Raw genomic sequence first — 54,903 nt, 5'->3', positions numbered from 1 at the left:
GAACACGCCCAACACCGCATTCACGGGGCCGTTGACGCTCAGCAGGCCCATCCATGCGTAGGTGCGCAGCAGGAAGTTCATCCACATGGGCAGCATCACCAGCATCAGCATGATGTGCTGCTTGTTGACGCGCAGCCGGGAGAGGAAGTACCCCACCGGGAACGCGAGGACGAGGCAGACGACCGTGGCGATAAGGGCCAGCAGCAGGCTCCGGGCAAACACCGAACCATAGCCGCTGATGGCCACCAGATTATTCAGCGTAAAGCTGCCGCTGGCATCGGTCAAGGCGTAGTACACCACGATGAACAAGGGCACCACTGTGAACAGCACCATCCATACAAAGTACGGATAGGCCAGCTTCTTATCGTAAATCTTCATGCAGCCTCACCCCTCTGAACGCGCCATGATGTGGATCTCGTTGGGGCCGATGCGCATACCGATGGTCTCACCGGGCGTGCAGGCGCGGGTGGAGTGGATGAGCCACTCACGGCCCTCGCACTCGACGTGCATCTCGAAGTGGACGCCCTTGAAGATGACGTCATTGACGACGCCCACCAGCTGGCCCTCCACCGGGGAGACCACCTCGATGTCCTCGGGACGGACGACCACCTGCACGCTCTGCTCCCGGGAAAAGCCGCGGTCCACACAGGGGAAATCCACGCCCGAGAAGGAGACGAGGAAATCGCGGTGCATCACGCCGTCCACGATGTTGGAGTCGCCGATAAAGTCTGCCACGAAAGCGTTCTTCGGCTCATTGTAGATGTCCTCGGGGGTGCCGATCTGCTGCACCTTGCCGCCGTTCATGACGACGACGGTATCGGACATGGTCAGGGCCTCTTCCTGATCGTGGGTGACGTAGATGAAGGTGATGTTCATCTCGCGCTGCAGACGCTTCAGCTCCAGCTGCATCTCCTTGCGCAGCTTGAGGTCCAGTGCACCCAGAGGCTCGTCCAGAAGCAGGATCTCCGGCTCGTTGACCAGACTGCGTGCGATGGCCACGCGCTGCTGCTGGCCGCCGGACATCTGGCCGATGCTGCGGCGCTCGAAGCCTTTCAGGCCCACGACCTCCAGCATATCCCGCACCTTGCGGCGGATGGTCTCTTCGTCCATCTTCTTGAGGCGGAGGCCGAAGGCTACATTCTCGAAGACGTTCAGATGGGGGAACAGCGCGTACTTCTGAAACACGGTGTTCACCGGACGCTTGTAGGGCGGCACGCCCGTGATGTCCTCGCCCTTCAGAAGCACCTTGCCGGAGGTCGGCTCCAGAAAGCCTGCGATGAGGCGGAGGGTGGTGGTTTTGCCGCAGCCGGAGGGTCCCAGCAGCGTCACAAACTCTTTGTCATGGATGTCGAGGTTCAGCCCATCCAGAATGCGCTGACCATCAAAGTCCACTACGATGTCTCGCAGTGAAACGATCACCGAGTTGTTCATTTTTTCCTATATCCTCCTTGTAACTCAGATACGAAAAAAGAAGGGGTCTTTCGCCCCATCCCTCTTTCGCACTAGGGTGACTTTTCCCCGCACAACATCCATGACGACCGTAACATTGCGCAGTTATTCTGCCCTTTCTTGTCTATCTTAAACAATCTTTGTCAAAATGTCAATCGCTCTGCTGATGTTTGCCGAAACTTTGACCTGCATCCATCCATCTCTCGCTGCAACAAAAAAGCTCTCCCAAAAGGAGAGCCGGCGCGCGGGCGCCTGAGTGGGCAGGGATGCTGTCCGGGAAAAGCCTATTTTAACTGCTCTGCGGTCTGACAGAGTGCCGCCACGGTCTGGCCGTCCACGGTGTAGACCGAGTCGTCCCCCGACACCATCATGTAATAGCCGTCGGTGCCGATGGCGTAGGTCAGGACAGCCGTGCCGTCCGCTGTCGTCACCTCCGCCGTCACCAGCGGGTCATCGAAGCCGCAGGCGGAGGGGTCTGCGGCGGTGTCCTGCCCGGTGACATAGCTGGCCAGCGCGGCCAGCAGGGCATCCGTCTTGTCGGCATCCAGTGCAGCATCCGGCGCATCTGTAAGCCGCCAGACGGTCTGATAGGCTGTGCTGTCGGCCCCGGTGGGCTGAGAGACCGCCTGCAGACTGACCACCTCGCCGCTCTGGAGGGTATAGCGCAGGGCCTCGATGTCCGAGACGGTGATGCCCGCCGGGCTGAACTCCCCGAACAGCCCGGCTTTGGTCTGTTCCATGCAGCGGAACTTGGCCGCATCCACGGCGTAGACCGTGTCCTCCCCGTTCCGGCGGACGTAGACGTCGCCGGTGACAGGGTTCTCAGCCCCTACCGTGAGGGTGGTGCGCTCCCCCGCCGCCGTCACATTCACGACAAGCCGGGGCGCATCGAAGCCGTAGTCCTCACCGGGCTGTGCCTCGAGCTGGCGCTTTGCCCTCATGTCTGCCAGCGCGGTGCGGATGGTGTCGCAGGCAGAGTCGTCCAGATGGTAGTCCGGGTCTTCGGCCAGCGTCCACCCATCGCCGGGCAGAAGGGTCAGGGTTTCTCCTTCATACTGGACTGCCACCTGTTCCAGCGTGTCTCCGGTCACGTCCAGCAGGGGGATACTCCCGTCCTTAGCCTCACTGGCGGCCTGTTCGGCTTTCCGGTTCGCGTGGGTCAGCAGGGCCAGCGCCGCCCCGGCGGCGAGGACGAGCACCAGCAGGAACGCAAGGGTGCGCTGTTTTGCTTTCATCGCCCTGCCCCCTTATTTGCGGCGGCGCAGCAGTACGACCACTGCACCCACGGCCAGCACAGCCGCCGGAAGGATGAGGACGAACACCAGCCCCAGCGCGGCGGCGGTGTGGTTCGGGATGGTGATGGGCGCGGCCTCCAGCGCCTTGGACTCCACGAGGGTCGTCCCCTCCTGCCCGGCCAGAGCGGCCGCACAGCCCTGTAAGAAGGTCACGTTGCCGGGGACGGTCTGGTAGACGGCCTCGTTGTCCATATTGCCGCAGTTGACCCAGATGACCTCAGCGCCAGTGGCGTTGTTGGAGGCGTAAGCCGCCAGCGTGAAGGGACCGTCGGGGTCGCCCTCCTCCTGCCCGGCGGTGGTCATCTCGTAGCCTGCCGTCTTGCTGTAGGAGCTTTCCGAGCTGACCAGCAGAGGCTCGGAGGTGACGCCCTCCGTTTCGGTGAGGGTGATGCCCTGCGCCATCTGAAGCAGTACCCGGCGGCTGGTGTCGATGCCGTCCAGTATGCCGCTCCCGGTGTCTTCGGCGTAGTCGGGCAGCAGATAGTAGGGGTAGCCGCTCAGGGAGTGGCCGCTGTCCCCCTCCACCACAAGGCCCGGCGTCCGGCTCAGGCCGAACTCGGCCATCAGGGCGTCGAGGTTTGGGGTGGAGTAGTAGCTGTCGGTGGTGAGCATCAGGCGTCCGCCGTTTTTCAGATAGGCGCGGAGGGCCGACATCTCATCCACGAGACTGCCCGCCGCTGCAAAGTCCTGCTGCGGGGTGTTGACGATGAGCAGGTCGCAGTCGTCGGGGATGGCATCCGTCAGCAGGTCGAGGGGGCTGACCGCGAGGTTCTGGCCCTCCAAGGCGTCGATGAGGGTGTCCGTCAGGGCCTGCTCGCCGTGGTTGGTGGTGTAGTAGGTATGGAGCGTCTCGCCGCTGGTGACGCGGTAGATGGCAGCGGTGAGCTTGTTTTCGCCTCCGAAGGTCACGCTGTAGCTGCCGGTGGCGTAGTAGTCGGAGTAGTCGTAATCGTAGAGGTCCGATGCTTCCAGCACGACGCTCTTCTCCCCTGAGACGAGGATGAGGCTGCCGTTCTCCGCCGACTGAACGCCATACTGGGCTGCAAAGGTCGGGTAAACAGCAGGGTCTTTCCGCTCCCACCGGATGTGGCTGCTCTCGGAGGCGTAGCGATCCAGCAGCTTTGTGAGAATGGCGTCCTCGCTGCCCGTCTCGGCCAGATAATAGATGTTCACATCCTGCGTAAGGCCCCGGGCGATCTCCTTGGAGCTGTCGCTGAGGGAGTAAAGACCCGCCTCCGAAAGGTCGAACTCGGTGTACTTCGCCGGGACAGCCCGGACGATGAGGTTGAGCAGGACAGCCAGCAGGATGGCCAGCACGGTGAAAGAGGCGGCGTATATACCGCTTTTCAGGCGGAGGCGCTCCAGCGGGCCTGCGCTCTTTTTCTCGAATTTCTTCATGGTCAGTCCCCCTTTCAGTTCCAGCGGCGCTTCTCGATGCCCTGCGCCGTAAAGAAGAGGAAGAGCACCGCTGTCGTCAGATAATAGACCAGCGTGGGGATGGAGAAGCTGTTGTTGACGAACTCTTCAAAGGGCGCAAAGAGGCAGAGGGCGCTCAGCACGGCGCTGAAGGCCTCGGTGAGCCATGTGCTGCGCAGGAGGAACAGCGCGCTCAGACCGGCACAGAGGGCCGCGAACACAAAGCAGCCCAGCGTAAAGCTCCGGGTGCGCAGACCCAGTGCAAGGGATGCCCCCGCCGACAGGGCCGTAAAGACCACCAGTGCCACCGCGCTGCCCGCGTTGAACATACTGCGGAGGCTGGGCATCATATAGGCCAGCAGCAGGGCCGAAAAGCCCATGACCGCCGCGATGATCTGGTTCTCTGTGAGGCCGGAGCAGAACTCACAGACCGCGATGGCCGCACAGCCCAGCAGAAAATAGCACAGCAGCGCAGCAAAATTCGCACCGCAGGCCGAGGCCGTGCTGCCCAGCAGCCAGAGCACCACGATCATGACGCCGTCGGCCAGACAGGGCAGCGCGAATACGGTGCAGAGAGCCAGATACTTGCCCGCCACGATACCCCACACCGATACCGGGCTGGTGAGGAGCAGCTGGTCGGTGCGGGCGCGGCGCTCCTCGGCCAGCGAGCGCATGGCCAGCACCGGAAAATAGAGCAGAAGCATAAAAATGGTGCGGTAAAGCGTATAATAGCCGAAATCCGTCAGACCGTAGCCGAGGTTCAGCGCCAGAAAATAGATGCCGGAGGCCGCCAGCAGAAAGGCTGTGAGCACATAGCCCATCATGCCGTGGAAAAAGCTGTGCAGCTCCCGCTTGTAGATGGCAAACATCGTCAGTCCTCCTTTTTGTCCGAAGCCGCTTCCGGAGCCGTCAGCGCAAGGAAAAGCTCTTCCAGATCCCGCTGCTCTTCCGTAAGGTCCACCACAGCGGCCAGATGCCCCTGCGACAGGATGAGCGCCTTATCGCAGACGGCCTTTACTTCGCTGAGGATGTGGCTGGACAGGATGACCGTGTGGGTGCGGCCCAGCTCCCGGATGAGGCGGCGCAGCTCGATGACCTGCGCCGGGTCGAGGCCCACCGTCGGCTCGTCCAGAATGATGAGCTTCGGACTCCCCAGCAGCGCCTGTGCCACGCCTACCCGCTGGCGGTAGCCCTTCGACAGGCTGCGGATGAGTCGGGGCAGAACGTCTTCCAGCCCGGTGCGGCGGGCGGCAGACTGCACCTGTGCGGGGCGGTCTGCTTTCTTCACGCCCTTCAGCTCCGCGGCAAAGTCGAGATACTCGGCCACCGTCATCTCCGGGTAGAGGGGCGGCTGTTCCGGCAGGTAGCCCACGCAGGCTTTGGCGGCGTCGGCTTCCTCGGGCAGCGGGTGGCCCGCTACCGTCACCTGCCCCTCGGTGGCAGCGAGATACCCGGTGAGGATGTTCATGATGGTAGATTTGCCTGCGCCGTTCGGGCCAAGCAGGCCGTAGATGACGCCATCCTCCACCGTGAAGGATACATCGTCCACGGCGAGGCGGCTGCCGTAACGCTTCGTAAGGTGAGATACTTCTATCACAAAAAACGCTCCTTTTTTCAAGAAGTTATTGGGAATGTCTGCATCATTCTAGCCCGAAAATGTGTCAGAAATAAGATAAACCTGTGTGTGTTTCCAAATATTGCTTTTCTGGCGCTGTTTCGGCATTTTCTGCGCCCGGACGCAAAAAAGAGCGCCGCTCCCCGCAAGGGGAACGACGCTCTTGGATGACCAGTAATCGATGCAATTACTTACGGCCGAAGCGCTTGTTGAAGCGCTCAACACGTCCGCCGCTGTCAACCAGCTTCTGCTTACCAGTGTAGAAAGGATGGCACTTGGAGCAAACTTCGACGTGGATCTCGGGCTTGGTGGAACGAGTCTTGATGACGTTGCCGCAAGCGCAGGTGATGGTGCAGTCAACGTAGTTCGGATGGATACCCTGTTTCATTCTTTTCACCTCATTTCTGGTTCTGACTTATTGGGGCCATATTTAATGTATGTGCCCATCACAACCTTCAATATCGGCTACCCCCTCGAGCGGCCTTGGAAACGATTGCTTTAATATTATAGCACTCTCCGAAAAAAATGCAAGAGGTGATTTGAGATTTTCTTCCCTTTTTTCAGAAAAGTCCTTCTCTCCCCAGCTTTTTCGATAAGAAAACAGACCCGGCAGCATTTGCCGGGCCTGTCTCTGATTCCTCCAGCCTTGTCCGGGGTGGGCATCCCGGCTCCCGCAGGGCAAGCTGCCTTTCCGCTGAAAGCAGCCAACGAAGCCGGAAACCCGGACAAGGCTTATCTACATCGCATCCGAAAGACACGATGAAACAAATTTACTGGACAAAGTAAATGCCATCGGCACCCTCCACATCCGAGATGGCGACCATGAGCAGCTCGTCCTCGTCCGTCCAGGTAAAGATGCAGGCGTAGCGCAGCTCCTCGCCGTTGTAGTCGAAGATGACGCCCACGCTGCCGTCGTCGAGATACTGGTAAGTGCCGTTCAGCGTGCCGCCGCCCTGAATCATCTTTGCGCCGCCTGCGGCATCAAAGGTGAACTGCAGCGTACCGCCGTATGCCGCCAGAGACTCGTCCATCTCGGCCTGAGTCATCTCGCCGCCGTCGATGTAGCCGCCGGCAAACGACCAGACCGTGTTGCTCATGTCCGGCGTGTCTGCCTGCGGAAGCTCCCACAAAGAGTTTTCCTCTTCCAGCACAGCTGCCGTAGGGGCCGCATCCACAGAGATGGCCGGCGCGGCCAGCACCGGTGTCGAAAGCGAGGCCAGAAGTGCCGCGCTGAGCGCAAGAGAAGTGATACGTTTCATAAAACTTTTCCTCCTTGTGCGATATTCAGAGAGCACATTTTGTCTGGTTCCAGTATACTCTTTTCTGCCCCTGCGGCGGGCAGTTTGACACGATTCGCCCCAAAACTGCTCTCAATCGACCCGGTTCACAAAGAAACGCGGAGAATGAAGCGCCCCTCCTGCACCGAAAAGTCCGAAAGCCCCTTGTACTTTTCTACGATGGCGCAGATGCTGCGCACACCGATGCCGTGTCCTTCGGCGTTGGTCACCGGCAGGCCGTTTTCAAACTGTATCCCCTCCGGACAGGGATTGACGAACTGCAAAAAGAGATGCCCGTTCTTTTCCCGGGCAGTAACTTCAATGTATGCAGGGCCATTCTCCGCTTTCATCCTGCGGCAGGCCCGGAGCGCATTTTCCAGCGCATTGGAGAGCAGCACGCAGAGATCCGTTTCCGCCACGGAGATGAGCTGCGGGATATGAGCCTGAATGTTGAGCGGCACACCGCAGCTCTCCGACCGGCCTGCAAAGGACGAGAAGATGAGGTTCGCAGCCTCGTTCTCGCAGTAGATCGTCACCTTGCTGGCCTCTATCTCGGAGCAGATGCTCTGGATGTACTCCTGCGCCTGCTCTCCCCTGCCGTTCTCGATGCAGGCGGAGATGTATTGCAGATGGTGGCGCAGGTCGTGGCGGTAGGCGCGGGTCTGCTGCTGGGAGGTGCGCAAGGCCTCGATCTCCCGCACCGCCTGACCGACCTGCAGCTTGAGGTTGTTCCGGGTCTGCTCGAGCTGGCCGCGGGCGCTCTCCTCCGCCGAGAACCGGAAGATGAAAACGATATACATCACGCTGCTCACAAAGAACATGAACTCCACCGCTGCCTGATTGCCGTCGGCGAGGAGGCTCGTATAAATGCGGGTCACATAGTCGAAAAGGTAGCCTGCCAGCGGCACTACCCCGAACAGAAGCTGCATCGAGCGCGGATACCGGGCAAAGCTGCGGGCCGACGGCGCGACATAGCGCAGCAGGGCGGCCAGAAGCGGCAATGTGACCAGCATCTCAATGGCAGGCTGCAGCCAGTCGGCGGGGGTCGGCATCAGCGCGACCACCAGAAGCGCCGCCCAGCGCCGGAGCTGACAGCACAGGTATGCTGCAAAAACGGAGATGGTGGGCCAGAGCCAATCTCCGCTGAGGACGCTGAGGATGATGGCAAGCGGCAGATGGGTCGTAAAGGGATACAGCTCCTGCATCGCATCCCAGCTCGCCCCGAAGGTGATGGCCCCCTGCAGCAGGAGGATGGCTGCTGAGCCGACCGCCAATATAATGCAGTTCTTCTTCGTCCAGCTGATGTCACAGAACGCTGCCGAGAGTGCGATGCCAAAGAGCGCCACGGCAACGCCGTTTGGTACAGTAAGAGCGTTCACTACATGACCACCTGCTTTCGGTCAAAAATATAGCTCAGGTAGCGGTTTTTCAGCTCCGAATATTTTCCGTGGGGCACCGGCACCTCGGCCCCGTCCTGCATCGTGATGGAGCGGGCTGCGATGTTGGCGATGTACTCCATATTGATGAGGAAGGAGCGGTGGGGGCGGAGGAAGTTCGGGTAGGGCATGAGCTGATCGCAGAGGTCGTCCAGCCGGCCCATGCTCTCCAGCACGACCCCGCTGTTCAGGTGGAAGGTGAGCGTCCGGCCCATCACCTCGCAGTAGACCAGCTTTTCCAGCTCTACCCGGACGATGCCGTTTTTACTGCGGAGGATGAGGCTGTGGGTCTGCTCTTTGCTGCAGGCGGCGCAGGCTGAGTCCATCAGGCGGAAAAAGTCCTCCTGCCGGATGGGCTTGAGCTGGTAATACCACGCATCCACCGCATAGGACTCCACCGCAAACTCCGGGCTTGCGGTGAGGAAGATGATCTTTACGTTGGTGTCGTGCTCCCGAACCTCCCGGGCCGCCGTCATCCCGTTCTCGCCCGGCATCAGAATATCCAGCAGCATGATGTCGAAGTGTTTGCCCTTCTCGATGTCTGCCATCAGCTCCACCGAGCTTTGGTAGGATGTATGGACAAATTCCTGCCCTCGGGCAGCGGCATATTCTTCCAGCAGCTCTTCCAGCTGCGCGATCTCTGCGGTTTCGTCGTCACAGAATGCGATTTTCAGCATAAGGGGATTTACACAGTCCCTTCTCTTGTTTATTTCTTGCTTCTTCTACTCCTTATAGTATAGGGATTCTGTGGGTGTTCGTCAAGCCGCGCTGGCAGACTCTCCTCGAGATTGCCGGGCTGATTGCTTGCCGCCTGCGGGCGGCCGTGCTGTTCGACCCCTCTTCTCCGCAAGATAAAAAATGGCCCCAAGCATGGGCTTGGGGCCATTTTTTATGCAGCGGAAGTGAGGCTGTACGAACGCTCCGTTCCAATGTAACTATTCAGATGGTCGGAAGTGTGTTCGTCCTGTGCTGCGAGATACCGACTCGTTGAACAATGGTAAAAATCTTCGGCTCTTTTGTAAATGTGAGAACCGAGGATTTTTGTTGTTTTCGCCCATTTTTCGGAAGAATTTGCCGGAATCTGTATTTTTCTGCCAAAATCCTGACAAGCCGGTTTCAAATCGGTAAAATTCTTGGCAAAGGAGATACAGGCTATGATTAGGATTATGCTGTCCACCCGCCTTGGCGAACGGCGGATGACACAGAGCGAACTTGCTCGCGCCACCGGGATCCGCAGCCAGACCATCAACGAAATGTACCATGACTTCTCCGACCGGGTCAATCTGGATGACCTCGACCTTATCTGTGAAGCTCTGGACTGCACACTCAGCGACTTACTTATTTATGAGCCGAATGAGGTGCGCAGAGTAAAAGAGGTCCGGCGAATCCCGAAAACGGTGAGCAATAACCGCAAAAAGTAAGCACCTCTCCCCTGCCCGGACGTTTATTCGTCCGGGCTTTTTTCATACCTCGGTTCCATCCGGAAATCGGAAGTTGACAATCAGTTCTGCGCCAAGGGCGGCTGCAATCTGCTCCAACTCCTCGTATTTGAACTTCCCGGTCTTCATCCGCTGGTTGAACGCCTGCGGTGTAGTACCGATTTGCCGGGCAAGTTCAGCTTCTTTCATTCTGGCTACGGCCTCGGCCATTTTGATTTTCGTGGAGAACTCCATACTTATCACCTCAGTTTCATTATATAGGCTTTCCTTTATTCTGTCAAGAAAAAAATTGAAAAATTCAGGAAAAACTTAAAGAAAAACCTTGACAACATAAAGGAAATCCTGTATAATAAAGATGTAAGGCAGAGAGCGAAAGCCCCTTACAGAAAGGAGTGAGGTGAATGGAAGACATGAACGTAACCAAGGCGTTACTCAAAGCAATCCTCGAACTCATCGAGAAGTGTGAAACGCTGGAAGAGCTCCGTGAGAGCGTCAAGAAGATTATGGAAGAGTAAAAAAGAAGACCAGCCACCGTCCAAAGCAACTGATCTTCAACACCGAACCAACGGCGAGCCGGGAGCCTTACCCCGGCCGCCCTCTATTTTAACAGAGTAAGGCCAGAAAGACAAGAGGGTAACAGCATGAAGTTCATTGACATTAACTGCGAGTTCACCGCCGCAGCCAGCAGCTACATGGCACAGGGCTACTGCATCAACGCCGGAACGATGGGCGGCAGCCAGGGCGAGGTCGCTCACATCGACCTCACCAACGGCACCGAGATCATCCGGGTGCTGCTCACCACGTTTAACAACTACCTCGGTACTGAGGGCGTGGAGCTGATTGTCGGCCGGGTCAAGGACGACATCAAGCCCAATCAGGAAGAACGCTGGAGCACCGTCTGGAATGAGCGTCTGGAGGTCATCAGCAGCAAGAAGTTCTACCGTCTGAACAACCACGCACAGGATGGATTCTACGGTACAGAGGAGGAAGCAAACGCCGCCGAGGAGAAGCGGTTTGGCCGCTACAAGAGCCGCCGCAGCAATGACAGTGCGGTGGATGTGACCACAAAGGCCGCTCCGATGGTCAAAAGGTACATCCACGAGAAGTTCGGTGTCCGGCGGGTCGTCATGGGTGACATCAAGGTCACCAAGAACTGTGGCAAGTACACCGTCAAATATCGCCAGCACAGCGCACAGCTGCACTGAGGAGGGCAAAACAATGAAAAAGGTAATCTTTACTTACGATTCCAAGGACATGAAGCACGGTCAGAACGGCGAAATCGGCGAGGCCAGCGCCTCTATTCTGGTGGAAGACGAGCGGGCAAAAGAAATCCGCGCCGCATTCAATGAGGATCGTGCGGACCATACCGCCTACTTCATCCGTGAGCGAGCAATCGGTTTCTGCTGGAGCTGCGAACATCTGCGTGGCCGTGGCTACATCGAGGGCAGCCTCAAGACCGTGGAAGTCAAGGAGGTCTAAGACATGAAACTCTACAAATACACTGGCACCATTTCCGAGGTTTCCTTCCGCAACAGCACCAATTGTGCTATCAAGCTGTACGATATGAATGACCGCGACAAGGCTCCCACCCGGCTGGAGGTTGTCGGTGCCCTTGGAAAATACATCTGGGACATCGAGGGCACCGATGCAGAAGAGCGGTACATCCCGAACGATTTCTACTTTGACGATAACCTGTACCTGTGGCGCATTGAGATTCCCGGCGGGTGCGATTGGCCTGCAAAGATTATCACCCAGTCGCCCGACGATATCGACCAGCTGGAGATCTTCGGAGAGCGGGAGTACATCGAAACCAGTAAACCGAAGTCCATGCCCGGCGAGGAAGTGAACCGCTGGCTGATGTGGGAACGCCAGAACATGAAGTAAGGAGGTGGTGACCATGTTCAGTATTACCGATAACGAGAGGCTGCGGGATGCGTATGCACTCTTAATATTCATGCAGAGCGATGTTCCGGCTTCTGCCGAAAAGAGGGCTGCCGTGAAAAACTTGGCGGCAACCATTAAGAGGGAGATTCGGAATTACAACAACCGTCCCGTCCCTGACGTGCATATCATCTGCGCCGACTATGACGGCCGTCTGGAGCTTGTTCAGCTGCCTGATAAGCTGGACGAGGCACACGAGATGGACGCTACCAACTGGTTTCTTAACCATCGTTATTTGAAGAGTTACAACAGCCCTTATGACTGTACAGGTCAGGAGTTCACGAATTGGTTCTATCTGTTCCGGCGGCGCGGTCACTGGTTTGCATATCACTCGGTTAGCCGAGACGTTTGAGGAGGAAGTACAATGACGGACGAAAAAGCTATCGAAAAGATGCTCTATGACCAGCAGCAGGGCTGGCCGCTGTGCCCCCGCTGCGGCGAGAGGATGCCGGACAAACTGACCCACGGAGCACTGAGCCGCCACGCCAAGGGCGTGTACATCTGCGAGGCCTGCGGCACCGATGAAGCCCTCCGGGACTGGACCGGGAACGTCAAACCGCTGTCCGACTGGGTGCTGGTTCGCGTATACAACGGAGATTTATGGAAAGAGGCGAAGTAAAATGAGTAACATTGAAAAATTTGCTCCGAGGCTGAGAACGCTTATTGACGAAAGCGGGATTACTGTGCGTTCGCTGGCAAAAGATTTGAATGTGTCGGTTGGCGTTTTGTCTGATTGGCAAAACGGAAACAAGACTCCAAGAGGAGATTCTATTATGAAACTCACGGAATATTTCGGTGTCATTGCTGATTATCTGTTGGGTCTGACCGATGCAAGCACGATAGATGCCGATATTAGAATTTCGTGTGACACTACCGGTCTTTCTGAAAAGGCAGTCAAGATACTTTCCGGAATGGAAAAGTCGGACATTGAAAAGCTGTCCAAGTTGATTGAATTCTACAGCACCATCCGATAAACAAAAAAATCCCCTGCTAGCTTTCATTGCCAACAGGGGATTTTCTATGTAGGATTTATAATTTGCCACCGACGCGCTTTTTATCGATAAGCCGGTAAATTGATTCCAAGGATTTTTGAACCGCTTGCCAGAATTCATGCTGATTGTCTTCAAATCGCTTTGGCTTATTTCCTGCTTCGACAATCAAATCTTCAAGCGAGCTGCATTCCTTTACCAGCTTATCAAAAAATATTTTATCGTCGTACCTGTAAAAGAGTGCAGCCATACTCATGTCAGCCAAGGCATCACAGAGATTGTTTCCATTGCACAAAATGCCTTTATCATCAAACCTAAGCGTCGTTCTGGCCTGCGGAATTTTCTTGATGAGGTAGTCATCAAAAATAACACCGCAATTACTAGAGCGAATCGCAGCAGCAGCCGATTTATTCGCTGTAAACGCAGCATAGATGGATACTACGATTGCAAAAAGAGACAAAACGGCAGAAATAACGTCAATCACTTACTGCACCGTCCTTTACATAAGCATCAATCGATCGAGGATAACTTTTTTGGGATTGTCGATTTTTGGAGCGATGATGTCGAAATTTTTTTCCATTCCCTCTCGCCCGATTTCAGTATAAATTTTTCCAAAAAAGCCCTGAATAAAGGAAGATGCCAAATAATCAATTTGCTCTGGAAATTCAATGGTAAAAGGTTGGTCAAGATCAATCTTTCCATCAACCTGCTCGCTGAATAACTTTCGGCCATAGCTGTTTCCGGCGAGTTTTGTTAAGCTCCTATCCCTTATTTCGAGAGCGACCTTTTGTTCAGTCATAGTCTGTCCTCCGTCTCCATAACGAAATTCAAGTTGTATGCGGTTCCGGGAAAGTAGATCGGAAATGGCAAGAAAACATTCTTATCCGGAACACAATGCTGGAAGTCATGCTCCCGATTCATTCCAATCCAATGTTCTGCATCATACTCCAAAAGCGGCTGTAAGAATTGCATCTTTCGTCGCCCCGAAAGCACATAACAGTTGTTGCTATCGGCCTGAGTCTCAAGCCATTTTATTAAGGTCGGAAGTCCGGTTCCGCCGGTAAGATATTCGTTCGGTCTGCCGGATATGCGATCTTGGAAAGCGCTTAACATGAAAAATTCGTCATCGCCATAGTCTTCCCTGAAAAACCGTCTGTGATACATATAGATTTTACGCAATCGCCAATACCGGGCGCTGTCACTCTTATCGCGTAACTCGGGGTTGACACATAGCTTTGATTGTATTTGAGACGAAAGCAAGGTCGGCGAAAAATTAACAACGCAAATATTTACGCCGTAATACTTTGGTCCAGTTGGATTATTCCGGCGAACATAGTCGCGTGGCGTCACATCAATATCAAGAAAACAATCTGAGTAACTATGCTCAAGCGCATTTCCAACAAGTTCTACAGCAACTTCAGAAAGCAAGTCGCTGCGAGTCTTTGTAATTCCAAGCCCCTCAAAGAACAAGCACAATGTTGTAATTGCCGACGACAATGTTTCGTCAGAATTTTCATTTGCTAAAAAAAGCTTACGATAATAATTCTTGCCAACGCCAAATCTAAATTGACGGACAAAATCCATGCTAGACTGTGTGGATTTCTCTAGGGCACATAGGGGTGACTGTCCGATGCCATCGGTAAAAATATTCGTTTCTTTCTTATTGTAAAGCAATTGTACAGATATACCGTGGTCAGCAATGATATGTTCTAGGTAACACTCTAACAAAACGTATGTGAATTTTTCGTCGAACACGCCGTTCGGAAATGCAATTATAATTGATGAAAGCTGGCTGTTGCTGTGAACGGTAAGAAAAAGCCCCGCGATGAGTTCGGAGACCGCATCGACTGTTAACACCTGCTGATTTCCATAAAATATACAGGATTTTCCATCCGGAAAGAAAACAGGGATATGCGCTTTAGCAGATGTCGCATTCTGCAATTGCCGCTCAAGCAGGGTTATATTCTTCATACATGCCACCGATTTAACAGTTCTATAATCATACCGATATACTATGGTGCTTTCAGGACCATTATAGCACATATTTTAGACACTAACAACAAAAAATCCCCCATATTTGCCTTATTATGGGTCAAATACGGGGGATTTTTTTCATTTTACGCTGACTTTGCGCTGACTCAGCCCAGATTCAGCGTATTCTGGGCAGCGGCCTGCTTGGCGGCGACGTGGTTGGCATCGATCTGGGCCTCAATGCAGTTTTCGAGGTACTGGGTCGTATCGCCGAAGTTGCTCTTGATATAGTCCTGCGCGTCGCTGCTCATGCTTTTCAGAGCGGCGGACACGGCCTTCATAAGCGCTTCCTTCTGCTCGGCCTCCTTGAACGTCCCGGCGGTCTTCAGGTCGTTGACGTAGGTCTGGTTCATCGCGGCTACGGCGTTGGATACCGCGCTGCCGATCTCGCGGACGAGGCGCTGCACCTTGATGTCGTTGGTCTTTGCCACGATGAACTCGATGAACACGGCAATGCCCTTCTGGATGCAGGCGGTCACGATGGGGACGCAGACCAGCAGGGCGACGTACAGCAGGCTTCTCGTAAACTCATTCATATTCGGTTACTCCTTTCATTCAGTGGACCTGATTCTTCAGGCTGTTCATCCGCTTATCACCTTCGATGGCGGCGGCGGTAAAACTGTTGTTCTTCCACCATGCAGCAACGCTGGTGGCAATGGTCAGGCCGGTGGTCACGAACTGTTCCACCTCCGAACTTTCGATGGGCAGCAGGGGCTTCCCGGCTGCGCTCGAAACCTGATTTGCCAGAGCGAACGCCAGAGCGGCCGTGCGGGCCAGCGTAGCGATGGACACTTTGCTATTCGTCATATCCGGATCGATGGCCTGACTTTCCGTGCAGCGGACACTTGCCAGACGAACACCATGCTGCGATTCCAGTGCAGCCGGGATGTGGAGATCAGGAACTGCGTCTTTGACTGCGACATCAACACCCAGAACCGCGGTTGTATGGATCTGTATGGTATTAACCATGACTTCCTCTTTGAGAACAACGTCTTCCGGCAGTTGAGTGCCTGCAAGGAGGGCGGCATCTGGGTGCGCAACTGGGCGAACGACTATGGTTCTTCAAACATCCGCTTCCTGCACTGTGACTTCTACAAGGCGGGCGGCGACGAAGTTTTTGCTGTCTGGGGCTGGGGCGGCACTGTGGAGCATGTCCTCATTTCCGCCTGCAACTTCTACGATGTGGACGACGAGAAATACCGTGCCCGAGGCTTCTACCCCGCATGGTTCATCACACTGGGCCAGAGCGGCAAACGCGCCGATGTCCGGATGGAGAACTGTATCGTGCAGGTAAAGCGCTGCAACACGCTGTTCCGTATGCTAGGCGACGGCACCCATGCCGTGGTGGACAACTGCGACCTCTACTTAGAGCAGCCCGATGATATGGAAAAAGTGGATGCATACAAGGGTGCGCACCCTCTGCTGGTACAGGGGAATGACCGCAAGGACGGCAGCACGGTCATCCAGAACTGCCGCATCCGCCTGAAGGGAGACAGCGGAAGACGCATCTGCTACCGGATGGGCGCTCTACGGGACAATTACTTCGATGTAGAGTGCGGGTACGGGCCTTCGAGCACCAAAGAGGTCGTTAGTAACGTCTTCCACGGCTCTCTGTACGGCCTTTTCTGGGACTGCGACGTCGTCCGGGACAACGTCGTGGAACTCACGAATGCTGGCTTTGCATGGATGTCCGGCGCAGGCGAGGTCGTCGGCAACCAAATCAAAATGGAGATCACCGCAGACGCACAGGGCGGCGCTATCTTCCACAACAACTGGAATAAAGGCACCATCCGGGACAACAAGTTTGACCTGACCTTCGCCCAAGAGTGCGATGTGCGCCAGTACGAGATGCGCGGCGGCCCCCAGTACGTGCAGAACAACATCATCACCATCAAGGGAGCGCGCTACACCCGTCTGGGAAACGCCATCAATGGCCTTATTTACCGCAAAAACAATTTCTTCAACAACACGCCGGAAAAGCTTTTCGAGTGCACCGGCGTCGCTTTCGAGGAAGAGACCCACACGGAGCAGTACAAAAAGCATACCCGTCTGGGCGTGACCATCTCCCCCAAAAACTGCACCGACCCCGTCGTCTATACGTGGGAGGATGCGGACGATGTTCTGGACGCCGGAGAGTATGGCGCATACCGCCCGCTGAAGGACGGCACCGCCAACGTCACGGTTTCCTGCGGTATGTTCTCGGCGTCCCAGAAGATCACGGTGAAGCTGATCCCTGTGCAGTTTTAGGCAAAGCAGCATTGAACAAAGGAGAATAATATGAGCTACACCAAACAGAATTTCAAGGATGGTTCCATCCTGACCGCAGCGCAGATGAACCACATCGAGGAGGGCATCGTTGAGGCAGAGAAAGCGGGCAGTTCGGATACTATTTCGACCACAGCCAAAAATCTTATCGTTACGCTCTTTGAAGGTGCGGCCAATGGCAACACCACGATGCAGACCCAGCTGGATGCGCTGAAAACCGAGTGGGGTGTGAGTGATGGCGGCGACACCAGCGAACCCGTGCCGGTGTTCTCGCTGCCGAAGACAGAGTTCACTCCTGAAAACGCAACGGTCGTGGATGGCGAGGATGAAGAAGCGCGTACATTGAGCTGTCGCCCCTAACTGCATAGCATGACAACGCCCCCACTTCGGATGTTCTCGAGGCGGGGGCGCTTTTGCTTTCCTTTTCAACTTATTTCGACTCATAACAACATTTTTAACACATTCAGACCTATATCGATTAAATTCAATAGGAAAGGATGTGTTAAAATATGACAATCAACAAAAACAATATCGGGTCTCAGCTCGATAAGATTCTTCGCCCAATGGGCATAACTCGCAACCTTCGCTCCTATCACCTGATATGCGCCTGTATCGTAAGGATCTTTGAGCAGGAAGACCGGCTGGGCGCGGTTCAGAAAGAAATCTATATGCCTATTGCTGAGGCGGATCGCTGCGACTGGACTGGCATTCAAAGCGCTATTCGTCGAGCCGCACAGACTGCGTGGCACAACTGTCCTGACACGGTATGTAGGATGGCCGGTTATCCGTTGGATGGCTGCCCTTCGGCGGTGCAGTTCTTGGAAATTCTATATAATACGATTGCTCGAAGCTGATAAAAGCTGCTTCTCAGCTCCGTTTTAAAGTATTTTTGGAGTGTTTTTGTTGTTTCCCTACCAAAAGTGGGTTACAAAACGGGTTTTTAAGCAGAAAAGAGCGCCGATTCAAAACGAATCAGCGCTCTTTTTGATTATGCGGGAGAAGGGGGTCGAACCCTCACTCCGTTGGAACTGGTGCCTAAAACCAGCGCGTCTGCCATTCCGCCACTCCCGCACGGAAACTTTATTTATAGTAACAAGATTCGCGGCAAAAGTCAACTGCCGGGTGATAATTCTCCCTTTCTTGGCACATAATAACCCCAAAAACAGCAAGGGAGGCCCTCGGCGTGAAGAAAAAGCACCGGTCATGGCAGCAGCGGGCAGGGCTTGCGGCGGCGTATCTGCTGTTGGCCCTCGCTGCGGCTCTGGGCTGGCTGTACAGCAGCCTGCCGGACCGGGTCTATCTGGAACCGGGACAGGCCCTATCGCTCCCCCGCTTCCAGTGGGTCGAGCCGCAGAGCGGCCATGGGAGCCAGAACGTCGCCAGCACCCGGGCCGTGGGCAGCTACCAGACCACCCTGACGCTGGGCGGCTGGTTCCCCATCAAGACCATCCGGGCCGTGGTAGCAGAGCGGCCCAAGGTGACGGTCTGCGGCACCCCCTTCGGCGTCAAGATGTTCTCCGAAGGGGCACTCATCGTGGGGTTCTCCGAGATCGGGCAGGCCAGCGGCGGCACATCGAATCCTGCCAAGGCAGCGGGGCTGCGTCTCGGCGACCGGGTCATCTGCATCGGGCAGACTCGCACCGAGAGCAACGATGCCGTAAAGGAAGCACTAGACGCTGCCGAGGGGCAGGCCGTGGAGGTCGTATATATCCGCAGCGGCGAGCAGAAGTTGACCACTCTGACCCCGGTGTGGGACAGTGCCTCCGGACAGTGGCGGGCCGGGATGTGGGTGCGGGACTCCTCTGCCGGGGTGGGCACCCTGACCTTCGCGGACGAAGAGCTTGGCGTTTTTGCGGGGCTGGGCCACCCCATCAGCGACAGCGACACCGGCGAAAGCGTCGCCCTGCGCAGCGGCGAGATCGTCCCCTGCGAGATCACCGGATGCAGCGTGGGCACTGCCGGAAGCCCCGGCGAGCTGAAGGGGCATTTTCTGAGCGCCCATGCCATCGGCACCATCCGCATCAACGGTGAGAATGGCGTCTACGGCACCACCCGCACCCACTTTCCGGGCCAGCTGCGGGAGGTCGCCTTCGCGCAGGAGGTCGCCACCGGCCCTGCCGAGATATGGGCCACCACCGAGGGCGGCACGCCCCGCACCTATCGCATCCAGATCGAGCGGGTCAGTGATGCTGACCCCCGGCGGAATCTGGTCATCCGGGTGACAGACCCCACCCTTCTGTCTTCCACCGGCGGCATCGTACAGGGCATGAGCGGCAGCCCCATCCTCCAGAACGGACGTCTTGTGGGCGCTGTGACCCATGTTCTGGTCAACGACCCCACCCGGGGCTATGGCATTTTCGCCCAGACCATGCTGGAACAGGCAAAAAACGCCGCTGAAATGCAGAGAACGGAATGAGCCGGAAGATTTTTTATGAAAATCCCAGAAATTGTAAAAATTTCCTGTTGCATTCCATGGTAAATTATGGTAAAATATAGAGCGTAAAGGGAACTGCACACATTGGAGGAAAGTACGATGGATAAAGTAAGATTTTTGATGTCGGATACCAGTGCGGATGTTACGGCGGCCTGCCGGGATGCGCTGGAGCAAAAGGGCGTGGAAGTGACCGTCGTGGAAAAGGACGGGCTTCAGATCTTGCAGAAGATGCTTGCGGTACGGCCGCAGGTCGTTCTGCTGGACGCCTTCATGCCCGGGCTGGACGCGCTGGCCGTCAAGCAGAAATATGTCGCCGCCGGCGGGACACACACCACCTTCTTTGTCACCGGCGCGTTCCAGAGCGAAGAGATGGTGCAGGAGTTGCTGGACGAGGGCTTCGCCTACTACTTTGTCAAGCCCTTCGACGAAAATGTCCTCGCCAGCCGGGTGCTCAAGGTCGCCCACGGCCATCAGAAGCGCCTCATCACGGCCAGCGTGGACAGCGACGAGCTGAAAGTCACCGACATTCTGCACCAGATCGGCGTCCCCGCCCACATCAAAGGCTACCAGTTCCTGCGGGATGCCATCCTGCTCACCATGAATGAGTCGGAGTACATCAACGCCGTCACCAAGCGCCTCTACCCGGAGATCGCCAAGAAAAACGACACCACCGCCAGCCGGGTGGAGCGCGCCATCCGCCACGCCATCGAGGTGGCATGGGACCGGGGCGATGTGGATACCCTGAACTCTTATTTCGGCTACACCATCCACAACCTGCGCGGCAAGCCCACCAACAGCGAGTTCATCGCCATGATCGCCGATAAGATGCGGCTGGATAAGCACCAGCAGGCAGGCTGAAACATCACGTCTCTGTTCCATTTTTCGATAGCGCTCTTCATTTATCGCAAGGCAAGAAATTAGTGCAACATGAAAACAGCATATTTGCGATATGCAATTCAACGTTGTTGCTGTTGCATTAAAAAGTTGAATTGCTATATTATCGGGTGTGAAATCAGAAATTACGGTTCCCTCATCATACAACAAAATGAAGCCTCCTGCTCCGGTTTTCCGGCGCAGGAGGCTTTTTTGTGCTGACGAGCAGAAATCGTACAGCAGGGTCAAGGCACCTCTCCCGCACCTTGACGTCCGCATCTCCTTTGCGGCGATGGATGTTTCCAACGCATTTCAACTCTATGGAGTTTTGCCGCAGAACAAGGAAACGCTCCTTCACTCCTTCGACCGGACCTGAAGTTTCTCACACAACGAAAAACCCGCATGAACACTGGATTTTCCAGCGCCCATGCGGGTTTCGACTTTGGTGCGAGGGAGGGGATTTGAACCCCCAAGGATAAACCACACGCACCTCAAACGTGCGCGTCTGCCAGTTCCGCCACCCTCGCATATGAAGTTTTGATGCAACCTGCGTTTTATAACCGCTCTGAGGTTCAAGCCGTATCGCTGACTGCTCAAGTATAATACCATACTCCCCCTGCAATGTCAAGCGTTTTCATAGATTTTTTTGCCATTCATATCTTGTAAATGGAGTTTCCGTGCAGAAATGACTTAACAAGGAGGTTTTTTGGAATGACTTTTTTTAAATTCGGCAAAGCACCGCGTTGGCTGGTGAGCCTCCTGCTGCTCTCGGCCGGGGCGGCGGCAGGGTTCGGGCTAGGGATATTCTGCGGCGCAGAGCCTGTCGTAGGCTGTCGAGAGAGCGACCTGACCCCGCTGCCGGACGAAAGCTTCGTCTCCCCTGCCTCGGCGTCCTCCGTGGAGACGCCCCCGGAGCCGGAGCCGATGTCCAAGAAGTGGGTCTGTCTGACCTTCGACGACGGCCCCAGCAAGACGACGCCGGACGTTCTGGCCGCACTGAACCACGCCGGCGTCAAAGCCACCTTCTTCGTGGTCGCCACCGGACACAACGACAAGTACCTGCCTCTCGTGTCGGAAGCTGCTGCCGCCGGGCATCAGATCGCGCTCCACTCCGCCTCCCACGAGTACAGCGACATCTACCAAAGCCCGGACGCCTACTGGAAGGACATCGGCCTTTTAAAAGAGCGGCTCTCCCCTTACCTCTCGGCAGATGGCCTGCGGTACCTGCGCTTTCCCGGCGGCAGCACCAACACCGTGAGCCGCCGCTACGGCGGGCGCGGGCTGATGCAGCAGCTGAAGGAAGAGGTCGCTGCCAAAGGATACGCCTATGTAGACTGGAACGTCTGCGCCGAGGACGCCGTAGGCGGCAAGCCCAGCGCAGGCACCATCTTCCGCAATATCGTGCGGGAGACCGGCGAGCAGACCCAGTGCATCGTGTTGATGCACGACTCAGCCACCACCCACACCACAGCCGAGGCCCTGCCCGACATCATCCAGTGGTATAAGGACAACGGTTTCGCCTTTCTCACGGTAGAGCAGGCCGTCCCCCTACCCACGACATAGCAAAAAGCCCCGGAGGGCCTGCCAGAGGGCAGACTTTCCGGGGCTTTGGTGCGTAGAAGCAGCTTACTCAGCGGCCTGATTGAACAGGACGAAGGCACAATAAGCCATGTACAGGTCAGTCTTGTGGATGACCTCGAAGGGAGAGTGCATGGACAGCACAGGCACACCGATGTCGATGACGGGGATGCCGCGGTTGGCAACATACTTTGCGATGGTGCCGCCGCCGCCCAGGTCGAGGCGGCCCAGCTCACCGATCTGCCATGCAACGTCGGCGGCGTCCATCATGCGGGTGACATAGCCCACCAGCTCGGCAGAAGCGTCGTTTGCAGCGCTCTTGCCGCGGCTGCCGGTGTACTTGAACAGCGCGATGCCGCGGCCTGCGTAGGTGCCGTTCATCGGCTCGAAAGCACTGGCCCAGCTCGGGTCGTAAGCAGCGGTGACGTCGGCGGACAGGCAGACACTGTTGCGGAAGGCAATGATGTCATCCTGACCGGCGGTACGGCACAGCTCCTGCATGAAGTGGAAGACGTACATGCTCTGCATACCGGTGACGCCGTCGGAGCCGATCTCTTCCTTATCGGTCAGGACGCAGACGGTGGTGAAGGCGGGATTCTTGGTGGCGATCTCGGCCATCAGAGCGGGATAGGCATCGACGCGGTCGTCGTGGCCGTAGCCGCCCACCATGGAGCGGTCGAAGCCGACGTCACGGGACTTATAGGCAGGCACGATCTCGATCTCGGCGCGGGCAAAGTCCTTTTCGGTGATGCCGTACTTCTCGTTGAGGAGGATCATGGTGTTCAGCTTGACCGCTTCCTTCACATCCTCGTCGTCCACAGCGTCGGAGCCGATGAGGATGTTCAGTTCCTCTGCCTTGATGCCGTCGCTCAGCTTCCGCTCGCCCTGCTCTGCACCCAGATGGGGCAGCAGGTCGGTGATGCAGAAGACGGGATCATTCTCGTCCTCGCCCACATTCACCGAGACGGTGGTGCCGTCAGCGCGGGAGAACACGCCGTGGATAGCCAGCGGCATGGTACCCCACTGATACTTGCGGATGCCGCCGTAGTAGTGGGTCTTGAAGTAGCTGAAGTGGTCGGACTCGTACAGCGGGGTCGGGCGCAGGTCCAGACGGGGGCTGTCGGTGTGAGCGATGACCAGATGGAAGCCTTCCTCAAAGCTGCGGGTGCCGATGGTGGAGGCCACGATCGCCTTGCCCATCTGGCTGAAGTAGACCTTATCGCCGGGGGCGTAGGTCTTCTTCGGGTCGAACTGCTGGTAGCCAGCGTCCTTCAGCATCCGCTCGCTCTCGGCGGCCACCTCGCGCTCGGTCTTGCCGGCATCAAGGAATTTCTTGTAGCCCTCAGCGAATGCGTGGGCCTCCTGCTTGACGGCGGTGGACTTGTCACCGGCGTAAGCGGGCTTAAACAGCAGCTTTTCAGCCAGCTGCTGGTTCGGAGTTTTTTCTGCCATAGGATCTCTCCTGCCTTTCTGTTTTCTTACACTTTGATTTATCAAAAACCAGCGAGGGCTTATTCTCTCCGGTTTTCTTCGTTTATAGTACATCAGCCGCCGTAGAGCCGGGTATAGGCGGCGTAACCGGCGGTGATCTTTTCGACGTAGTGGTGCATCTGATTGTACGGAAAGCCCTTCAGTGTCTGCCCGTCCGAGGAATGCTCCTCCATCCGCAGCAGATTATCCACCGTCCCCCACCCGCTGTGGTAGGCGGCTGCGGCCGTGGCCACATCGCCGCCGTACCGCTCCATGCAGAGATGAAGGTAGTAGCAGCCGAAACGGATGCTGACCGCAGGGTCGTAGAGGTCATCGAAGGTCAGGCCCTCGTCGGGCGCGATCTTGCTGCGCAGCCAGATGAAGGTCTCCTCCGTCATCTGCATCAGCCCCCGGGCATCGACGCTGGAAGTAGCCGCAGGGTCGAAGCCGCTCTCGGTGCGGATAAACGCATAGACCAGCAGCGGGTCGAGGCCGTATTCGGCGGCCCACTGCTCCACCTGCTGGCTGTATTTGCGGGGATAGAGCAGCTGGTCGGCCTTCCGGGCGAGGGGCGGCAGCACCGTCAATATCACTGCCGCGATGCAGGCCAGCACCACCAGCCTGCGCAGCAGTCGGAACAGCTTTTTCAAGTGCGGCACCCCTCCCCGATGAGCGTATCACACAGCTCGTTCGCCGCCTTCGCCAGCGCCTCGCGGGTGGAGGTATTGGGGAGGATGTAGTCCGCTCTGGCGGTCAGAGCCGCTTCCGGCGTCTGGGCGTTGAGACGGCGGGCGGCCATCTCGGGCGAGATACCGTCCCGGGCAGCGATGCGCTCCACACTGACCTCAAAAGGGGCCGTGACCACACAGAGCTTATCGCACTCCGCTTCTGCCGCCGTGCCGACGATGACCGCACCGTCCAGCACGAAGAGCTTCGCACCGGCCTGCCGTGCGGCCTGTTTTGCGGCACGGATGCGGCGGACGATCTCCGGGTGGGTCAGCGCGTCCAGCGCCGCCTTCCCCTCGGGGGTCGCAAAGGCGCGGTCAGCCAGCAGGCGGCGGTCAAGGGTGCCGTCTGCCCTTATAATATCCGCCCCGAAGCGCTCCGCCAGCTGGGGCAGCAGCGGAGAGCCGGGAAGCAGGATCTCGCGGGAGAGCTGGTCGGCGTCTGCCAGCGGGATGTCCCGGGCCGCAAAAACCGCGGTGACGGTGGATTTGCCGCAGCCGCTGCGGCCGGTGATGCCCAGCGTCATCATAGCTCGATCACCCGGAACGCGGCCGCACGGATAAGTCGGTTATAGACCGCCATCGACAGGCCATCCTTCTGAGGGCAGCGGGCGTAGACTACGGCATCCCCCTGCTCATCCAGCGCACGCAGAGAGCGGAAGATGTGTCTGGCCTGATCAGCGCCGTCCCCCTCCCGGCCATACTCCACGCAGGGGACCCCCAGCTTTTCGGCCTCGCCGGTGAAGCAGAGGCAGCTGGGTCTCTCGGCGGCGTGGGCGTCCACATAGGCCTTGAACTGCTCGAAGGTGCCATCCAGAAGGGTAACATCGGCCTTGGGGGCATAATGTTTATACTTCATGCCCGGGCTGCGGACGACCGCACCCTCCGGCAGCTTTTCAAGGATGGCTTTGGAGACTTCCACCTCCTCGCCCAGCGCACGCTCAAGGTCTTCCAGCGTGATGTGTCCGGGGCGGAAGAGGGTGGGCTTCTCACCCACCACCGACACGACGGTGGACTCCACGCCCCAGTCGCACTCGCCGCCGTCGAGGATGAGGGGCAGGCGTCCATCCATATCGGTAAAGACATCCTGCGCATTGGTGGGGCTGGGCTTGCCGGAGAGGTTGGCCGACGGGGCTGCAAAGGCACAGCCGCTAGCCTCGATGACGGCCCGGGCCACCGGGTGGCTGGGCATCCGGATGCCCACGGTATCCAGACCCGCGCAGCACTCCGCTGCCACCTCGGGGCCGCGGGGCATGATGATGGTCAGCGGCCCGGGGCAGAACGCAGCCATCAGCAGCTGGGCACGCTCGGGCACCTCGCTGACGAGGCCGTGCAGCATCTCGGGACCGGTGACGTGGACGATGAGGGGATTGTCCTGCGGACGTCCCTTCGCCACGAAGATCTTGCTCACGGCCTCACCGTTGCGGGCGTCAGCCGCGATGCCGTAGACCGTCTCGGTGGGCAGAGCCACCAGCTCGCCCTGCCGCAGAAGCTCGGCGGCGCGGGCAATGCCCTCCGCGTCTGCCGGGCGGACTTCAGTTTTGATACTCATACGAATTATCGCTCTTTTCTGATGTAAAGCAATTAAACTTTACAGATGTTCATGCGCAATATACGCAGGTTTATGCGTTCAGTTTTTGTAATTTCTCGGCCTGCTCACGGGTGGCGAGGGCGTCGATGATCTCGTCCAGATTGCCGTCCATGATCTTAGCGAGGTTGTGCACCGTCAGGCCGATGCGGTGGTCGGTACAGCGGTCCTGCGGGAAGTTATAGGTACGTATCTTCTCGCTGCGGTCCCCTGTTCCCACCTGACCGGCGCGGTCGGCGTTGATGGCATCCTGCTGCTCCTTCTGTTTCTGGGCCAGCAGGCGGCTGCGCAGGATCTCCAGAGCCTTGTCCTTGTTCTGGAACTGGCTGCGCTCATTCTGGCACTCAACCACCGTGCCAGTGGGGATGTGGGTGACGCGGATGGCGCTGGACGTCTTGTTGATGTGCTGTCCGCCTGCGCCCGAGGAGCGGAAGGTGTCGATGCGCAGGTCTTTCATGTCCAGCGCAAAGTCCACCTCCTCGGCCTGCGGCATCACGGCCACCGTAGCCGTCGAGGTGTGGATGCGGCCCTGCGTCTCCGTCTCGGGGACGCGCTGCACCCGGTGGACGCCGCTCTCGTACTTGAGACGGTTGTACGCGCCCTGGCCATTGACTGCGAAGACGGCTTCCTTCGTGCCGCCAAGCTCAGTCTCATTGAGGTTCAGCAGCTCCATCTCCCAGCCCCGCCCCTGAACGTACATCGTGTACATCCGCACGAGGCTGTGGGCAAACAGCGCAGCTTCCTCGCCGCCGGCACCGGCGCGTATCTCCATGATGACGCTTTTTTCGTCGTTTGCATCCTTCGGCAGCAGCAGAATTTTGAGATTATTTTCCAGCTCTGCCACATCCTGACTCTTTTCGCTGATCTCCTGCTGTATCATAGCTTTAAAGTCCGCATCGAGGGGTTCCTCCCCTTCCAGCAGGGCTTTCGCCTGTGCAAGATGATCCTGCGCAGTGGCAAGGGCGCGGTAGGCTTCCACCACCGGCTCTGCCTCGTGGTACTCCTGCATCAGGCGGCGGAACTGCGCCGGGTCGGCAGCAGTTTCGGGCTGATTGAGACGGACGGAAAGTTCTTCGAACCGACGGCAGACGGCCTCCATTTGGGAAGTCAGATTCGGCATATCAGGCAGTTCTCCTTACAAAACAGTTTCTGAATGTGCTGTGCCGCCGGGCTATTCCTGACCCGGCCGGATGACTTTTTTGATGTTCTTCTCGATCTTTGCCCGGGGCAGCATGACCTCGCGGCCGCAGCCCGTGCAGCGGATCTTGAAATCCATGCCCACCCGCAGCACCTCGAAACTGGACGCTCCGCAGGGGTGCTGCTTGCGGGTGAGGATGGTATCGCCGACTGCAATATCCATATTGGCTCCCTTCTGTCTGTCCATAGATGGCACAGGCCGTGTGCCCAATGCATGACACACACCTATAGTATAATCCAAACTCGTATAAAATGCAAATGCAGCCGCATATGGTTTAACCATGCAGCACACCCTGCGCTGCAGCCCAAAAAATCAGAGAAAGAGGAATGAAAGATGATGCAAGCGTTTCGTACTGAAAACAACTACCGCAATGCTTCCCGCCTGAGCGCCGCCGAGCTGCGGGCCGCGATGACCAGCCGCGAAATTTTGCAGAGCACCGCTCTGGCCTTCGACACCCAGCGTCAGCTTCGGTTCGAGCTGGGCGGCTGCCGGGCCGTGATGCCCTTCGGACAGTGCGCCGACGGGGCCGACACCGGCAGCGTGCGGGACATCGCCGTGCTGACGCGGGTGGGTCGCCCCACCTGCTTCGTCATTGAGGGCATCGACACCGACGAAAACGGACAGCCCTTCTACCGGCTCTCCCGGGCCGAGGCCCAGCGGATGTGCAAGGCCGAATACCTCGACCAGCTCCAACCCGGCGACATCCTGCCCTGCGTCGTGACCCACATCGAGCCTTTCGGCGCGTTCTGCGATGTGGGCTGCGGCATCAGCGCTCTTCTACCCATCGATTGTATGTCGGTGAGCCGCATTTCCTCCCCCGCCGACCGGGTCAGCGTAGGGCAGCAGATCCTCTGCGCCATCAAGAGCCGGGACGCGCAGGGGCGGTTCGTGCTGACCATCCGGGAGCTTCTGGGCACATGGGCCGAAAACGCCGCCGCCTTTACGGTGGGCGAGACGGTGGTGGGCATCGTGCGAAGCGTGGAGGAATACGGCACCTTCGTCGAGATCGCGCCCAACCTCGCGGGCCTCGCCGAGAGCTGCCCCGACCTGCATCCCGGGCAGGCCGTGAGCGTCTACATCAAAAACATCCTGCCCGAGAAGATGAAGATCAAGCTGGTCATCGTCAATCATGCCCTCAGCCAGAGCCACCGCTTCGAGCTGCGGTACTTCATCACCGAAGGGCATCTCGACCACTGGCTCTACTCCACCCCCGAGAGCCGCAAGCGCATCGAGACCGATTTTGCGGACATGGCTTGCAATCCGGCCTGAAACCCTTTATACTATAGATATACTATAGAACACGGGAGATGGGAATAACAATGGCTGCCAACGATGCTTTTACCGCCGGTGTTCGTCCCGGTGGGCTGACCAACAGCACCGAGATCCGACTGCTGCTGTGTTATCTTGTCAAGAATGCCGGGCCGATCACCCGGGCGGAGATCGAAAACGCCCTGATGGAAGAGGCTCTGGTGAATTATTTTGAGATCGGCTCCTGCTTGGACGACATCGCCAAGCAGCAGCTCGTGGTGGTGGATGGCGACCGGTATACCATCACCGACAAGGGCCGGAAGGTGGCGCAGGAGCTGGCCTACGACCTGCCCCGCAGCGTGCGGGAAAAGGCGGTGGCCGCTGTGCTGCGCAGCCAGACGTGGACGCGCAAGGAGGCCGAGTACAGCGCCCGCATCCGCGAAAAAGCCGACGGCCACTGTTCGGTGCGCTGTCAGGTGAAGGCGCTGGACAGCGAGCTGTTCTGTCTGGACATCGGCACGCCCGATCGGCTGAGCGCCGAGCTGGTGAAAAAGCAGTTCATCCTCAAGGGCAACGAGATCTATCAGATGCTCATCACGAAGCTCACCGAAGAAGAGAAATGACCGAAATGGCCGCTGCACGAAACCAACGTGCAGCGGCCATTTTTGTTACAGCAGGATGCAGATAAGCCCAGTGCAGCCCTCGTTGATGACCCGCTCCAGCGTCTCCTGCAGGCGGCTTCGAGCCTCCTGCGGCATATGGAGCAGCTTGTTCTGCAAGCCGTCGTTGACCAGCTCGTGGAGGCTTTTCCCGAAGATGTTCGACTCCCACAGGCGGACGGGGTCGTCCTCGAAATCCTGCAAGAGGCTCTGCACGAGGTCTTCGCTCTGCTTCTCGGTGCCCACGATGGGGCTTAGCTCGGTGTGGATGACCGCCTTCATCATGTGGATGGACGGTGCGCTGGCTTCAAGGCGGACGCCATACCGCCCGCCCTGCCGGACGATCTCGGGCTGCTCCAGCGACAGCTCATCGATGGAGGGCATCACGATGCCATAGCCGGTGGCCTCCACCTGCTCCATCGCGCTGCGTATCTTCTCATAGGCACGCTTCGCTTTCGCCAGCTCGATGATGCAGGGCATCAGCCCGGCCTCGTCGCCGATCTCAAGCCCCGTCTGCTCGCTGAGCACCCTGTAGAACACCTCCGGCTTGAGCAGCACCGTGATGCGCACGATGCCGTCGGCAAGGTCCATCCCGCTGAGGGCGGCGTTCTCCACCGCCTCGCAGTCCAGCACCGCCTGGCCAGAATCCGAGATGTCCTTCATCCGCGCGATCTGCCCGGAGAGCTGCATGGCCGCTGTGTACACCTCAGTCTGGAGCCAATGGCCTTTGTCCAGCATCGTCACCCAGCGCGGCAGGGCAAAATCCAGCTCCCGCACCGGGAACTCGTAAAGCACCCGGCGCAGGATTTCCCCCAACTGCTCTTCGTCGAGGTCGAGGCAGCTCACAGGCAGCACCGTCCGGCCATAGCTCGCTTCCATCTCCGCCGCCAGCGCCTTTGTCCCGGGGGCATCGGGATGGGTGCTGTTGAGCAGGATGACGAAGGGCTTGCCCAGCGCTTCCAGCTCGTCGATGACCCGTTTTTCCGCCGAGACGTAGTTTTCCCGCGGTATCTCGCTGATGGTGCCGTCTGTGGTGACGACGATGCCGATGGTGGAGTGGTCCCGGATGACCTTCCGGGTGCCGGTCTCGGCGGCGAGGTCGAATGGGATCTCCTCGTCGAACCACGGACTTTTGACCATCCGGGGCTTGTCATTCTCCTCGTGGCCCATCGCCCCCTCCACCATGTAACCCACACAGTCGATGAGCCGGATGCTGCACTCTCCCCCGCCCTCCAGCGCCAGCGGCACCGCCGACTCCGGGATGAACTTCGGCTCGGTGGTCATGATGGTGCGCCCCGCCGCCGACTGAGGCAGCTCGTCGCGGGCACGGAGCTTTGCGTCCTCCGACCCGATGGCGGGCAGCACCAGCTTCTCCATAAACTGCTTGATGAGGGTGCTCTTGCCCGTGCGCACCGGCCCCACCACGCCGATGAGGATGTCTCCGCCGGTGCGTGCCCCTATCTCGCGGCAGACTGCCGCCTGCTCGATTCGTTCCTGATTTGCCAAAACGCTCTCCCCTCTCTTCCCGTTTCTGGGTACACTTTATGCGCGGACATGAGGAAAATATGACGCAAAAAAGGCCGAATCCCCAAGGATCTCTCGGGACTCCGGCCTTTTTTCTCCTACCGTTACACCAGCGTCGGGACAAGCGCCGCCAGCTTTTCGGCCAGCTGTGCGTGACCGTGACGGGTCAGGTGCATGAAATCCACCTGATTGAACGCGCAGTCGGCAGCATCGAGGAAGTAGACGCCCTGCCGCTCGGCGACGATGCGGAACTGCTCTGCCACGCCCTTCGACTTCTCCACGCAGCCCTCGCCCATGACGGCGTCGTGGAAGCCGTCGCCGATGCGGGGCGGAGCCACGACAAGGATGTTGGGGGCTTTGGTGCCCCAGCAGTCCACACTCTTTGCCTTGAGGATGAGGCGCTCCATCCCTGCACCGATGCAGGCGGCGTTGGCGTTGAACCGCTCCTTGACGTCATTGGTGCCCAGCATAATGATGAGCAGGTCGATGACCTCGTGGCTCTTGAGGAGCGCATAGGCCACGCTCAAAGCGTCCATCGACTCATGGATGGGGTCCACGAAAACCGTCGTCCGGCCCGAAAGGCCCTCTTCCGTTACAAGATACTCGCTGCCCAGCGCTGTTTGCAGCCGACAGGTCCAGCGCTCATCCTCGTTGAAGCGGATGCCGTGGTCGGCGCAGTCTGCCGGGTCGGCGCAATAGCCGTGAGTGTTGGAGTCTCCCAGACAAAGGATATGCTTTTTCATCGTTCCATCCCCCTTTTCAGTTTTCGCCCCGTGACTGGCGGAAGTAGTAGACTGCGCCCACCATGCCGGCGTCGTTGTGAAGCTGGGCGGCGCGGATCTCCAGTCCCTCTGCAAAGGCGGGCATGATGGAAGCCCTCACCTTTCTGGCGATGGGTTCGATGAGCAGCTCCTGCTGAGCGCTGACTCCGCCGCCGATGAGGATGAGCTGCGGGTTGAAGATGTGCACCAACCCCGCAAGGCCCTGCACGATCTCGTCCGTCCAGTCCTCGAGAAGGGCGAGGATGATGGGGTCGCCCGCATGGGCCGATTCGAAGATGGCACGGCCATCTCTCCACTTATGATTGCGGGGCTGCGCAGCACGCACGAGGGCCGTAGTGGCGGCATACCGCTCCCAGCAGCCCGATGCACCGCAGGTGCAGAGGACGCCGTCCAGCGCATGGGTACGGTAATGGCCCAGCTCACCGCCGAGGCCCCGGGCACCTTCCAACAGCCGTCCGCCGGTCAGGATGCCGCCGCCCACGCCGGTGCCCAGCGTGACACCGATGACGTCCGTATAGCCTTTCGCCCCGCCGACCCAGACTTCGCCCAGCGTCATGCAGTTGGCGTCGTTGGCGACGGTAACGGGCAGGCCGAATTTCGCTTCCAGCTCGGCCTTGATGGGGCTTCCGATGTAGTTGGGCAGGCTGCCGCAAGTGCCCACGACCGTGCCCGTGTGGGTGTCGATCTGGCCCGTGGCCGAGACGCCGATGCCCGCAAGGCTCTGCGGCCTGACGTCCTGCTCCTTCAGGAACTGTTCGGAGGCCGAAAGCACCGTCGTGAGGATGGGTGTCTCATAGTAGTCGAAACAGACGCTCTGCTCCGCCTTGGCAAGGACGCGGCCCTCTTCATCTACGATGCCAAGCTTGACGCTGGTGCCGCCGATGTCGATGGCAAGATACTGTTTCATAGTCGTATCTCCGTATCATTTTTATTTTTGCATGGCGTTGATAGCCCCGGTAAAGCGGGCCGTGATCTCAGCCGGGCGGGTGATGGCACCGCCGACGACGAGGGCGAACGCACCGGCCTCCAGCGCCTTGACGGCCTGTTCCGGGTAGTGGATGTGGCCCTCGGCGATGATCTTTGCCGGGCACTCTGCGGCCAGCTTGTGGACAAAGTCAAAATCAATGTCATTGATGCCCTTGGTCTCGGGCGTATAGCCGCGCATGGTCGTGCCCACAAAGTCAGCCCCGGCTTCCGCGCAGAGCATGGCATTCTCGAAGTTGTCGCAGTCGGCCATCACCAGCTGGTCGGGGTATTTTTCCTTGATGGCACGGATGAACTGGGCCGAGGTAGAGCCGTCGGGGCGCAGCGCACCCGTGCCCTGCACGGCGAGGATGTCCACGCCGCAGGCTGCCAGCTCGTCCACTTCCTTCATGGTGACAGTGATGTACATCGGCGTGCCGGGGTAATCCTTTTTGATGATGCCGATGACCGGCAGGTCCACCACCTGCTTGATCTGAGTGATGTCCCGGACGGTGTTGGCGCGGATGCCCACAGCGCCACTCATGGCGGCTGCCTTTGCCATCAGAGGCATGACTCCGCCCTCTTTGGTGTAGAGAGGCTCCGTCTCAAGGGCCTGACAGGAGACGATAAGCCCACCCTTGATCTGCTCAAACAGCTTTTCTTTTTCCATATCCATCAGTCCTCCATCCTGATCTTGATGACTGCTTTGCGCACATGGTCACAGCCGGGGCGTGCCACGCCGGGCTTGTGCAGCTCACCGGGGAAGAACAGAACGAACCGTCCCTCGCCCAGCACACCGCTGACGGCGTCCGGACTGGTCCTGAAACCGATGTCTCCCGCAAACTCCCCTGCTTCCTCGCCGGGCAGGTTGGTATAGCCCCAGCCCTCGCCGCCGGTCAGGTCGATCTGAAGGTCGGCGTACTTTTTGTGGTACTCGAGGCGGGCACTGTCGGGGTTCAGCCCGGCCTCCATCACGTTGATAAAGACATTCTCTCCGTCCACCTCGGTGCGGCCCAGCGGAAGGTCGCTCAGGTCGTGGGTCACACTGTAGGCGGTGAGGTAGTCGATGGCGGTTTCCAGATTCTTGTGGAGTCCCCGGTAACGGTTCAGGTTCTCCAGTGCGTCGCAGATCATGGTGATTTTCTCCTAACTGATTTTTTTCGCAAGCACAAAGAGCGTCTGCCCTCTCCCCTCATGAAGAGACGGAGAGGGGACGCTTTCTGGCTTCTCAGAGCTTTGCGATAGCGGCTTCGATCATAGCCTGTGCCTCGGCGATGACCGCTTCATCCTCCGGGATGAGGCCGGGCATCGGCTCACGGACGCCGCCCAGCTCAAGGCCGTACATCCGGCGCAGGATCTCTTTCTGCACAGCGTAGAGGTTGCCGTGGGCCGAGCACATCTTATAGATGATGCGGTCGGCGTCGTACTGGATGGCCTGTGCCTCCTTGATCTCGCCCTTGTTGATGTGGTCGTTCATAGCCAGATACAGCTCGGGCATGACGGCGTAGGTGCCGCCGATGCCGCCGTCTGCGCCGATGACGCGGCCGGAGACGAACTGCTCATCGGGGCCGTTGAAGACCACGAAGCTGCCCTCGCCCCGGGCGGCGACGCCGGCGTCCTTGAACATCTGGATGTCCTGCGTGGGCATCGAGCTGTTTTTGACCGCGACGACGTTGGGGTTCTTGAGCATCTCACCCAGCAGGCTCATGGTCAGGCCGGTGCCGGCCAGCTGCGGGATGTTGTAGATGACGAACTCGGTGTTGGGCGCTGCGGCGGACATATCGTTCCAATACTTGGCGATGGCGTACTCCGGCAGGTGGAAGTAGATGGGCGGGATGGATGCGATGGCGTCCACACCCACGCTCTCGGCATGACGGGCCAGCTCGACGCTGTCGGCGGTGTTGTTGCAGCCGACGTGTGCGATGACGGTCAGTTTGCCCTTAGCTTCGCTCATAACCGCCTCGAGGACAGCCTTGCGCTCATCGACGTGCTGGTAGATGCACTCGCCCGACGAGCCGCCCACATACACGCCCTTGACTCCCTTGGCGATGAGGTGGCGGGTCAGCGCCTTGACGCCCTCGGTGGAGATATTGCCCTCTGCGTCATAGCAGGCGTAGAAGGCCGGGATCACGCCCTGATATTTGGTGATGTCTTTCATATTCCAAACCCTTCTTTTAAAAATAGTAATAAATACAGATAAAACGATTTTGCCTCAAGCTCGTGAGCTTTTGGTTACGGGCAGCGGCATCCGTGCCCTCTTGCGGTGCCCTGCATCCGCTTCGGCCCTTGGGCGGGCCTCGCGTCTTGCAGACCGCGGCGCCAAAAGTTGCTCCCTGTTTCGGCCGCTGGCCGCGGTCGCAACTTTAGCCTTTAACCGCACCCATTGCGATGCCCTTGGTGAAATACTTCTGGAAGATGAGGAAGATGATGATGATCGGCACAGCGGCCAGCGCGGCACCGGCCATGATGAGGCCGAAATCGGTGCTGTTCTCTGCCTGCAGCTTTGCGATGCCCAGCGAGATGGTAAGGTTGCTGGTGCTGGACAGCATGATGAGCTGCATGAAGTAGTCGTTCCAGCTGTTGATGAAGGTGAAGATGGCCAGTGCGCCGATGCCCGGCTTGACCATCGGCAGCACGACGCTGATAAAGGTGCGCGCCTCGCTGGCTCCGTCGATGCGGGCCGCCTCCAGCATTTCGGTGGGGATGCCCTCACTGAACTGTTTCATCAGGAAGACGCCAAAGGGCCAGCCCACGATGGGGAAAATGACGGCCCAGATGGTGTTGTAGAGGTTGAGCGAGCTCATCTCACGCAGCAGCGGGATGAGGATGACCTGCTTGGGCAGGGCCATCGCGCAGACGATGAGGGTGAAGAGCAGTTTACGGCCGACGAAGCGCTTTTTGGCCAGCGCATAGCCTGCCATTGCTGCGGTGATGCAGGTGAGGATCATGGACATGACGGCCATGAACACCGTGTTGATCATCCAGCGCAGGGCTGCCGGGGCCGTAGGGCCAATGGAGAAATAGATGGGTTCGCCGTCCGCGCTGAACGAGCCGCTGAACGGGACCGCCAGCTGCCACAGGGGTGCGCTCTTGCCGGCGAAAAGCTTCTGGTAGTTGGTCAGCACCCACTGACTGGGCCACCACTCAGGGGTGGTAGAGTTTATAGCCGCGCCGGTCTTGAAGGAGCCGGTGATGATCCAGTACAGCGGGAAGGCGAACAGCACGGCCATGATGCTGATGAGGATGAGGGTCAGGATCATGTAGGCGCTCATCTTTTTCAGCTTGCTGGGGTGACGCTTCAGCGGTTTCTGTTTTTTTGCAGTTGCAGTCATTGCCCGGCACCTCCTTTAATTATCCTGACTGCCAAGCTTGAACTGGACAGCCGACAGGATGGCGATGATAACGGCCAGTACAACGCCCATTGCGTTGCCGTAACCATAGCGGTAGAGCTTGAACGCGGTGTAGTAGATATAGTACATGATGGTATCGGTGCTGTGGTTGGGGCCGCCGGAGGTCAGCAGCTGGATCAGCGCGAAGCACTGGAAGGAGTTGATGGTGGTGATGACCAGAATGTACAGGGTGGTGGGCATAATGGCGGGCCACTTGATCTTCCAGAAGCACTGGAAATCCGTTGCGCCGTCCACCTCAGCAGCTTCCACGATGGATTGATCCACATTGCCCAGCGCAGAAACATACAGCACGATGGGCTGGCCGACGGAGGTGGTGAGCAGGATGAGGATGATGCAGCCCAGTGCATACTTTTCATCGCCCAGCCAGTTGATGTTCTTGTCGATGAGTCCCACGGCCTTGCCCAGATAGTTGAAGATGCCGTAGTAGTTGTTGTACATCCACTTCCACACGACGGTGACGGCCACCGAGCCGGTGACGACCGGCAGGTAGAACACGCAGCGGAAGAGGCTCGTCGCCCACTCAGGCAGGTCAACGATGGCTGAGCTGATCCACAGCGAAAACGCGCAGGTCACAGGCACCGAGACGACCACGATGATGAAGGTGTTCTTCAGCGCACCGCGGAAGATAGGGTCAGCGAACAGCTCTTTATAGTTCGCAAGACCCACGAAGATGTCCGCGCGGTTCATGGTCGAGTCAAAAAAGCTCGTGACCACGCAGAGGATCATAGGGTAGATGACAAAGCCGAGGAAGAAGATGAGACTGGGCAGGAGGAACAGATAGGAAGCGATGGTCTCCTGCCGAACCAAGGCGCCGCTGCGCTTTGGATCTTTGACCCTTGCTGTCTTTGCAGCCAAAGAAATCACCAAACCTTTCGTTCTGATGGGGTGCGGTGTCTTACCCAAAAATGCCCCTCCCTCGCCGGGATGTTCGAGGGAGGGGCACGCATTTCCTGATTTGCCCTCAGACGGGACGCTTATGCTTCGGCCGCTGCGGCTGCGTTGGCGTTCTCGACGAAGGTGGCAACAGCAGTTGCAACGTCCTCACCGGTGCCCACGCGCTGGAGCATATTCCACCACTCGGTGCGAGCCGTTGCCCAGCCCGGAGTGATCTGGTAATAGTCACCCAGATAGGACATGAACTTGGTGTACTCGCTCATGATGGCGTTGTCGGCGTAGATGTCGCCCACGCTGGCACGGACCGGGAAGTAGGTGGAAGCCAGAACGCTGTTCTTGACCTGATCGGGGTCCGCTGCGATGAACTCGATAAAGGTCTTTGCTGCCTTGACCTTTGCCTCGTCGCCGTTGTCGAAGATGCCGAAGCCCCAGATGCCGCCGCAGAGCTTCGGGTCGCCGCTTGCAGTGGGGAATGCCATCGGCATGATCTCGTCGCCGTCGTTGGTCAGGCCGGCGTCGTTGTTGTCGCTGTTCAGCTGCTGCGCGATGTTCCAGCAGAAAGCCATCTGCAAAGTGCCGTTGCGGAACAGGGTGATCTCGTCGCCGCCTGCGATGGAAGCGTCGAAGTTGATGCCGTCGGTGTCGTACAGGGTCTGGATGGCCTTGATGTTCTCAGCGGAGTCTGCGGTGTACTTGGTGTGTGCATCGTCGGTGAAGGTGCCGCCGTACATATTGTTGATGATCGCACGGGTGCCCTGATCGCCGCCCTGACCGCCGCAGTAGACAGCCGCCACGTTCTCGTAGCCGCCCTTGTACAGGGCGTCAACGGTGTTCAGGAAGCCCTCGGTGCTCCAAGTGTGCTTATCGGTGTCGATGTACTTGTCTGCGCCCACTTCCTTGACCTTGGTCATGTTGACGGCCATGCAGTGTGCCGTCATGCACAGGGGGTACTCGTAGTAGTCGCCCTTGTCGTTGTGGCAGGCGGAGTTGACGGACTCGTAGATGTCCTTCTTGGCATCATCGGTCCACAGGTCGTTCAGCGGGGCCATGACGCCCTTCGCGCCCCAGTTGGCCACCAGACGCTCGGGGCCTTCCATGATGAGGTCGGGTGCGCTGCCGCCCTCGATGGCGGTGTTGACCTGATCATCGCCGTTGGTATAGTCCAGATACTCGACGGCCACCTTGATGTCAGGATACTTTGCGTTGAAGCTGGCGATCAGCTCCTGCACGGTCTCGTCCTTGCCCCAGCCGCCGATGGGGTATGTCCACAGCTTGATGCTTGCGCCGGAGGCTGCGGTGGAAGCAGCGGCAGAAGTTGCAGTGCTGGTGGAAGCGGGCTTACCGCCGCAGGCAGCCAGAGCACCGGCTGCGCTCAAAGCGCCAACGGCCTTCAAGAAGGAGCGACGAGAGATAACATTCTTCATAATGAGTTCTCCTTACCTATCATATCGGCGGCCCTTCATCCCAGACCGCTCTTGTTGGCCCTATTATAGAAAATCTCTTTCATTTTGTCCATCGGTTGCATACACAATTTTCAGAAAGTTTTCTTGTCTATTCCGCACAAATATCTGGGATACCAGCTATCTTTTGGCCATTTTCGCCAATTTTATACGTCGTTGTAGCCATTTTGTAATCATCTCTGCGCAGTTTGTCATTTTCAACAGGAAAAATATTTTCTCGCTCATTTTTCGTTTTTGAAATTTATTTTCAGTAATGGGTACTACTTTTCCTCAATTTTTGGATGCTCTGCACAGCATCTGCGCCTGAATTATGGTAAAAGGTACCCTTGTCAAGCCGCTGAAATTCTTTTATACTTTTTATATAGATGTCCCCCTCCCCTGCGCGGCGGACGGGGCGATAAGAAGGTGTAAGACGCCTGCGGGCATTGCGGCCCGCCTGACCGAAGGAGCAAAATTATGGGTACGAATTTTTGGGAACTGCTGCAGCAGCGGCAGGGCCAGTTGACGAGATCCGGCCATGCCGTGGCCGACTACCTCTTACAGCACGCCGATGAGGCGCAGTATCTTTCCATTTCCTCTCTGGCCCGGGAGTGCAATGTCGCCGAGGCCACGGTATTCCGGTTCTGCCGGGCGCTCGGGTTCGACGGCTACCACGAGATGCGCATTGCGCTGGCGCAGGCCAATGCCACCGGCACCATGTCCAGCCAGCGGGAGCTTCAGCCCGGGGCTTCCACCGAGACGCTCTTTGAACACGCCAGCGCCCGTCTCTTTACCGCCATCAACGGCACTCAGAACGCCCTCTCTGCCGAGGCCGTGGATGAGGCCGCACGGATGCTCCGGGAGGCCAAGCAGGTCTTCTGCTTCGGACAGGGCGGCAGTATGCTGCTGGCCAACGACATCTGCGCCCGCTTCGCCAGCCTCTCCACCAAGTTCCGCACCTCCGGCGACAGTCATCTACAGCTGTTGACCGCCAGCCTGATGAACGAGGCCGATGTTGTCCTCTTCGTCTCCTACTCGGGTGCGACCCGCGATATGATGGAGACTCTCCGCACGGCCAAAGCTGCCGGCGCGAAGATCATCCTTCTGACCCATTACGAGGACTCCCCCGGCGCATCGCTGGCCGATGTCGTCCTTCGCTGCGGCGCACAGGAAAGCCCGCTGGACTCCGGCAGCATTCCCATCAAGGTAGCCGTCCTCTATGTAGGCGAGGTCCTGGTGCTGCGGTACATCCTCGACTCCCCCGAGCAGGCCAACACCGCGCAGGAGCTTACCAGCGAAGTTCTGACACTGAAGATGCTCTGACCCCCTGCCCCGCGCGATGCAAAGCAACGCATTACCGTGAAAATCATACTTTTTTCGAAAAAATTCAAAAAATTCTCAAAAAACCGTTGACAAAGACTCCATATCTGAGTATAATATCTCATGTCGCCGGTGCTCCGACAGAAAAAAGCACCGGATGATGACCGGGTGTAGCGCAGTTTTGGTAGCGCGCTTGAATGGGGTTCAAGAGGCCGTGAGTTCGATTCTCGCCACTCGGACCAAACAAAAATAATCCGAACTTGTTTCCGATAGGAGATGGGTTCGGATTATTTGTTTTCTTCGGAAAATTCAATATGGGTGTCCGTGGAAGATGAAATCCGAAATCATAGATTGACCGACATAAGCTACAACATGATTTCAGGAGGACACGAACATGAAGTATGATGAAAGCGTTTGCAAGTTTAATATGGATACCGGATGTGTGGAGCTGCTGCTCCGGGATGGAAGAAAAATTTCCATCAATTGCACCGGAGTCGAGGATGCGTTGGATGTGACTATGGCACAGAGGTCGGAGTTGGATTATCTCATCTACAATGACCCACTGGGCTATGCAGATTTGATTTTGAATGGTGACCCGGAGGAATATTTGAAGAATGTGACCGGGAGCTGTGGGTTGGAGGACTAACTGGTAGCTCAAATTATACAAAAGCGCAGTACTTTTTGGGAGGTGCTGCGCTTTTGTATTTGAATGCATAAAACGTCATTCGATCACTTGACTTTTTACAAAATTTATGTAAAATATGAAGTATAAGAAAATTCCACCGCTTATAATTTCATCTGTGAAGGAGGTTCACATGAAAAAAGCATTTTTTGAAGATTCCGCAATGGCAATGGCAAAACTGATTGTTGAAAGCATCTACCATGGCATGGAAGAAAATGAAGGTGTCTATGCCGATTTGATGTATTCTAACGGAAAAGGACAGCACGGCTGGGCACATATCTTTCAAAATGAACATGAACATTTAACAAAGGCAGGATATCGTGTGGTTTTGATGGTCTCTGGAAGCTGGAAGTATGCTGTGGCATATGATCCTCACAGCAAAACAGCCATTATGATTCTTCGCCAAGAAAATTTCCGCAATAGACTTGTCAAATTGCAGAATGGTGAGATGCATTACGTTTTTTCGGGACTTCCGGCTAATCAAGATTTGAATGAAATGGTTCCCCAGTATGAGCAGATGTCACTGTTTGGACAAGATAAAGCTGTGCAACAAAAAGCCGAAAAGCCCTTCGATGAATTGGAGCAAGCAGTAGACGGTGAAGTCTTGAGATTTGGAATTTTAACGTACCGATTGGATTTAGCTCAATTGATCAGAAGCTGTACATTGGAAATTTTGAATGCAAATGGTTGCATCGTTGATGAAATGAATTTGGATTCTGCAATTCCGATGAATTGGAAAGAAGCTGTTCCGGAAGATGAAATTACTAAGTTTAAGGAAGAAACTGGTAATGAGTATGGCGTTCAAATCGACAGTATTCCGGAATTCAAACCGCGGAAAAAATTTGTACGGAAAGATGGGTAAAAAATGGGTGCCATTGTTACATCCGAGTTTAATGGAATGCGGCTGACATTGGCTCGTGAAATCCAAAATATTTCCAGTCCTAAGCTAGCAGAAAAGATAGGGGTGACAAAGCAAACTGTCTCTCAGTATGAAAATGGTTTAATTAAACCAAGTGCCGATAAAGTATTAGCAATTTCGCAAGAATTGAAATTTCCACCGAAATTTTTCTTTGAAGGTAGCAGCGATAATTTTAGTCCCGGAGTTGCATATTGTAGAGCAACTACAACCACGACAAGAGCCGTAAAACTACGGCAAACAAACATTGATGTATTGAAATCATATATTTATGACTTTTTTGCAGAATATATTGAATATCCATCAACCGAACAATTGATCGATTGTATGAAATCTGTAGCAGAGTGTTCTGACATGGAACTAATCGCAAAAAAAATTCGGGAAAAATTGGACTTATCGGATAGGCCCATTCGTAATATGAGCTATCTGTTACAAAATCTTGGAATTGTGGTAACTTCTTTCTCGGAAAACGTAGGGCATTTGGACGCAATCAGTCACATTCCGGTCCTTGCCAATAATGGAGAAAGCAAGAGGTTCTATTTCACAACATATAATACAGATAAAACAACACCTGCAAGATTGAACTTTACGTTGGCTCACGAACTAGGACACTGGATACTCGGTCATATTGTTTCGGATGTAAAATCGCAAGCAGATGCCGAGTATCGGAGCAATGAATCAGATGCAAATCAATTTGCATCGGCATTTTTACTGCCCAAAGAAGCGTTTTTGAAAGACCTTCAATATCCAACAGTTTTAAATGAATATTTAAGACTAAAAGAAAAATGGCATGTCTCAATTGCGATGATGATTCGTAGAGCATATATGTTGGAGGTACTATCTCCAAGTCAATATCAATATTTGTTTAGACAGCTTGGAAGTCGTGGATGGCGAACATTTGAACCGGGAGATATGGTTGAAGTTCCCACGGCATCTCTTTTTTCGGTGTCTGTAAAGATTCTGGATGACAATGGAATTATAGAAAAAGGAAATTTGCTGAAATATCTGAACGAAAACTGTTTTACGGCACAACAAAAAACATTTGAGGATTTGATGGGATTGGAACAGCATACGCTTGATCCGGCTATGTCGGGTTCTTTTAGTAGAGTTGAGTTCAAGCCAAACTAACAAATCTTTTTATACAGAAAAACAGGGTGCGCCCACCCGGACGCACCCTGCCAAAAGCCACAGACAACAGCGATATGTACAGCAGGGCGTTCCCCGTCGGGAACGCTCTGTTTTTCTTTGCTGGTGGTGTGATGAGCCTGCTCTGCCTGCCATGCGGCAAATTCTCTTTGGCCTTCCTCGCTGTTCCAGCAGGCAAGGATGGCCGGGTAGAATGCCCGTGCCAGACGGTCGATGACTTCATCGGGGTAAGGGGAAGTGTTTGTGGACTTTTTCTTTTTGTTCAAACGCACGCTCCTTTGACTGTCCCACCATGGCAAAGCCGGGCAAGAAAATCAAAGTTCCAATTTCATGTCAGGCGCAAGGGCGCGGATGCTTTCCGCCCTGTACTTGCGGCTGGTGGCTCATTGATGGCTTACAAGTGCCTGCCGTTATGCCGTTTTAGAGGATTCACTGCTGGATTCTGCAAGAACTTCGTCCAGCGTTTTCAAAAATTCAAGATGGGGTTTCAAGGCAAAGCGAAGAACTTTGACCTGTTCCGGATGCGTAAGAAGTTTCGGGTTCAAGTCGAACGTAACTTCCCAACTCTTTCGCATGAGAGATTCAGCATTGTGGAGCCGGTAGTACAGTTCGAGAAACTTTTGGGGAACATCATAGCTTTCATCAATGGTGTTGCTGGCGGCTTTCTCTGCCTGCTTCACCGTTACTTTGTTAGGCTTGACTTTCTTCGGCTTCGGCACATAATTCTTGACTTCCTCAAAAATTTCAGCCTGTTCTTCGGGCTTGGCCTTGCCGAGATTTTCGAGAAGATAATCGGGAATGTGCAGTTTCTCGCGGAAGAACCGATCACGGAAACCGGGAGACAGTTCATCCGCAACGTCAACGCCGTGGGCATAGTATTCTGCACGGCGGACTGAGCTTGCGCTGCTGTGATTTTCCTGTGCGATGCGCTCACAGGTTTTCATAGGCTTCTGGTTGTGTTCAGATTGAACACTGCCAGATTTCTTTGCAGTATGCTGATTACCGCGAAACGCCTCGGTGCGCTTTTCAGAGGAATACTGCTTGCCCATCAGAAACTTCTTCTGCTCCGGGGTCAGATTACGCCGCCCCAACTGATTCTTGCAGATCCATGCGAGGACTTCTTCTCTGCTTTCAAACGGGAGCGGCATGGTGGAGAAATAAATCTCTGGGTGCTTTTGGAGGATTGCATAACGATTGTGTCCGTCAACAAGGGTGTTGTTCCACACGATCAAAGGAGAAATCAGCTTGCCTTCTTTGAGGATATTTTCTTCAAGCTGCTTAAATTCATCATCGGTCAGAGGGGGAATCTGAGACTGGAACTCTGGGTCGATTTTCAGATTGATCATACGCACACTCCTTTATCTCTCCTGCTGCGCCGGTCCTTCCTCCCGGAAATAGGACGCAACATTCTGCTTTGCGGTTTTCAGCTTGAGCAGTTCTTCCTTGGCTTCCTTGTACTGCTCGTAGAACTTTGCCTTTTCGGAGGCAAGCTGCGCATACTCGGCTTCCAGCTTTTTCGGGCTGGGCAGCTTGGTGATGCTGTTTGCCTTAAAATAGGCTGCTGCCGCCCGGTGCGCTGTCAGTTCTGCACGGTGCTGCTCCTCAAAGACTGCGGGTCGTTTGGCAGTCTTTAACTGCTGTGCGACGCTCTTGGCGCTGGCATAGGCTGCGACATGATAGCGCAGCTCTTTGTTGAATTTCATGCGACCTTCGAGGTCTTTCACCACCGCCAGTGCATCGTGATACTTGGTTTCCAGTTCGGCGATGCGCTGGTTCAGATCACCCTCGTTGAGCAAATCTTTCTCCTGCAAGAGGATCAGTGTTTGTGCCATAACTTTGAGATTGTGTTTCGTGAGCCAACGCTTATAGCCGGTGCCTTTGCCCTCGGTCATCCTCGACTGGATGTCGATCAGTTTCCCGATGGTATCCTGCTTGAACTGCGCCTTGGGCTTGCGTTCGGCGTTTGCCTGTAACGTGTCAAGCACTGCCGCCTTATCGAACTTGTCACCGAGATGTTTCGCCCGGATAAACTTCGTTCTGCCAGCGGGCAGATAGCTCAGACACCCACGGCTTTCCTTGACGGCAATACCATACTGCTGCATGAGCCTGTCGGAAAATTCTTCAAAACTCGTTGTGCGGTACAACACCGAAGAAATTTGCTTCCGTAAAGTGTCCTTCACGGTTTCAAACTTCTTCTGCTGCGACGGTTGTCCGGCTGCGGTGAGGGCTGCGTTTGCAAGGTCGAGCTTCTGCTGACCGCGCCTGCGCGCCCAATACTCAGCTTCGCTCACACGCTCTTTCGAGCCGTTGAGCAGGTCGATCTGGTACAGTCCGGCACCCTCGCACAGCTCCATGACCTCGACACGGAGGTGCCGCATAGTCTGGGCTGTGCTGGAGTGCTTCATGCCCTCGCGCCAATCGCGGGGCTTCTGCATATAGGGCTTGCGCTCCACCTCTCGTGTTCGGACGCTGCCGATCACGATGTGGACATGGATGTTTCCCGAATGGTTGTGCCCATCGGGGTGTGTGCAGACGATGGCGGGATGACCGGGGAAGTTTTCTTCGCAGAATTTCAGGCCAAGGGCCTGTGCCTTTTCCATCGTCAGCCCGTTGTCGGCTGCATCTCTGGGGTCAAAGCTGATGATATACTGGTGGCTCTTGATATCACCATGCTGGGTGTTCTTACCATACTTGCGGTTTGCCAGCAGACAGGCCATTGCAAACGAGAAATCGCCGCACGCAAGTGTATCGAGGATGTACGATTCCCGTAGCTTCGGCTTGCCCTGTTCATCCAGAAGTTGCTTCCCGGTGAACGCATCGTGCTGGTAAATGAGGTACGCTTCAATGGCAGAGTAGTCCGAGTTTTTAGAGCTGATATGCTTGAGCGTTGCCATACAGTTCACCCAGAACTTTCTCGGCGCTGAGCCGGAATGCAGTCAGGTCTGCAAGTTCGTCAAGGAGTTTCGCCCGGATCTGCTCGGTGTCCGCACCGCCAGAATTGAAGTGCCTTGCAAGCTGGTTCAGGTTGCCGCCCACCTTGCTGCACTGAGCAAGCAGGGTGGAAACAGTGGTCAGGGTTTCTTCTCCGCCGCCTGCAACGATGACTGTTTTCTCGATCTTGACGTTGTGGATAGCGCGGCGGATAAAAGTGGAGAGGGAGAGATTCAGGAGTTTGCAAGTGAGTTCCAGTGACGTTTTTTCCTCCGCTGTCACACGGAACTTGATGACGTGCGTTTTATTGTTCGGCGTGTCGTGGTGCTGGGAATTGCTAGGAATCGGTTGAACATTCGTTTTGGTCATTGTACCTCCTGTCTGTTCGATAACTCCTCGGTGAAGTTATGTAAGCACGACACGCCGTTGCTGTTCGCACCGTCAGGTGCGAACCATGAGCAGGGTTTGGGGCAGGCACGCCCCAACAAGATCACTTCGGAAATGCAGACGCATTGTAGAAGTGAAGTCCCGGATGGACAGAAAATTTTCAAGAATTGAAAATTTGTGGCCACGGGACGGTTCTTGCCCTCTACCGCTGCGCTCAAAACGTATTTTCAGTGATTGTTTCCGAATTGTTAAGACACAAAAATAAGTAGAGGTTGTCCTGCTCATGTATGAGAATCGCCGTTTGCTCCGAACGAAGTTCCTGCCCCTGTTTGTGCAACGGCGTTGACGGAAAGTCGGTATCACGTCCGGTCGGCTCATGAAATTTTCAAGGTGCAGCTCCCGTAAAAGAAAAATACCGCCCACGCAGCGCAGCGATGATTTTGTCGGGTGAATCGGCGGCAAAATGAATCGGGTGTGTTGCGGGGCGGTTAATCTTTCAGGGATGATCCACGGCGAGGCAGTGTTCAAAATGAACACGACCACATCTTGTGGATGGTTTCAAAGCAATCCACAAAATCGGTGGGATTTGTGACAGAGAATATCATGGTTTGCAGGGTGCGTCAAGATGGTTTTGTAAAATTTATTGTGCTAAAGCGGTAATAGTAGGACTTATCTACTGGAAATTGAAGCATCTTGCAAAGAATTTATGCGCACAAATTGGAAAATCAGCACATCTGTGCTATACTCAAAGCAGAATTTGTTGAGCTAAAACGGAGGTATTGAACCATGGCAGAGAAAAACACCGCCGACATTGGATTTGAAAAACAGATTTGGAATGCTGCCTGCGTGCTTCGAGGCAATATGGATGCTTCAGAGTATAAGGGTGTCGTCCTTGGTCTTATTTTCTTGAAATATATTTCGGATCGTTTTGAAGATAAGTACAATCAGCTGGTTGCAGACGGTGATGGCTTTGAGGAAGATCGTGACGAGTACACATCGGAAGGAATTTTCTTTGTGCCTGCTGGTGCGCGTTGGAGCGATGTTTCGGCAAAGGCACATGACCCGGAAATCGGTCAGGTAATTGACGATGCAATGCGCGCTATCGAAAAAGAAAACGCGCGCCTAAAAGATATTCTGCCGAAGAATTTTGCGCGTCCAGAACTGGATAAACGTCGGTTGGGCGAAGTCGTTGACCTGTTTACGAACATCAAAATGATTGAACACGGCAGCGAAAAGGACATTCTGGGACGCACTTATGAATACTGCCTGTCGATGTTTGCAGAGCAGGAAGGAAAGCGCGGAGGCGAATTCTTTACACCGTCCTGCGTTGTGCGGACGCTGGTGGAAGTGCTGCAACCGTTTAAGGGACGAGTGTATGACCCTTGCTGCGGCAGTGGTGGTATGTTTGTTCAGTCTGCAAAATTTGTAGAGAACCATAGTGGAAATATCAACGATATCTCGATTTATGGACAGGATTCCAACCCGACCACATGGAAGCTGGCACAAATGAACCTTGCCATTCGTGGCATTGAACCCGACCTTGGAAAGTATGCGGCGGATACATTCCTTGACGACCAGCACCCGACCATGCGGGCAGACTATATTATGGCGAATCCCCCTTTCAACCTGTCGAACTGGGGTGCAGAGCAGCTCAAAGATGATGTCCGCTGGCAGTATGGTATGCCGCCTGCAAGCAACGCGAACTTTGCATGGCTTCAGCACATGATTTATCATCTTGCGCCGGGTGGCCGCATGGGTATGGTGCTTGCAAATGGTTCTCTTTCCTCTCAGTCTGGCGGTGAAGGTGACATCCGCAAAAATATTGTGAATGCTGACCTTGTGGACTGCATCATTGCCATGCCGACACAGCTTTTCTATACGACCCAGATTCCAGTTTCGCTCTGGTTTATCTCTAAACGTAAGAAACAAGCCGGAAAAACGCTGTTTATTGACGCCCGTAAGATGGGTGCTATGGTGAGCCGCAAGTTGCGTGAATTGACCGATGAGGATATCAAAAAGATTTCCGATACCTACAATGCCTATGTTGAGGGCACACTGGAAGATGTAAAAGGTTTCTGCGCAGTTGTTGATACGGAGAAAATTGCAGAACAGGATTATATTTTAACGCCGGGCCGTTATGTTGGTGTTGAGGAACAGGAAGATGATGGTGAACCTTTTGAAGAAAAAATGGTTCGGCTGACCTCAGAACTTTCAGATTTGTTCAAGCAATCGCACAAGCTGGAAGCAGAAATCAAGGAGAAGCTGGGGGCGATTGGATATGAGTTATGAAACGTATCGCGTTGCCGACCTAATTGATGAAATTGCGATGGGTCCATTTGGCTCAAATATTAAAGTATCTTGTTTTGTGGACAGTGGAGTGCCTGTCTTAAATGGCAGCAATCTTGAGGGCTTTTCTTTGTCTGAAAAGGCGTTCCGCTATGTCACAGAGGAAAAAGCTGATTCTCTTAACAAAGCGAATGCACATCGCGGAGATATTGTAATAACACATAGAGGAACGCTTGGACAGATAGTTTTTATTCCGCAAGATTCAAGATATGACCGGTATGTGATTTCGCAATCTCAGTTTAGGGTTAGATGCAATGATAAAGTTTTGCCTGAATATCTTGTCTATTACTTTCACACTCCGATAGGGCAGTATAAACTTCTTAGCAATGCCTCACAGGTTGGTGTCCCTGCACTGGCAAGACCGTCTTCAACTTTTCAACAAATCGAAGTTACGCTACCTGAACTGAGTATTCAGAAACGTGTGGTCGAGATTATCACCACAATTCAAAGAAAGATTGAGAATAATCAGGAGTTAAACGATAATTTAGAGCAGCAAGCCGCCACCTATTTTCAAGAATTATTTATCAACAATGCAAATCCCATGTGGCAAATCAGCACAATAAGTGACCTTGGAACTGTTGTGGGCGGTAGTACGCCTTCAAAAACCAAGCCTGAATACTATACCAATAATGGTATTGCGTGGATAACGCCAAAAGATTTATCTATCAACAAGTCCAAATTCATATCTCATGGCGAAAATGATATCACAGAACTTGGTTTGAAGAACAGCAGTGCAACAGTCATGCCCAAAGGTACAGTATTGTTTTCATCACGTGCTCCCATCGGATATATTGCAATTGCATCTAATGAAGTTACAACCAATCAAGGCTTTAAGTCTGTTATACCTTACTCGGAAATTGGAACAGCGTTTGTATACTTTTTCTTGAAACACAGTCTTCCGGTTATTGAGAGTGCAGCATCAGGCTCGACATTCAAAGAAATTTCAGGAAGTGCCATGAAGAATATCCCCGCCATCATTCCTGATCGGAACACACTTGACCAATTTAATAGTTTCTGTGCGCCAATCTTTGCGCAACAAAAAATCTTGGAAGAGCAAAATCATTCACTTGCTATGCTAAGAGATAGTCTGTTACCTAAACTAATGTCTGGCGCAATTGATATCGCGAGTATTCAGCTCTAAGCCGCTAAATTATCGTTTATCATAATTTTAATAACTCTCACCAGTGGCGGGAGATTCTATGGAGAAACTGCCACTGCCGTCGTTCTCTGAAATCGTAATAAGGAGATACGGCGATGAAAAATCAAATTATCAACGAGATACAGCGAAAAATGCTGCCGTATCTCAATAACGAACAGTTGCTGCATTTGAAAGCAGTGCTGGAAGCGTCATTTCAAGGTGTCATAATTGAAATGGGTGAAGAACAGCCAAAGGCTGAGGAACAAGATTCGGCAGCAGCGTTCATTACGGCAAAACGGATAGAGGGTTGCTCCGAGAAAACATTGACTTATTATTCAAAAACTATCGAAGCGATGCTGAATGATGTTGGAAAATCACCGCAGCAAATTACAACGGACGATTTGCGAAAATATCTGACGGATTATCAAACACAGCGGCGGTCAAGCAAAGTTACGATTGATAATATCCGGCGTATTCTTTCCAGTTTCTTCTCGTGGCTGGAAGATGAAGATTTTATTGTGAAAAGCCCTGTCCGCAGGATTCACAAAGTGAAAACCGCCAAAATCATCAAGGAAACGTATACGGATGAAGCGTTGGAGCTGATGCGTGACAACTGTTCAACAGTACGAGATTTGGCGATTATTGATTTGCTGGCATCTTCTGGAATGCGTGTCGGGGAATTGGTGACACTTAATCGGGAGGATATCAATTTCAACGAGCGCGAATGTGTTGTATTTGGTAAGGGCAACAAGGAACGATTGGTATACTTTGACGCACGGACGAAGATCCACCTTCAAAATTATCTGGATGAACGGTCAGATAGCAATCCAGCGCTCTTTGTGACGCTGAAAGAGCCGCACGAGCGATTGATGATCGGTGGCGTGGAAACGATGCTCCGTGAATTGGGACGGCGATTGAAGCTAAATAAGGTGCACCCGCACAAGTTCCGGCGTACATTGGCAACATCAGCAATTGACAAGGGAATGCCGATTGAACAGGTGCAGCAGCTTTTAGGACACCAGAAAATTGACACAACGATGCGCTATGCAATGGTAAAACAACAAAATGTGAAATTGGCACATAGGAAATTTATTGGTTGAGGTACAAACATGGCAATATGGAAAATAGATGAGCTTGGAGAATTTGTTACCCTGAAAAGAGGATATGACTTGCCCCAGCAAAAGAGGAAAAATGGCGAGATTCCAATCTTTTCCTCTTCCGGTGTAACGGGAACACATAATGAAGCAATGGTTGAAGCACCGGGAGTAATTACAGGACGATATGGAACGATCGGAGAAGTTTTTTTTGCAGAAACATCTTTTTGGCCATTAAACACAACTCTGTACGTGGAAAATTTTCATGAAAACGATGAAAAATTCGTGTACTATTTTTTGAAGACACTTGAATGGAAAAAATTTGCATCAGCAAGTGCAGTTCCTGGAATCAACCGAAACACTGTGCACAAAGAAATTGTTCGTTTTCCAGATTTTGAAACACAGCAGAAGATTGCATCTGTTTTATCAACGATAGACAAGAAAATCGCAGTAAATAAAGCGATAAACGATAATTTAGCAGCTTAGAGCTGAACGGAAGAGACGTCAATCTCACCAGACATTAGCTTGGGCAACAGGAAATCCCGTAGTGTTGAAAGCCGCAAGTTTTCGATACTATTGTTAAGCATCTCCTGAAACATTGGCTCTGCAACACAGAGAAACGCTTTAGCATCATCATCAGATAGCTTCATGATTTGCTCTGAATCAAAATCTCTAGTGGTAATCGCATCAAATACAGCTCCACTTGCTTTATGCTTAAGTCTATCAACAGCTTTGAGGGTGTAAAAATAGACAAGAAGCTGATGTGTTTCCTTGCCGACAAGTGCATAACAGGATTGATTCATAGCCATCGGAATTCCGGACAGACCAACTTTGCCAACAGTACCTCTTGCCGTAACGAAAACTGTATTCACAGGATATAGTCGGCTATTGCAATGTGAAAGTCCCTCTTCTGTAATAGTCTTTTCTGTGATAAATGTATATGGTGTGCCAACATCTTTTGGAGTAAAGAAAGCAATATTACCGTTCCAATACGCGGTTTCGCCTGTCTTGGGGGTTCCACCGCCGAGTATTTGTATTAAATCGGTGTATCTAACCTCAGTATTTGATCGATTATAGAGGCTTGAAAACAATGCGGCGGCTTGCTGCTCTAAATTATCGTTTATAAAAGAAATGAAGGAATAACATGGATAATTCGGACAAAACACGAACCAGTAGCCATGACAGTTGGGTTGTCTGGGATCTGAATGGCTATTTGGACGGAATTTCGCTGATAAAGAATGAAATGGCTAATGTGGAACCCGAAGAGAGCGCGAAGCATTATTTCTTTCGAGGACAAGCCAGCTATGATTGGAATGTTATGCCGGGAATATTTCGTAACGGAATGTTGGCGCACGAGTATGATATGATTCGTGCTGCGTACATACGGAACCCAAGAGACTTCGGCGATACGATAACGGCGTTTGAAAAGCTTGCAAAGTTGCAGCATTACGGACTGCCAACAAGACTATTGGATGTTACAGAAAATCCATTGGTTGCTCTGTTTTTTGCGTGCCAGACCAATCAAGATATATCGATTTCAGATGGGAAGACTGTGTTGTTGCCGCCAACGGACGGACGCGTTTATTTTAAGCAGGAGTATGGAAAATCGTATGACGATGACGAGATTAAGGTTCTGTCCTATTTGGCAACAGAAAAGATAACAGGAAACTTCAAGTTGGAAACGTTACTCGACAAGCTTCAGAAGGAAGGCATCTATTCAAAAGCTGATGCGGTCAATTGCAGAAAAAATGGATATAAGAGTATCATTGAAATCATTCAGAACAACTATTTTGTTTTATCAAATCTTAATAACGAACGTTTGAAAAGGCAAAATGGCTCATTCTTGATCTGCGGACAATATAATATTCAGATCGCAGGAGAGGGGGCTGGAGAATACATTATAAAAAGAGCCTATAAAAATGTTCGGGACGAATTTGATGAATTCAGCTTTAGGATCCCGGCAGAATCAAAAGAGCACATTCTAAGGGAGTTGGATTTTTACAATATAAACGAAGGAAGCTTATTCCCTGAATTGGAACACCAAATGGCGTATATAAAAGATGTTCATGTAAACATGCCATCCCTACAAGATGAGCCATTTGAAATGTTTGATGTGGCTTCAATGAATGGTGATACTGCAACACTGGAGAAAACACCACATGTCGAAGATAGTCAAATCGTTAGAGACATTTTGAAAAAGAAAATCAATCCGATTCTTTTTGATGAATGTTATGTTGCAGTTCAGGAAAGCTTGATTCCTGATTGGTACAACAAAGAAATTGGGCAGAGTAAGGCACGAAAAGCCTTAGCAGATACCTTACAGAAATATTCATCGATGGAACGCCCTATGGCAAAAACTGTGTCAAAGTCAATCATTGACGATATAGTTGATGCCATCACAAAAGAGCTCGAAAAAAATCAAGATTGATTTATTGGTGGAGAAAGAATATGCTTTTCAATGAAGACACCTTTGAACAAGCCATAATCGAATTGTTTGAGAACATGGACTACACCCATATCTATGCTCCCGATATGAACCGGACTGATTACAGTCGCCCTTTGTTGGATGATGTTTTGCGAGATTGTCTGGTGCGGTTGAATTGCGGTTTGCCGGCTGTGGCGATTGATGAGGCAATCTTGAAACTGAATGATTTTGATGCAGGAAGTCTATTGCAGAAGAATATTGTTTTTATGGACTACCTGCAAAACGGTATCACGGTCAAATATGCAGTCAAGGGTGAGGAACGGTCTTCGGTAGTAAAGCTAATTGATTATTCGGATGCAGACAAAAATGATTTCTATGTGGTAAACCAATATACCTTCGTAGAAAACGGAAACAACCGCCGTCCGGATATTATTCTGTTTATCAACGGATTGCCGCTGGTTTTGATGGAGTTAAAGAGCCCTTCCAAGGACGAAGTGGGCGCAGAAAACGCATATAACCAGATTCGGAACTATATGAAGGACATTCCTTCGATGTTCTATTATAATGCAATCTGCGTAATCAGTGACCTTTCGACCAACAAGGCGGGAACAGTCACTTCTGGACTTGACCGTTTTATGGAGTGGAAAACAAAGGATGGCGATTACGAAAATACGGCGTATGCGCAGTTTGACACATTCTATGAGGGAATGTTCCAGAAAGCACGATTGCTGGATATTCTGAAAAATTTTATCCTGTTTTTCGGTGATGGGCAAAAGCTGATTAAGATTTTGGCTGGATACCACCAGTATTTTGCGGTGCGAAAAGCTATTGAAAAGGCCAAAATTGCCACCAAAACGGATGGCAAGGGCGGTGTGTTCTGGCATACGCAGGGCAGTGGAAAATCGCTGTCGATGGTATTCTATGCCCATTTGCTGCAAGAAGCTCTGAACAGTCCAACTATTGTTGTGATGACTGACCGCATTGACCTTGACGATCAGCTTTACACGCAGTTTGCCAAGTGTGCGCCGTTTTTGCGCCAGATACCTGTACAGGCAACCAGCAAGGAAAATCTGAGCAACCTGCTGGATGGTCGAAAAGCAAATGGCATTATCTTCACCACGATGTTCAAGTTTGAGCGTGGCGAGAAGCCGCTGTCCGAACGGAGAAATATTGTGGTGATGGCGGATGAAGCCCACCGTGGACAGTATGGTTTTGATGAGAAAATTGTCATCAAAGAAAATGAACAGGGTGAAAAAGAAGCACATACGGTCATTGGCAATGCCCGTATCATCCATGATGCCTTGCCAAATGCAACCTACATAGGCTTTACGGGAACGCCGATTTCGGCAAAAGATAGAAATACGCGTGAAGTTTTTGGTGATTATATCGATATTTATGATATGACACAGGCGGTGGAAGATGGCGCAACGCGTCCGGTTTACTATGAGAGCCGCGTTATCAAACTCCACCTTGACCAAAATACGCTGGCCTTGATTGATGCGACCTACGATGCGCTGGAACAGCAATCGGACGCTGCAACGATTGAAAAAAGCAAAAAGATGTTGGGGCAGATGGAGAGTGTGCTGGGGGCAGACTCTACCATTCAATCGCTGTGCGAAGATATTGTCAACCATTACGAAAAGTACCGCGCTAATCTTTTGACGGGCAAGGCGATGATCGTGGCGTATTCGCGCCCGATTGCGATGAAGATTTATCGAAAACTTCTGGAACTGCGCCCGACATGGAACGAAAAAATCGGCGTAGTTATGACGGGTGGCAACAATGACCCGGAGGATTGGAAAGAAATCATCGGTACAAAATCTCACAAAGAAGAACTTGCCCGGAAATTCAAAGACAACGATGACCCGATGAAGATTGCCATTGTTGTGGATATGTGGCTGACAGGTTTTGATGTGCCTTCACTGGCTACGATGTATGTTTACAAGCCAATGCACGGATACAATCTGATGCAGGCCATCGCGCGTGTCAACCGCGTGTTTAAGGACAAAGAGGGCGGCTTGATTGTAGATTACGTTGGCATTGCATCTGCCCTCAAAGCCGCTATGAAGGAGTATACCAAGCGTGACCAGTCCCGATATGGCGATATGGACATTGCCAAAGTTGCTTATCCAAAGTTTCAGGAAAAGCTTCAGGTGTGCAAAGATTTGTTGCACGGCTTTGATTTCAGCGGATTTATTGGTGGTTCTCCGTTGATGATGGCAAAGCTGGTCACTGGCGGCGTAAACTTTGTTCTGGACGCAAAAGCACCCAAGCGCAAAGATCTGTTCCTGCGAGAAGCTCTGTTGCTGAAACAGTCGCATTCGCTGTGTTCCAGCATGACCACGGAGCAGGAGCGACATGAAGCGGCCTATATGGAAGCAGTCCGTTCTACGGTGGTGAAGATCACCTATGGTGGGAGTGGCGGCAAGACACTTTCTTTGAAAGAAATCAATGCTCAAATCAATGAACTGCTGAAAGCAAGTATCCAGAGTCAAGGTGTTATCAGTTTGTTTGACAGTAAGAAGGCAGATGAAAATATCAGCCTGTTTGACCCGGCGGTGTTGGATGAAATTTCAAAAA

General features: G+C 54.4%; 61 protein-coding genes and 3 tRNA genes (2 of these 64 only partly in view). 26 read left to right on the top strand and 38 right to left on the bottom strand.

All coding sequences use genetic code 11. The features are described from left to right. The 10 genes from MTP38_RS06115 to MTP38_RS06070 all read right to left on the bottom strand — a co-directional run. A protein-coding gene (locus MTP38_RS06115; protein WP_249234590.1) for an ABC transporter permease crosses the window boundary here: on the bottom strand, positions 1–378 show its start. 438 nt of this gene lie to the left of the window's left edge; the window shows 378 of its 816 coding nt (coding positions 1–378); the start codon lies at positions 376–378; the stop codon falls past the left edge of the window. 6 nt (positions 379–384) lie between these two features. Beyond that, positions 385–1,431, bottom strand: coding sequence for a spermidine/putrescine ABC transporter ATP-binding protein (gene potA, locus MTP38_RS06110; protein WP_227619975.1), 1,047 nt, complete (start codon positions 1,429–1,431; stop codon positions 385–387). A 302-nt stretch (positions 1,432–1,733) separates the two neighbouring features. Further along, entirely contained in the window at positions 1,734–2,684 is a 951-nt protein-coding gene (locus MTP38_RS06105) for a DUF4340 domain-containing protein (protein WP_249234589.1), read from the bottom strand. 12 nt (positions 2,685–2,696) lie between these two features. Beyond that, entirely contained in the window at positions 2,697–4,142 is a 1,446-nt protein-coding gene (locus tag MTP38_RS06100; RefSeq protein ID WP_249234588.1) for a GldG family protein, read from the bottom strand. Positions 4,143–4,156: 14 nt separating this feature from the next. Next, positions 4,157–5,029 (bottom strand): ABC transporter permease, encoded by an 873-nt coding sequence (locus MTP38_RS06095; RefSeq protein WP_249234587.1) that lies wholly within the window; start codon positions 5,027–5,029, stop codon positions 4,157–4,159. Between the two features lie 2 nt (positions 5,030–5,031). Continuing rightward, positions 5,032–5,757 carry an ABC transporter ATP-binding protein gene (locus MTP38_RS06090; RefSeq protein WP_368670596.1) on the bottom strand — a complete coding sequence of 242 codons (726 nt, stop codon included), beginning with the start codon at positions 5,755–5,757 and terminating at the stop codon, positions 5,032–5,034. Between the two features lie 205 nt (positions 5,758–5,962). After that, the gene (gene rpmE, locus MTP38_RS06085; RefSeq protein WP_005937210.1) at positions 5,963–6,163 is read right to left on the bottom strand and encodes a 50S ribosomal protein L31; all 201 of its coding nucleotides are present in this window, start codon (positions 6,161–6,163) and stop codon (positions 5,963–5,965) included. 382 nt (positions 6,164–6,545) lie between these two features. Then, complete coding sequence (locus tag MTP38_RS06080) at positions 6,546–7,034, bottom strand: hypothetical protein (protein WP_227619979.1); 489 nt, start codon at positions 7,032–7,034, stop codon at positions 6,546–6,548. A 125-nt stretch (positions 7,035–7,159) separates the two neighbouring features. Next, a complete protein-coding gene (locus tag MTP38_RS06075; RefSeq protein WP_249234586.1) occupies positions 7,160–8,431 on the bottom strand; it encodes a sensor histidine kinase in 1,272 nt (423 codons plus the stop codon). Further along, positions 8,431–9,165, bottom strand: coding sequence for a LytR/AlgR family response regulator transcription factor (locus tag MTP38_RS06070; protein WP_249234585.1), 735 nt, complete (start codon positions 9,163–9,165; stop codon positions 8,431–8,433). Before MTP38_RS06070 ends, MTP38_RS06075 begins: the two co-directional genes overlap by 1 nt. A 477-nt stretch (positions 9,166–9,642) precedes the next feature. On the opposite strand from MTP38_RS06070, the gene MTP38_RS06065 reads away from it, so the two are divergent. Next, a complete protein-coding gene (locus MTP38_RS06065) occupies positions 9,643–9,909 on the top strand; it encodes a helix-turn-helix domain-containing protein (protein WP_249234584.1) in 267 nt (88 codons plus the stop codon). Positions 9,910–9,951: 42 nt separating this feature from the next. Here MTP38_RS06065 and MTP38_RS06060 read toward each other — a convergent pair whose 3' ends face one another. Further along, a complete protein-coding gene (locus MTP38_RS06060) occupies positions 9,952–10,161 on the bottom strand; it encodes an XRE family transcriptional regulator (RefSeq protein WP_249234583.1) in 210 nt (69 codons plus the stop codon). A gap of 407 nt (positions 10,162–10,568) precedes the next feature. On the opposite strand from MTP38_RS06060, the gene MTP38_RS06055 reads away from it, so the two are divergent. From MTP38_RS06055 to MTP38_RS06030, 6 genes are read left to right on the top strand one after another with little or no spacing between them, the layout of a single operon-like run. After that, positions 10,569–11,132 (top strand): hypothetical protein, encoded by a 564-nt coding sequence (locus MTP38_RS06055; protein ID WP_249234582.1) that lies wholly within the window; start codon positions 10,569–10,571, stop codon positions 11,130–11,132. A 13-nt stretch (positions 11,133–11,145) separates the two neighbouring features. Next, positions 11,146–11,406: a hypothetical protein gene (locus MTP38_RS06050; RefSeq protein WP_249234581.1), complete on the top strand. Its 261-nt coding sequence runs from the start codon at positions 11,146–11,148 to the stop codon at positions 11,404–11,406. A gap of 3 nt (positions 11,407–11,409) precedes the next feature. Then, complete coding sequence (locus tag MTP38_RS06045) at positions 11,410–11,811, top strand: hypothetical protein (RefSeq protein ID WP_249234580.1); 402 nt, start codon at positions 11,410–11,412, stop codon at positions 11,809–11,811. A 13-nt stretch (positions 11,812–11,824) separates the two neighbouring features. Beyond that, complete coding sequence (locus MTP38_RS06040; protein WP_249234579.1) at positions 11,825–12,220, top strand: hypothetical protein; 396 nt, start codon at positions 11,825–11,827, stop codon at positions 12,218–12,220. Between the two features lie 12 nt (positions 12,221–12,232). Then, on the top strand, positions 12,233–12,487 hold the full coding sequence (locus tag MTP38_RS06035; protein ID WP_249234578.1) for a hypothetical protein: 255 nt from the start codon (positions 12,233–12,235) through the stop codon (positions 12,485–12,487). A gap of 1 nt (position 12,488) precedes the next feature. After that, entirely contained in the window at positions 12,489–12,842 is a 354-nt protein-coding gene (locus MTP38_RS06030) for a helix-turn-helix domain-containing protein (RefSeq protein ID WP_249234577.1), read from the top strand. Positions 12,843–12,897: 55 nt separating this feature from the next. Here MTP38_RS06030 and MTP38_RS06025 read toward each other — a convergent pair whose 3' ends face one another. The 5 genes from MTP38_RS06025 to MTP38_RS06005 form a co-directional block, all read right to left on the bottom strand. Then, complete coding sequence (locus tag MTP38_RS06025; RefSeq protein WP_249234576.1) at positions 12,898–13,341, bottom strand: hypothetical protein; 444 nt, start codon at positions 13,339–13,341, stop codon at positions 12,898–12,900. Positions 13,342–13,356: 15 nt separating this feature from the next. Then, positions 13,357–13,656: an STAS-like domain-containing protein gene (locus MTP38_RS06020; protein WP_249234575.1), complete on the bottom strand. Its 300-nt coding sequence runs from the start codon at positions 13,654–13,656 to the stop codon at positions 13,357–13,359. Next, positions 13,653–14,828, bottom strand: coding sequence for a hypothetical protein (locus MTP38_RS06015; RefSeq protein WP_249234574.1), 1,176 nt, complete (start codon positions 14,826–14,828; stop codon positions 13,653–13,655). Before MTP38_RS06015 ends, MTP38_RS06020 begins: the two co-directional genes overlap by 4 nt. A 167-nt stretch (positions 14,829–14,995) precedes the next feature. Further along, positions 14,996–15,424 (bottom strand): hypothetical protein, encoded by a 429-nt coding sequence (locus tag MTP38_RS06010; RefSeq protein ID WP_249234573.1) that lies wholly within the window; start codon positions 15,422–15,424, stop codon positions 14,996–14,998. A gap of 19 nt (positions 15,425–15,443) precedes the next feature. Beyond that, positions 15,444–15,695, bottom strand: a complete 252-nt coding sequence (locus MTP38_RS06005) for a phage holin (protein ID WP_097780300.1) — start codon at positions 15,693–15,695, stop codon at positions 15,444–15,446. Between the two features lie 54 nt (positions 15,696–15,749). On the opposite strand from MTP38_RS06005, the gene MTP38_RS06000 reads away from it, so the two are divergent. From MTP38_RS06000 to MTP38_RS05990, 3 genes are all read left to right on the top strand, one after another. Further along, positions 15,750–17,135, top strand: a complete 1,386-nt coding sequence (locus MTP38_RS06000) for a hypothetical protein (RefSeq protein WP_249234572.1) — start codon at positions 15,750–15,752, stop codon at positions 17,133–17,135. A gap of 30 nt (positions 17,136–17,165) precedes the next feature. Then, the gene (locus tag MTP38_RS05995; RefSeq protein ID WP_249234571.1) at positions 17,166–17,513 is read left to right on the top strand and encodes a hypothetical protein; all 348 of its coding nucleotides are present in this window, start codon (positions 17,166–17,168) and stop codon (positions 17,511–17,513) included. 149 nt (positions 17,514–17,662) lie between these two features. Further along, positions 17,663–18,007, top strand: coding sequence for a sporulation initiation factor Spo0A C-terminal domain-containing protein (locus MTP38_RS05990; RefSeq protein WP_249234570.1), 345 nt, complete (start codon positions 17,663–17,665; stop codon positions 18,005–18,007). Between the two features lie 137 nt (positions 18,008–18,144). On the opposite strand, the gene MTP38_RS05985 is transcribed toward MTP38_RS05990, so the two are convergent. Further along, a tRNA-Leu gene (locus MTP38_RS05985) sits at positions 18,145–18,224 on the bottom strand. A gap of 112 nt (positions 18,225–18,336) precedes the next feature. Between MTP38_RS05985 and spoIVB the strand changes: the two genes are divergently transcribed. Both spoIVB and spo0A read left to right on the top strand, forming a co-directional pair. Beyond that, positions 18,337–19,569, top strand: coding sequence for a SpoIVB peptidase (gene spoIVB, locus MTP38_RS05980; RefSeq protein WP_227619982.1), 1,233 nt, complete (start codon positions 18,337–18,339; stop codon positions 19,567–19,569). Between the two features lie 117 nt (positions 19,570–19,686). After that, positions 19,687–20,445: a sporulation transcription factor Spo0A gene (gene spo0A / locus MTP38_RS05975; protein ID WP_249234569.1), complete on the top strand. Its 759-nt coding sequence runs from the start codon at positions 19,687–19,689 to the stop codon at positions 20,443–20,445. A 458-nt stretch (positions 20,446–20,903) separates the two neighbouring features. Here the strand turns inward: spo0A and MTP38_RS05970 are convergent. Then, a tRNA-Leu gene (locus MTP38_RS05970) sits at positions 20,904–20,987 on the bottom strand. Positions 20,988–21,171: 184 nt separating this feature from the next. Between MTP38_RS05970 and MTP38_RS05965 the strand changes: the two genes are divergently transcribed. Then, entirely contained in the window at positions 21,172–22,023 is an 852-nt protein-coding gene (locus tag MTP38_RS05965) for a polysaccharide deacetylase family protein (protein WP_249234568.1), read from the top strand. A 63-nt stretch (positions 22,024–22,086) separates the two neighbouring features. On the opposite strand, the gene MTP38_RS05960 is transcribed toward MTP38_RS05965, so the two are convergent. The 6 genes from MTP38_RS05960 to MTP38_RS05935 all read right to left on the bottom strand — a co-directional run bounded on the left by MTP38_RS05960 (position 22,087) and on the right by MTP38_RS05935 (position 27,181). Next, positions 22,087–23,490: an aminopeptidase gene (locus tag MTP38_RS05960; RefSeq protein WP_249234567.1), complete on the bottom strand. Its 1,404-nt coding sequence runs from the start codon at positions 23,488–23,490 to the stop codon at positions 22,087–22,089. A 92-nt stretch (positions 23,491–23,582) separates the two neighbouring features. Further along, positions 23,583–24,167 carry a lytic transglycosylase domain-containing protein gene (locus MTP38_RS05955; protein WP_249234566.1) on the bottom strand — a complete coding sequence of 195 codons (585 nt, stop codon included), beginning with the start codon at positions 24,165–24,167 and terminating at the stop codon, positions 23,583–23,585. Beyond that, complete coding sequence (gene coaE / locus MTP38_RS05950) at positions 24,155–24,763, bottom strand: dephospho-CoA kinase (protein WP_249234565.1); 609 nt, start codon at positions 24,761–24,763, stop codon at positions 24,155–24,157. Before coaE ends, MTP38_RS05955 begins: the two co-directional genes overlap by 13 nt. Further along, positions 24,760–25,785 carry an L-threonylcarbamoyladenylate synthase gene (locus tag MTP38_RS05945; protein ID WP_249234564.1) on the bottom strand — a complete coding sequence of 342 codons (1,026 nt, stop codon included), beginning with the start codon at positions 25,783–25,785 and terminating at the stop codon, positions 24,760–24,762. The genes coaE and MTP38_RS05945 overlap by 4 nt, the downstream gene beginning before the upstream one ends. A 70-nt stretch (positions 25,786–25,855) precedes the next feature. Beyond that, on the bottom strand, positions 25,856–26,941 hold the full coding sequence (prfA, locus tag MTP38_RS05940; protein ID WP_249234563.1) for a peptide chain release factor 1: 1,086 nt from the start codon (positions 26,939–26,941) through the stop codon (positions 25,856–25,858). Positions 26,942–26,992: 51 nt separating this feature from the next. Continuing rightward, on the bottom strand, positions 26,993–27,181 hold the full coding sequence (locus MTP38_RS05935; RefSeq protein ID WP_227619990.1) for a DUF951 domain-containing protein: 189 nt from the start codon (positions 27,179–27,181) through the stop codon (positions 26,993–26,995). 171 nt (positions 27,182–27,352) lie between these two features. On the opposite strand from MTP38_RS05935, the gene MTP38_RS05930 reads away from it, so the two are divergent. After that, the gene (locus MTP38_RS05930; protein WP_227619991.1) at positions 27,353–28,288 is read left to right on the top strand and encodes a S1 RNA-binding domain-containing protein; all 936 of its coding nucleotides are present in this window, start codon (positions 27,353–27,355) and stop codon (positions 28,286–28,288) included. Positions 28,289–28,338: 50 nt separating this feature from the next. Beyond that, positions 28,339–28,890 (top strand): DUF4364 family protein, encoded by a 552-nt coding sequence (locus MTP38_RS05925; RefSeq protein WP_227619992.1) that lies wholly within the window; start codon positions 28,339–28,341, stop codon positions 28,888–28,890. 45 nt (positions 28,891–28,935) lie between these two features. Here MTP38_RS05925 and spoIVA read toward each other — a convergent pair whose 3' ends face one another. The 9 genes from spoIVA to MTP38_RS05880 all read right to left on the bottom strand — a co-directional run bounded on the left by spoIVA (position 28,936) and on the right by MTP38_RS05880 (position 37,923). After that, positions 28,936–30,432 carry a stage IV sporulation protein A gene (gene spoIVA / locus MTP38_RS05920; protein ID WP_249234562.1) on the bottom strand — a complete coding sequence of 499 codons (1,497 nt, stop codon included), beginning with the start codon at positions 30,430–30,432 and terminating at the stop codon, positions 28,936–28,938. A gap of 122 nt (positions 30,433–30,554) precedes the next feature. After that, complete coding sequence (locus MTP38_RS05915; protein WP_249234561.1) at positions 30,555–31,193, bottom strand: GDSL-type esterase/lipase family protein; 639 nt, start codon at positions 31,191–31,193, stop codon at positions 30,555–30,557. 16 nt (positions 31,194–31,209) lie between these two features. Beyond that, positions 31,210–32,139, bottom strand: coding sequence for an ROK family protein (locus MTP38_RS05910; RefSeq protein WP_249234560.1), 930 nt, complete (start codon positions 32,137–32,139; stop codon positions 31,210–31,212). A gap of 21 nt (positions 32,140–32,160) precedes the next feature. Next, positions 32,161–32,865 (bottom strand): N-acetylmannosamine-6-phosphate 2-epimerase, encoded by a 705-nt coding sequence (locus tag MTP38_RS05905; protein WP_249234559.1) that lies wholly within the window; start codon positions 32,863–32,865, stop codon positions 32,161–32,163. 5 nt (positions 32,866–32,870) lie between these two features. Beyond that, positions 32,871–33,329 (bottom strand): YhcH/YjgK/YiaL family protein, encoded by a 459-nt coding sequence (locus MTP38_RS05900; RefSeq protein ID WP_249234558.1) that lies wholly within the window; start codon positions 33,327–33,329, stop codon positions 32,871–32,873. A 94-nt stretch (positions 33,330–33,423) separates the two neighbouring features. Further along, positions 33,424–34,353: a dihydrodipicolinate synthase family protein gene (locus MTP38_RS05895; protein WP_249234557.1), complete on the bottom strand. Its 930-nt coding sequence runs from the start codon at positions 34,351–34,353 to the stop codon at positions 33,424–33,426. Between the two features lie 205 nt (positions 34,354–34,558). Beyond that, positions 34,559–35,527, bottom strand: a complete 969-nt coding sequence (locus MTP38_RS05890) for a carbohydrate ABC transporter permease (RefSeq protein ID WP_227619999.1) — start codon at positions 35,525–35,527, stop codon at positions 34,559–34,561. A gap of 15 nt (positions 35,528–35,542) precedes the next feature. Then, positions 35,543–36,469 carry a carbohydrate ABC transporter permease gene (locus MTP38_RS05885; RefSeq protein ID WP_249234667.1) on the bottom strand — a complete coding sequence of 309 codons (927 nt, stop codon included), beginning with the start codon at positions 36,467–36,469 and terminating at the stop codon, positions 35,543–35,545. A gap of 110 nt (positions 36,470–36,579) precedes the next feature. Beyond that, positions 36,580–37,923 (bottom strand): extracellular solute-binding protein, encoded by a 1,344-nt coding sequence (locus MTP38_RS05880; protein WP_249234556.1) that lies wholly within the window; start codon positions 37,921–37,923, stop codon positions 36,580–36,582. A gap of 492 nt (positions 37,924–38,415) precedes the next feature. Here MTP38_RS05880 and MTP38_RS05875 point away from each other — a divergent pair, with 492 nt between their 5' ends. From MTP38_RS05875 to MTP38_RS05855, 5 genes are all read left to right on the top strand, one after another. After that, positions 38,416–39,261, top strand: a complete 846-nt coding sequence (locus MTP38_RS05875) for a MurR/RpiR family transcriptional regulator (RefSeq protein WP_249234555.1) — start codon at positions 38,416–38,418, stop codon at positions 39,259–39,261. 161 nt (positions 39,262–39,422) lie between these two features. Next, positions 39,423–39,500, top strand: a tRNA-Pro gene (locus tag MTP38_RS05870). A gap of 152 nt (positions 39,501–39,652) precedes the next feature. Next, positions 39,653–39,904, top strand: a complete 252-nt coding sequence (locus tag MTP38_RS05865; RefSeq protein ID WP_005922213.1) for a DUF6061 family protein — start codon at positions 39,653–39,655, stop codon at positions 39,902–39,904. 169 nt (positions 39,905–40,073) lie between these two features. After that, on the top strand, positions 40,074–40,802 hold the full coding sequence (locus MTP38_RS05860; RefSeq protein WP_044960023.1) for a DUF5986 family protein: 729 nt from the start codon (positions 40,074–40,076) through the stop codon (positions 40,800–40,802). Between the two features lie 3 nt (positions 40,803–40,805). Further along, complete coding sequence (locus MTP38_RS05855) at positions 40,806–41,984, top strand: helix-turn-helix domain-containing protein (RefSeq protein ID WP_005922208.1); 1,179 nt, start codon at positions 40,806–40,808, stop codon at positions 41,982–41,984. Here the strand turns inward: MTP38_RS05855 and MTP38_RS05850 are convergent. The 4 genes from MTP38_RS05850 to MTP38_RS05835 all read right to left on the bottom strand — a co-directional run bounded on the left by MTP38_RS05850 (position 41,981) and on the right by MTP38_RS05835 (position 45,302). After that, positions 41,981–42,274 (bottom strand): transposase, encoded by a 294-nt coding sequence (locus MTP38_RS05850; RefSeq protein ID WP_249234554.1) that lies wholly within the window; start codon positions 42,272–42,274, stop codon positions 41,981–41,983. The two genes, MTP38_RS05855 and MTP38_RS05850, sit on opposite strands and share 4 nt — an antisense overlap. 138 nt (positions 42,275–42,412) lie before the next feature. Further along, complete coding sequence (locus MTP38_RS05845; RefSeq protein WP_005927052.1) at positions 42,413–43,348, bottom strand: hypothetical protein; 936 nt, start codon at positions 43,346–43,348, stop codon at positions 42,413–42,415. A gap of 12 nt (positions 43,349–43,360) precedes the next feature. Further along, on the bottom strand, positions 43,361–44,896 hold the full coding sequence (locus MTP38_RS05840) for a relaxase/mobilization nuclease domain-containing protein (RefSeq protein ID WP_005927050.1): 1,536 nt from the start codon (positions 44,894–44,896) through the stop codon (positions 43,361–43,363). Next, a complete protein-coding gene (locus MTP38_RS05835) occupies positions 44,868–45,302 on the bottom strand; it encodes a plasmid mobilization protein (protein WP_005927047.1) in 435 nt (144 codons plus the stop codon). The genes MTP38_RS05840 and MTP38_RS05835 overlap by 29 nt, the downstream gene beginning before the upstream one ends. A gap of 804 nt (positions 45,303–46,106) precedes the next feature. On the opposite strand from MTP38_RS05835, the gene MTP38_RS05830 reads away from it, so the two are divergent. The 4 genes from MTP38_RS05830 (at position 46,107) to MTP38_RS05815 (ending at position 50,384) form a co-directional block, all read left to right on the top strand. Next, positions 46,107–47,609 carry a class I SAM-dependent DNA methyltransferase gene (locus MTP38_RS05830; RefSeq protein ID WP_249234553.1) on the top strand — a complete coding sequence of 501 codons (1,503 nt, stop codon included), beginning with the start codon at positions 46,107–46,109 and terminating at the stop codon, positions 47,607–47,609. Further along, entirely contained in the window at positions 47,599–48,807 is a 1,209-nt protein-coding gene (locus tag MTP38_RS05825; RefSeq protein WP_249234552.1) for a restriction endonuclease subunit S, read from the top strand. Before MTP38_RS05830 ends, MTP38_RS05825 begins: the two co-directional genes overlap by 11 nt. 113 nt (positions 48,808–48,920) lie before the next feature. Continuing rightward, positions 48,921–49,904 (top strand): site-specific tyrosine recombinase/integron integrase, encoded by a 984-nt coding sequence (gene xerA / locus MTP38_RS05820; protein ID WP_005927034.1) that lies wholly within the window; start codon positions 48,921–48,923, stop codon positions 49,902–49,904. Between the two features lie 9 nt (positions 49,905–49,913). Further along, positions 49,914–50,384: a restriction endonuclease subunit S gene (locus MTP38_RS05815; protein ID WP_249234551.1), complete on the top strand. Its 471-nt coding sequence runs from the start codon at positions 49,914–49,916 to the stop codon at positions 50,382–50,384. Here the strand turns inward: MTP38_RS05815 and MTP38_RS05810 are convergent. Then, positions 50,381–50,989, bottom strand: coding sequence for a restriction endonuclease subunit S (locus MTP38_RS05810; protein ID WP_249234550.1), 609 nt, complete (start codon positions 50,987–50,989; stop codon positions 50,381–50,383). The two genes, MTP38_RS05815 and MTP38_RS05810, sit on opposite strands and share 4 nt — an antisense overlap. A gap of 53 nt (positions 50,990–51,042) precedes the next feature. Here MTP38_RS05810 and MTP38_RS05805 point away from each other — a divergent pair, with 53 nt between their 5' ends. Both MTP38_RS05805 and MTP38_RS05800 read left to right on the top strand, forming a co-directional pair. After that, complete coding sequence (locus MTP38_RS05805) at positions 51,043–52,326, top strand: FRG domain-containing protein (protein WP_005927028.1); 1,284 nt, start codon at positions 51,043–51,045, stop codon at positions 52,324–52,326. A 20-nt stretch (positions 52,327–52,346) separates the two neighbouring features. Next, positions 52,347–54,903: the 5' portion of a type I restriction endonuclease subunit R gene (locus MTP38_RS05800; RefSeq protein WP_249234549.1), read on the top strand. 512 nt of this gene lie beyond the right edge of the window; the window shows 2,557 of its 3,069 coding nt (coding positions 1–2,557); its start codon is at positions 52,347–52,349; its stop codon lies off the right edge, out of view.

The organism is Faecalibacterium sp. I3-3-89, from assembly GCF_023347275.1.
Lineage (GTDB): Bacteria > Bacillota > Clostridia > Oscillospirales > Ruminococcaceae > Faecalibacterium > Faecalibacterium butyricigenerans.
Note: the sequence above shows the minus strand (reverse complement) of the source record. Positions and strands in the feature narration are given on the sequence as shown.

What these genes read in the sequence shown, in the direction of transcription:
- MTP38_RS06070 (WP_249234585.1), bottom strand. Translation starts at nt 9,165, where the DNA reads ATGCTGAAAATCGCATTCTGTGACGACGAAACCGCAGAGATCGCGCAG.
- MTP38_RS06005 (WP_097780300.1), bottom strand. Translation starts at nt 15,695, where the DNA reads ATGACGAATAGCAAAGTGTCCATCGCTACGCTGGCCCGCACGGCCGCT.
- MTP38_RS06035 (WP_249234578.1), top strand. Translation starts at nt 12,233, where the DNA reads ATGACGGACGAAAAAGCTATCGAAAAGATGCTCTATGACCAGCAGCAG.
- prfA (WP_249234563.1), bottom strand. Translation starts at nt 26,941, where the DNA reads ATGCCGAATCTGACTTCCCAAATGGAGGCCGTCTGCCGTCGGTTCGAA.
- MTP38_RS05845 (WP_005927052.1), bottom strand. Translation starts at nt 43,348, where the DNA reads ATGATCAATCTGAAAATCGACCCAGAGTTCCAGTCTCAGATTCCCCCT.
- MTP38_RS06060 (WP_249234583.1), bottom strand. Translation starts at nt 10,161, where the DNA reads ATGGAGTTCTCCACGAAAATCAAAATGGCCGAGGCCGTAGCCAGAATG.
- MTP38_RS05860 (WP_044960023.1), top strand. Translation starts at nt 40,074, where the DNA reads ATGAAAAAAGCATTTTTTGAAGATTCCGCAATGGCAATGGCAAAACTG.
- MTP38_RS05990 (WP_249234570.1), top strand. Translation starts at nt 17,663, where the DNA reads ATGACAATCAACAAAAACAATATCGGGTCTCAGCTCGATAAGATTCTT.
- MTP38_RS05880 (WP_249234556.1), bottom strand. Translation starts at nt 37,923, where the DNA reads ATGAAGAATGTTATCTCTCGTCGCTCCTTCTTGAAGGCCGTTGGCGCT.
- MTP38_RS05815 (WP_249234551.1), top strand. Translation starts at nt 49,914, where the DNA reads ATGGCAATATGGAAAATAGATGAGCTTGGAGAATTTGTTACCCTGAAA.
- spo0A (WP_249234569.1), top strand. Translation starts at nt 19,687, where the DNA reads ATGGATAAAGTAAGATTTTTGATGTCGGATACCAGTGCGGATGTTACG.
- MTP38_RS05930 (WP_227619991.1), top strand. Translation starts at nt 27,353, where the DNA reads ATGATGCAAGCGTTTCGTACTGAAAACAACTACCGCAATGCTTCCCGC.
- MTP38_RS05835 (WP_005927047.1), bottom strand. Translation starts at nt 45,302, where the DNA reads ATGACCAAAACGAATGTTCAACCGATTCCTAGCAATTCCCAGCACCAC.
- MTP38_RS06050 (WP_249234581.1), top strand. Translation starts at nt 11,146, where the DNA reads ATGAAAAAGGTAATCTTTACTTACGATTCCAAGGACATGAAGCACGGT.
- coaE (WP_249234565.1), bottom strand. Translation starts at nt 24,763, where the DNA reads ATGATGACGCTGGGCATCACCGGCCGCAGCGGCTGCGGCAAATCCACC.
- MTP38_RS06045 (WP_249234580.1), top strand. Translation starts at nt 11,410, where the DNA reads ATGAAACTCTACAAATACACTGGCACCATTTCCGAGGTTTCCTTCCGC.
- xerA (WP_005927034.1), top strand. Translation starts at nt 48,921, where the DNA reads ATGAAAAATCAAATTATCAACGAGATACAGCGAAAAATGCTGCCGTAT.
- MTP38_RS05865 (WP_005922213.1), top strand. Translation starts at nt 39,653, where the DNA reads ATGAAGTATGATGAAAGCGTTTGCAAGTTTAATATGGATACCGGATGT.
- MTP38_RS05830 (WP_249234553.1), top strand. Translation starts at nt 46,107, where the DNA reads ATGGCAGAGAAAAACACCGCCGACATTGGATTTGAAAAACAGATTTGG.
- MTP38_RS06105 (WP_249234589.1), bottom strand. Translation starts at nt 2,684, where the DNA reads ATGAAAGCAAAACAGCGCACCCTTGCGTTCCTGCTGGTGCTCGTCCTC.
- MTP38_RS05965 (WP_249234568.1), top strand. Translation starts at nt 21,172, where the DNA reads ATGACTTTTTTTAAATTCGGCAAAGCACCGCGTTGGCTGGTGAGCCTC.
- MTP38_RS05890 (WP_227619999.1), bottom strand. Translation starts at nt 35,527, where the DNA reads ATGACTGCAACTGCAAAAAAACAGAAACCGCTGAAGCGTCACCCCAGC.
- MTP38_RS06065 (WP_249234584.1), top strand. Translation starts at nt 9,643, where the DNA reads ATGATTAGGATTATGCTGTCCACCCGCCTTGGCGAACGGCGGATGACA.
- MTP38_RS05945 (WP_249234564.1), bottom strand. Translation starts at nt 25,785, where the DNA reads ATGAGTATCAAAACTGAAGTCCGCCCGGCAGACGCGGAGGGCATTGCC.
- MTP38_RS05925 (WP_227619992.1), top strand. Translation starts at nt 28,339, where the DNA reads ATGGCTGCCAACGATGCTTTTACCGCCGGTGTTCGTCCCGGTGGGCTG.
- MTP38_RS06020 (WP_249234575.1), bottom strand. Translation starts at nt 13,656, where the DNA reads ATGACTGAACAAAAGGTCGCTCTCGAAATAAGGGATAGGAGCTTAACA.
- MTP38_RS05995 (WP_249234571.1), top strand. Translation starts at nt 17,166, where the DNA reads ATGAGCTACACCAAACAGAATTTCAAGGATGGTTCCATCCTGACCGCA.
- MTP38_RS06095 (WP_249234587.1), bottom strand. Translation starts at nt 5,029, where the DNA reads ATGTTTGCCATCTACAAGCGGGAGCTGCACAGCTTTTTCCACGGCATG.
- MTP38_RS05875 (WP_249234555.1), top strand. Translation starts at nt 38,416, where the DNA reads ATGGGTACGAATTTTTGGGAACTGCTGCAGCAGCGGCAGGGCCAGTTG.
- MTP38_RS05905 (WP_249234559.1), bottom strand. Translation starts at nt 32,865, where the DNA reads ATGGAAAAAGAAAAGCTGTTTGAGCAGATCAAGGGTGGGCTTATCGTC.
- MTP38_RS05900 (WP_249234558.1), bottom strand. Translation starts at nt 33,329, where the DNA reads ATGATCTGCGACGCACTGGAGAACCTGAACCGTTACCGGGGACTCCAC.
- MTP38_RS06015 (WP_249234574.1), bottom strand. Translation starts at nt 14,828, where the DNA reads ATGAAGAATATAACCCTGCTTGAGCGGCAATTGCAGAATGCGACATCT.
- MTP38_RS05825 (WP_249234552.1), top strand. Translation starts at nt 47,599, where the DNA reads ATGAGTTATGAAACGTATCGCGTTGCCGACCTAATTGATGAAATTGCG.
- MTP38_RS05935 (WP_227619990.1), bottom strand. Translation starts at nt 27,181, where the DNA reads ATGGATATTGCAGTCGGCGATACCATCCTCACCCGCAAGCAGCACCCC.
- MTP38_RS05805 (WP_005927028.1), top strand. Translation starts at nt 51,043, where the DNA reads ATGGATAATTCGGACAAAACACGAACCAGTAGCCATGACAGTTGGGTT.
- MTP38_RS06000 (WP_249234572.1), top strand. Translation starts at nt 15,750, where the DNA reads ATGCTGCGATTCCAGTGCAGCCGGGATGTGGAGATCAGGAACTGCGTC.
- MTP38_RS06080 (WP_227619979.1), bottom strand. Translation starts at nt 7,034, where the DNA reads ATGAAACGTATCACTTCTCTTGCGCTCAGCGCGGCACTTCTGGCCTCG.
- MTP38_RS05840 (WP_005927050.1), bottom strand. Translation starts at nt 44,896, where the DNA reads ATGGCAACGCTCAAGCATATCAGCTCTAAAAACTCGGACTACTCTGCC.
- rpmE (WP_005937210.1), bottom strand. Translation starts at nt 6,163, where the DNA reads ATGAAACAGGGTATCCATCCGAACTACGTTGACTGCACCATCACCTGC.
- MTP38_RS05855 (WP_005922208.1), top strand. Translation starts at nt 40,806, where the DNA reads ATGGGTGCCATTGTTACATCCGAGTTTAATGGAATGCGGCTGACATTG.
- MTP38_RS06100 (WP_249234588.1), bottom strand. Translation starts at nt 4,142, where the DNA reads ATGAAGAAATTCGAGAAAAAGAGCGCAGGCCCGCTGGAGCGCCTCCGC.
- MTP38_RS06030 (WP_249234577.1), top strand. Translation starts at nt 12,489, where the DNA reads ATGAGTAACATTGAAAAATTTGCTCCGAGGCTGAGAACGCTTATTGAC.
- MTP38_RS05960 (WP_249234567.1), bottom strand. Translation starts at nt 23,490, where the DNA reads ATGGCAGAAAAAACTCCGAACCAGCAGCTGGCTGAAAAGCTGCTGTTT.
- potA (WP_227619975.1), bottom strand. Translation starts at nt 1,431, where the DNA reads ATGAACAACTCGGTGATCGTTTCACTGCGAGACATCGTAGTGGACTTT.
- MTP38_RS05910 (WP_249234560.1), bottom strand. Translation starts at nt 32,139, where the DNA reads ATGAAACAGTATCTTGCCATCGACATCGGCGGCACCAGCGTCAAGCTT.
- MTP38_RS06040 (WP_249234579.1), top strand. Translation starts at nt 11,825, where the DNA reads ATGTTCAGTATTACCGATAACGAGAGGCTGCGGGATGCGTATGCACTC.
- MTP38_RS05895 (WP_249234557.1), bottom strand. Translation starts at nt 34,353, where the DNA reads ATGAAAGACATCACCAAATATCAGGGCGTGATCCCGGCCTTCTACGCC.
- MTP38_RS06055 (WP_249234582.1), top strand. Translation starts at nt 10,569, where the DNA reads ATGAAGTTCATTGACATTAACTGCGAGTTCACCGCCGCAGCCAGCAGC.
- MTP38_RS05915 (WP_249234561.1), bottom strand. Translation starts at nt 31,193, where the DNA reads ATGAAAAAGCATATCCTTTGTCTGGGAGACTCCAACACTCACGGCTAT.
- MTP38_RS06010 (WP_249234573.1), bottom strand. Translation starts at nt 15,424, where the DNA reads ATGAATGAGTTTACGAGAAGCCTGCTGTACGTCGCCCTGCTGGTCTGC.